Below are 57,671 nucleotides of genomic sequence, written 5' to 3'. Positions count from 1 at the left end.
CTCCGGTGAACTGCCCGAGGAACGCCTCGCCGAGGCCGCCAAGCGGATCGGTCAGCTCGCCGCCTGGACGGTGGCCACCCGTACCGCCCGGTCGACGGCGCGCGACGCCACCGACGTCGGGCTCGTCGCCGCCCGCCGCGCCGTGCGGGTCACCACCGCGCGGCCGGAGACCGTGCTGCCGCTGACCCGCCCGGCGTACGTGGTCGAGTTCGAGCCGCCCCGCAACATCGCCATCGGCGCGGAGACGCCATGGGGCCTCGGGGAGCCGCTGGGCGAGCTGCTGCCCGGCACCAGCACGGTCCGCTACGCCGAGCCGGACGTGCCGGCCGACCCGGGCGCCGCCGCGGGCGACCGTCCACTGGTGCTGGTCGTCCGCGACCTGCACCGGCACGACTGGATGCGTGCCGCCGTGCGGCGGGCCGTCGCTGCCCGCCCGGACGCCGTCGTCGTCGAGCTGGGCGTGCCCGAGCTGGTCACCGGGGCGGTGCACGTGGCGACCCACGGCGCCACCCGGGCCAGCGGGTGGGCAGCCGCCGAGGCGCTCACCGGCCGGGTGCGCTGACCGCCCCGGGAACGCGCTGACCGCCCTGCGCGCGCTACGGCTGCTCGGCGACCAGGTCGGCGTACTCGGGGTGCTTGTCGATGAACGCGGACACGAACGGGCACTGCGGAACCAGCCGGCCACCACGGGCCCGGATCTCGTCCAGGGTGCCCCGGATCAACGCGCTGGCCACGCCCTTGCCCTGGAAGGCCGGGTCCACCTCGGTGTGGGTGAAGACCAGCACCTCCCCCCGGGGCACGTACGCGGTGAAGCCGGCCAACGCGTCGTCGACCAGGATCTCGAAGCGGTGCTTCGCGGGGTTGTCCTCGACCAGGTTGCTCACCGGGCCATTCTCCCTCGCCGGTCGGCGACCGCGTCCAGTTCGGCGAGCAACCGGTCCACCTCGTCGGCCGTGTTGTAGTGGTAGATGCTGGCCCGCACCGCGCCGCCGCTGTCGCGCAGCCCCATCAGCTGAAAGTACTCGTAGGCGTAGTAGTCGCCGGCCGAGAGGCAGAACCCGGCGGCGCCCAACGCCTCCTGAGTGGCCGCCGGCGACATCCCGGCGACCCGGAACGAGACCGTCGGGCAGCGGCGGGCCGGTGAACCGTAGACGGTGACGTAGGGCCGCTCCGCCAGCCCGGCGAGCAACCGCCGCAGCAGCGCCTCCTCGTGCGACTGGGCGGCGGCCAGCCCGGCCCGCAGGCGCGCCCGCCGGTCCCCGACCGCGTCCGGGTCCAGCCCGGCCAGGTGGTCCACGGCGGCGGTCACACCGGCCAGCAGCGGAAAGCTCGGCGTGCCGTACTCGAACCGGTCCGGCACCGCGTCGGACGACGGCACCAGCTTCGCCGGCCGCAACGCCGCCCAGCGGGCCGGGTCGGCCACCATCGCCGCCAGGTGCGGCCCGGACCACTTGTAGGCACTCGTGACCAGCACGTCGGCGCCGAGCGAGGCCAGATCGGTCGGTCCGTGCGGCACCGAGTGCACCCCGTCGACGCAGACCAGCGCGCCGACCGCGTGCGCGGTCTTGGCGATCGCCGGCACGTCCGGCACCGTGCCGATGGCGTTGCTGCCGGCGGTCACCGCGACCAGCCGGGTCCGCTCGCCGACCAGCTCGGCGTACTGGTCGACGGGCAGTTCGCCGGTGTCCCGGTCGACCTCCGCCCAGCGCACCGTCGCGCCGGCCGCCTCGGCGGCCTGCACCCACGGCCGCACGTTGGCGTCGTGGTCGAGCCGGGACACCACCACCTCGTCCCCCGGCCGCCAGGCCGCGCCGAGCGTGCGGGCCAGGGTGTACGTCAGGGCGGTGGCGCTCGGGCCCAGCACCACCCCGGCCGGGTCGGCGTCGAGCAGGTCGGCCACCGCCGAGCGGGCCTCGGCCACCAGCTCCAACGACCGTCGACCCGGTACGAAGGCCGCACTGCGGTTGCCGACCGCCGTCCGCATGGTGTCGGCCACCGCGTCGATCACGCCGGCCGCGGTCTGGGTGCCCCCGGCACCGTCGAAGTGGACGAAACCCTCGGTCAGGGCGGGGTAGGCGGCCCGGGTACGGGCGATGTCGAAGGGCATTCCCGGACCCTAGCCGGTGGTTCGCGTCCGCTGCTCGGCGCTCACTGGTGGCTGGGCGTCGCGGACGTCTCGTACCCTTGGCGAGGTGACGAACCGACCCGCCACCATCCCGATGCCCCCCGCCCGCCGCGCCGCCGGCCTGTTCGCCGGTCTGGCGCTCGGCCTCGCCGTGCTGGCCGGCTGCAGCTCCCAGGGCGCCTCCACCGACTGCGGGCTGGACGCCTGCACGGTCACCTTCGAGCGGGGTGTCGACGCGAGCGCCACCATTCTCGGCGTCGAGGCCAAGCTGGTCGGCGCCGAGGGTGACCAGGTGACCGTCGAGGTCGCCGGCGAGCAGCTCACCCTCACCACCGGGCAGCAGGCCACCGAGGCCGGTGGCTTCGCGGTCACGCTGGACAGCGTCACCGACCAGCAGGTCAAGATCCGCGTTTCCCGCAATCCGGGCAACTGACCTGGCCGGGCGGCGGTGGCCGACGTTTGGGGATCAACAAATTCGGAGATTGTGGCGCCATGTCACTCACCCGTAGCGCCGAAGCCACCGCCTCCCGTACGGCGGACAGCCGGTGGCTGGAATTTCTCGCCCGGGCCGGCTTCATCGGCTACGGCATCGTCCACCTGCTCTTCGCCTGGCTGGCGTTGCAGATCGCGTTCGGCACGTCGTCCGACGACGGCGACCAGTCCGGCGCGCTGCGGACCCTCTCCGAACAACCGCTCGGCAAGTTCCTGGTCATCGCCACTGCGGTGGGCCTGCTCGCCATGGCGATCTGGCAGGCGCTGGAGGCGGCGGTCGGGCACCGCGCCGAGCGGGGCAGGGAGCGGGTCGTCGAGCGGCTCGCCTCGGCCGGCCGCACCATCGTCTACCTCTACTTCGCCTGGACCGCGTTCAAGGTCTTCTCCGACGCCGGGTCGAACAGCGCGGACCAGCAGGAGGCGCTGACCGGCAAGCTGATGACCTCCAGCGGTGGCCGCTGGCTGGTCGGCCTGGCCGGGCTGGTGCTCGCCGCGATCGGCGTCGGTCTGGTGATCTACGGCATCGTCAAGCGGTTCGAGAAGCACCTCAAGACCGGCGAGATGAGCCCGAAGACCCGCACGCTCGCCCGCCGCCTCGGCATGGCGGGGTACGTGGCCAAGGGCATCGCGTACGGCATCTCCGGCCTGCTGATCATCGTGGCGGCGGTGAACTACGACCCGGAGAAGGCCCGTGGTCTGGACGCCGCGCTGCACACGCTGCGCGAGCAGTCGTACGGCACGTTCCTGCTGACCCTGGTCGCCCTGGGCATCGCCGCCTTCGGCCTCTTCTGCTTCCTCCAGTCCCGGTACCGCAAGGTCTGAGCTGGTCGATTCCGCGGGCGTGGGGCACTATTGGGCTTTTGCCCGAAGCGCCGTCGCCTGGTCGAAGGGAAGCACCGAACCCGTGCAGAGTTACCTGACGACGGCCGTCGCCGCGCTCGCCGCGGCGGCGGTCGCGCTCTTCCTGGTCGAGGTCGTCCACCGGCTCACCCGCCGGTTCGGCCGCCGGTCGTTGTTGATGACCGAGCTGACCGACCACGCGCACCGTCCGTTCCAGGTCGCCGCGACGGTCCTGGCCGTCCAGTTCGCCGTCCGCTTCAGCACCGGGTACGCGGTCGGCCACAGCTGGCGCCGGCTGACGCTGCACCTGCTCATCCTCGCCGTCATCGCCACCACGGCCTGGCTGGTCGCCTCGCTGCTGATCGTCGTGGAGGACACCGCGCTGGCCCGGTTCCGGGTCGACGTACCGGACAACCGGCACGCCCGGCGCGTACGCACCCAGGTGGTGATGCTGCGCCGACTCACCATCGCGGTGATCGTCATCCTGACCGTCGGCGTGATGCTGATGACGTTCCCGAGCGTGCGCGGCATCGGCGCCGGCGTGCTGACCTCCGCCGGTGTGGTCGGTGTGGTGGCCGCCCTCGCCGCGCAGAGCCTGCTCGGCAACGTCTTCGCCGGCCTGCAACTCGCCTTCAGCGACGCGGTCCGCCTCGACGACGTGGTGGTCGTCGAGGGGGAGTGGGGTCGCATCGAGGAGCTGACCCTCAGCTACGTGGTCGTGCAGATCTGGGACGACCGGCGGCTGATCCTGCCCACCTCGTACTTCACCAGCAAGCCGTTCCAGAACTGGACGCGTACCGAGGCGGCAGTGCTCGGCACCGCCGAGTTCGACGTCGACTGGGCGGTGCCGGTGCAGGCCATGCGGGAGGAGCTGCGCCGCCTGGTGGAGGGCACCGAGCTGTGGGACGGCCGGGTCTGCGTCCTGCAGGTCACCGACGCCACCGGCGGGATGGTGCGGATGCGCGCGCTGGTCAGCGCCGCCGACGCGGGCAGCCTGTGGGACCTGCGCGCCCTCGTCCGCGAGCACCTGGTGGGCTGGATCCGGGACAGCCGTCCCACCGCGATGCCCCGGATGCGTACCGAACTCGGCGACGCCAGCAGCAATCTGCCCTGGCAGTGGGTGCAGCCGAGGCTGCCGGCACGCCGCCCGACCGACACCGAGGCCCCCGACGACGCCCGCGTCTTCGGCGGCAGCGACGACGGCGACGCCCGCAGCGAAGCCTTCGTAGGCCCCGAAGAAACCCGCCCCTAACCCCCCACCCCACCCCACCCCCGGGCCCGCGTTGATCATGAGGTTGACGAGGTCCGCCTCGGCGTGTCACGCCCGCCAACCTCATGATCAACCGCCCTGGTCGAGGTGGGGTGGGAGGTTTGGGCTCGCTTGGGCGGGGGATCTGCTGCCGGACATCTCTTCTCCGGTCGGGAGGTCGCCGTCGGATTGGCGGCGCGGCGACCGGACGACAGGGACGGCGAGCTGCTCGGCGCGCTTTAGGATTGACGGGCGGCGACTCCGGGCATACAGCGCGGTGATGAGGAAAGGAGGACAGCATGGCTGACGTGGCGAACGCCCGCACATCCCGCAACGGGAGCGAGCCCTCCACCGCCGAGCTGGTGCAGCGAGCCACCGAGCAGGTCTCCCGCCTGATCCGGGACGAACTGACGCTGGCCCGTGCGGAGTTGACCCAGAAGGGCAAGCACGCCGGCATCGGCATCGGCCTGTTCGGCGGCGGCGGAGCGCTGGCGTTCTTCGGCCTGGGCGCGCTGGTCGCCACGGCGATCCTGCTGCTCGACCTGGTGCTGCCCGCCTGGGCTGCCGCGCTGATCGTGGCGGTGGCCTGTTTCCTGGTCGCCGGCATCCTCGCCGTGGTGGGCAAGAAGCAGGTCAGCCGTGCGGTCCCGCCGGTCCCGGCGGCGACGGTGCGCAGCCTGCGGGCAGACGTGGACACTGTCGCTGCCGCGGTGAAGGACAGGGGTCGGGCATGACGGGCAACGGGACCGGCGACACGGAGGCGCTCCGTGAGGAGATCCGTCGTACCCGGGTGGAGTTGGGCGAGACGATGGAGGCGCTGGCCGCCAAGGCGGATGTCAAGGCGCGCCTGAAGGAGTCCGCCGGTCAGGCACGGGAGCGGGTGCGCGAGCAGGCGGCGCAGACCGTGGCCCGGGTCCGCGGGCAGGCCGTGCGCCACGCCGAGGATGTGCGGGCGCAGGCGTACGACAAGGGCGGGATGGTTCGGCGTAACCCGGTGCCGTGGGCGACGATCGCCGCCGGAGCGGTGGCCGCCGTGGTGGTGCTGATGATCGTGCGGGGGAGGCGTAGGTGAGCAAGAGCATCGGCAGGGTCGCGTACCGGCCGGTCGGCGTCCTGTTGGGCATCGCCGCGGGTACGGTGGCGGGCGCGATCTTCCGGCAGGTCTGGAAGGTGACCGCGGGCGATGGTGAGGCACCCAACGCCACTGACGAGGACCGCGGTTGGGGCGAGATCCTGGCCGCCGCGGCACTGCAGGGCGCCATCTTCGCGGTGGTCCGGGCAGCCGTGGACCGGGGCGGAGCGGTCGGCGTCCGCCGGATGACCGGCCAGTGGCCGGACTGACCAACGCATCGACATCGGCCCCCTTCCCGCATCGACGGGAAGGGGGCCTTTCGCACGGCGCAGCACGACGCCCAGCGATCTCGGGCATCCGTCAGGTCACATGTCGGAGAAATTCGTCGGAGAGGTCGTGCAGAGTTTTTGCGTACGTGATTTGCTGTCCCCGCTGTTGCGAGATGGCGTGGGTTGAGAGAAGTCTCCTTTGTGGGGCCGCCTCAGACACCGCTGCTCGGAAAACGGCCAATCGGCCGCACGGCGTGCACGGCCGCCAGTTTTAGAAGGAGATACACATGGCGCAGGGAACCGTGAAGTGGTTCAACGCTGACAAGGGCTTCGGCTTCATCACCGTCGACGGCGGGGGTGCTGACGTGTTCGTCCACTTCTCGGCCATCCAGACCAGCGGCTACCGCACGCTGGAGGAGAACCAGCGGGTGGAGTTCGAGATCGCTCAGGGTCAGAAGGGCCCGCAGGCTGAGCAGGTCCGTCCCATCTGAGTAGTGTGGCCGGCCCCCGCCGGCCAGTGGGACGATCCGGCCAGGGGTCGTTGTGCAGCCCCGCATCCCGTGAGGGATGCGGGGCTGTTCCACGTCCGCCGTCGTGCCCCGGGTAGCCAAGGTGTCCCTCGGTGCCTGTCGAGCTGCCCCGCAGGTGGGGCGGGACCGGGCGGACACGGCAGGCACCCCATCGTCGGCCGGACAGCGGACACCCCCGGCCCTCGGCCCGCCGCCCGCGTCGCCCGTGCCGAAGCGTCGCCCCGTGCCGCCTGCTGCCCGTCCTGCTCGCGCTGCCCGTGCTGCCCGTGCTGCCCGTGCTGCCCGTGCTGCCCGTGCTGCCCGTGCTGCCCGTGCTGCCCGTGCTGCCCGCGCTGCTCGCGTCGCCCGTGCCGAAGTATCGCAACCCCACCGCCTCCCGGCGGCGGGACCGTGCCGGCCCTGCCGCACGCGCCGCCGGTGCCCCACATCCGGGGCAGCTCGACAGGCACCGAACGAGCCCTCACCGGTCGCGCTCGCCGAGCCCGCCGGCCCAGGTCAGCCTCGACGGCGCGACGTCAGCCTCGACGGCGCGACGTCAGCCTCGACGGCGTGACCGCAGGCCGAGCCAGATCACCACGAACCCGGCCAGCGCCACGGCCGGGCCGAGCAGCGCCCAGAGCCGCTCGTCGGTCATCACGCTGCCGCTGACGTAGCCGAGACCCTGCACCGTCCACACCGCACCGATCACGACCGCCAGCAGGCCGAGGGTGAGCGTCAGCCAACCCCTCATCGCGTCACCACCGGTCGTGCACCTGCGGGCGGATCAGCTCGTCGTAGACCTCGCGTACCCCGGCCAGTTGCGCGGGTGTGAGCGGCGACTGGGCCGCCGTGGCGGCGTTGCGTCGCGCCTGGTCGGCGTCGCGGGCGCCGGGGATGACGACGGTGACCCCGGCCTGGTCCAGCACCCAGCGGAGGGCGAACTGCGCCATCGTGCGGTCCGCGTCGACCAGCGGCGCGAGCCGGCGCACGGCGGCCAGGCCCCGGTCGTAGTCGACGCCGGAGAACGTCTCGCCCACGTCGAACGCCGCACCGTGCCGGTTGTAGTTGCGGTGGTCGTCGGCGGGGAACTCGGTGTGCTCGTCGTAGCGGCCGGAGAGCAGGCCGCTGGCCAACGGCACCCGGGCGATGATGCCGACCCCGGCCGCCGAGGCCGCCGGCAGGACACGCTCCAGCGGCTTGTGGCGCACCGCGTTCAGAATGATCTGGACGCTGGCCACGCCCGGTCGGGCGATGGCGGTGAGCGCCTGGTCGCAGGTCTCGACGCTGACCCCGTACCCGGCGATGGCCTTCTCGGCGACGAGGGTGTCCAGGGCGTCGAAGACCTCGTCGGAGGCGAAGACGGCGGTGGGCGGGCAGTGCAGCTGGACCAGGTCCAGTGTGTCCATCCCGAGGTTGGCCCGGGACCGGTCGGTCCACTGCCGGAAGTTGGCCAGGGTGTACGCCTCCGGCCGCTGTTCGACGCGGCGGCCCATCTTGGTGGCGACGGTCAGTCCGGCGTCCGGGCGGGAGCGCAGGAAGCGGCCGATGAGCTGCTCGCTGCGGCCGTCGCCGTACACGTCGGCGGTGTCGAGGAAGGTGACTCCGGCGTCGACGGCGGCGCTGAGCACCGCCATCGCGTCGGCCTCGCTGACGGTGCCCCAGTCGGCGCCGAGCTGCCAGGCGCCCAGGCCGACCACTCCGACGGTCCGGCCGAGCCGGTTGAAGCTGCGCTGTTCCATTCCCCGAGCCTAGACATCACCTTGCCGGGCTGCCACGTGAGCCGTACCTTAAGCAAGACGAACGTACGGTTTGGGAGGCGACGATGTGGGATCCGACGACGTACCTGCGCTACGCGGACGAGCGCTCCCGACCGTTTCACGACCTGGTCGCCCGGATCCCGGCCGAACGACCCCGCAGCGTCGTCGACCTCGGCTGCGGCCCCGGCCAGCTCACCGCCACCCTCGCCGAGCGCTGGCCGGCGAGCCGGGTGATCGGCCTCGACTCCTCGCCCGAGATGATCGACCGGGCCGCCGCCCTGGACACCCCGGTCGACTTCGCCGTCGCCGACGTGCGCGACTGGCGGCCGGCCGGCGACGAGGACGTGCTGCTCACCAATGCCGTGCTCCAGTGGGTGCCCGGCCATCAGGAGCTGCTCCGCCGCTGGGCCGCCGAGCTGCCCTCCGGCGCGTGGCTCGCCATGCAGGTCCCCGGCAACTTCGACGCCCCCTCCCACCGGGCGCTGCGCGAGGTCGTCGACCTCCCCGCCTGGCGCGCCGAGCTGGCCCCGCTGCAGCGCACCGACCCGGTTGACGACCCGGCCGACTACGCCGCGCTCCTGACCGCCGCCGGCTGCTCCGTGGACGCCTGGGAGACTACCTACGTGCACCTGCTGCCGGCCCCGCCTGCCGCCGACCACCCGGTGCTGGCCTGGATGGAGGGCACCGCGCTGCGCCCGGTCCGGGCCGCGCTGGACGCCGCCGGCTGGTCGGCCTTCCGCGCCGAGCTGGGGGTACGGCTCACCGCCGCCTACCCGGTACGGCAGGGTCAGGTGTACTTCCCGTTCCGCCGCGTCTTCGTCGTCGCGCACACCGGCGACCGTGCCGAGGAGAATCTGTGACCGACCTGCCCACCTTCATCGCCGGCCTGCCCAAGGTGGAGCTGCACGTGCACCACGTCGGCTCCGCCTCGCCCCGCATCGTCGCCGAGCTGGCCGCCCGGCACGAGGGCCGCACCCCGGTGCCGGCCGACCCGGCGGCGCTCGTCGACTACTTCGAGTTCCGCGACTTCGCGCACTTCATCGAGGTCTACCTCAGCGTCGTCGACCTCATCCGCGACCCCGACGACGTCTGGATCCTCACTCACGAGGTCGCCCGGGAGCTGGCCCGCCAGCAGGTCCGGTACGCGGAGCTGACCATCACCCCGTACTCGCACGTGCGTCGGGGCATCCCCGCACCGGCGTTCTGCGAGGCGATCGAGGACGCCCGCAAGCGCGCCCTGGACGACTTCGGCATCGAGCTGCGCTGGTGCTTCGACATCCCCGGCGAGGCCGGCCTGCCGGCGGCCGAGGAGACGCTGCGCATCGCGCTGGAGGAGCGCCCGGACGGGCTGATCAGCTTCGGACTGGGCGGCCCGGAGATCGGCGTACCCCGGCCGCAGTTCCGGCCCTACTTCGACCAGGCCCGGGCGGCCGGCCTGCGCTCGGTGCCGCACGCCGGGGAGACCACCGGCCCGCAGACCGTCTGGGACGCGCTGCGCGAGCTGGGCGCCGAGCGGATCGGCCACGGCATCTCCGCCGCCCAGGATCCGGAGCTGCTCGCGTACCTCGCGGAGCGGCAGATCGGGATGGAGATCTGCCCGACCTCCAACGTGCGGACCCGGGCCGTGGCCAGCCTCGACGAGCACCCGCTGCCCCGACTCGTCGAGGCCGGCCTGCTGGTCACCATCAACTCCGACGACCCGCCGATGTTCGGCACCACCCTCAACGACGAGTACGCGGTGGCGGCCCGGCTGCTCGGCGCGGGCCCGCAGGGGCTGGCCGGGCTGGCCCGCAACGCGGTGACCGCGTCCTTCCTGGACCCGGCCGGTAAGCAGCGGATCACCGACGAGATCGACGCGTACCTCACCACCGCCGGCTGAGCGGGTCGAGGGAGCAGGGCGCGCGGCGGGAGCATGGGTGTGGGGGGACCTGTGACTCCCGCCGCGCGCGCGGCTCCACCGACCGGTGGGTGCACGGTGCGGTGGTCGGTGGAACTGGTGGGTTCGTGCGTTGATCCTGTCAGCTCGCGGCTGATCCACCTCGGTCGTTAACTGCGATCTAAGGAAGACTTGCGCCGGGGCACAGCCCGGGCGCTCAGCCGTCGGTGGGGCGCTGCCGGGGCCAGCGTCGGCCACTGGCCTTCTGCTCCCGAACGTCCCGCGCCATCCGACCCACCAGGCCGAAGCGGCTGACCTGCCGTGGTGTCGCCTCCGGGTCGGCGAGCAGCATCACCACGCTCGCCCCGCCGAGGCGGGCCCGGTCGATGCTCACCGATCCGTTGGCCTGCAACGCCACCCGTTTGGCGATGTCCAGCCCGAGCCCGGTCGAACCCTGGTCGCTGGCCCCCCGCCGCAGCGCGCGGTCCGGGTTGGCGATGCCGGGGCCGGCATCGTCGATCCGGATCGCCACGTACCCGTCGCGACGGGACACCGCCACCTCGAACGCGGTGCCCTGCGGCGTGTAGCGGAACACGTTGCCGATCACCGCGTCCAGCGCGGCGGCCAGCTCGGCGCGCGGCACCGGCGCCGGAATACGCAGCTGCGCGCCGGTCACCCGCTGCGGCCGGTTCTGGTCACCGGCCAGGGCCGCCCAGAACACCATCCGGTCCCGGACCACCTCGCTGACGTCGCACATCGCCGGCCCGGCCTCGTGCGCCACCGCCTTGCGGGTGGTCTTGATCAGCACGTCGATCTCACCCTCCAGGGTGACGATCGCCTGCCGGATCCGCCGGATCCCGCGCCGCCGGTCCAGCTCGGCCTCGGAGAACGAACCCACGCTCGTGTCGTCGGACTCCAACGCCTCCGCGTCCAGCCGCAGCACGGTCAACGGGGTACGCAGCCGGTGCGACAGGTCGGCCACCAGCTCCCGCTCGTCGGTGCGCGCCGCGTCCAGCCGGTCGGCCATCCGGTTGAAGGCGTGCCCGGCCTCGGCCAGCTCCCGTGGGCCGGTCGGCTCCACGCGTACCCCGAGGTCGCCGTCGCCGATCGACAGGGCGGCCTTCACCAGACCACGGGTCGAGTCCACCGCACGGGCGGCGACCCGGTCGACCACCAGCACCGCCGCGCCGGCCATCGCCGCACCCACCGCGAACAACAACAGCCAGGTGCCGCCGGCACCCTCGTCCAGCGTCGAGTCGGGCACGAACACCTCGACCACCGCCGTCCGGTCACCCAGCACCACCGGGTCGAGCCGGACCACCCCGCCGTCGACGTCGGCGACCAGCGAACGCCGATCGGCGCGGGCCTGGTCCAGGTCGGTGCCGTCGGCCCGGCCGGCGGACTCGTCCAGCCCCAACCCGTGCACCACCGGCCGGGTCGGCGCGCCCTCGGCGCTGGCCACCACGGCCCGCTCGACGACCGCCGGGTCGGTGCTCACCGCCAGCGCACCGGTCACCAGCGCGCTGCGTCGGGCCGCCTCGGCGATCGCCTCCTGGCGGCTCTGCTCACGCAGGCTGAGCCCCAGGGGGATCAGGAAGGCGAGCGCGACGAGACTGCACATGCCGGCCGTGAGCAGGGCCAGCGCCGACCTCAGTCCGGCGCCACCAGCCGGAACCCGACCCCCCGCACGGTGCGCAGGTAGCGTGGCTTCGCCGCGGACTCGCCCATCTTTCGGCGCAGCCAGTACAGGTGAACGTCGATGGTCTGATCCTCGCCGACCGATGGCTGACGCCATACCTCCTCCAAGAGCTCCCGGCGGGACACTACCCGCCCGGGTCGTGCGGCGAGATACGCCAGCAGGTCGAATTCCTTGCGGGTCAGCGCCAGCGCCTCCCCGTCGAGCTGTGCGCTGCGCTCACCGACGTCCACCCGCAGACCGCCGACGACGTGCACCGCGGGCTGCACCGTACGGCTCGCCCGCCCGGCCCGCCGCAGCACGGTGGTGATCCGCGCGTCCAGGTGCGCGCCGGTGAACGGCTTCACCATGTAGTCGTCGGCGCCGGCGCGCAGCAGCTTCACCACCGACTGCTCGTCGTCACGGGCGGTGGCGATGATGATCGGCACATCGGTGATGCCGCGCAGCATCCGCAGCGCATCCGAGCCGTCCAGGTCGGGCAGACCCAGGTCCAACACCACCAGGTCGGGTGTCTCCGCGGCGACCCGGCGCAGGGCGTCCAGCGCCGTACCCACGGCGTGCACGGCGTGCCCTCGGTCGGTGAGGGACCGCAGCATCGCGCCGCGTACGACGTGATCGTCTTCGACCAGGAGCACGGAGGCCACGACAAGACCGTACTTGGCCTGGCAAGTTGATCGCGTTGCGACGTACCTGGGAAGCGGGCAAGCTGGAACGACGATGTCGTTCACCCTGTTCGTCGATGCCCGCCTGGCGCTCGCCCGGGACAGCCTCGCCGGCCTCTCCACCGGCGACGCGCTCGGCGCGCGGTACTTCCTGCCCGGCGCGCCCCCGGCCGATCTCGACGCGGACGCGCTGCCCCCGGCACCCTGGAGGTGGACCGACGACACCGAGATGGCCTGCTCGGTCCTCGCCGAGCTGGCCGAATCCGGCGGCATCGACCGGGACCGGCTGGCGCTGGCCTTCGCCGAGCGCTGCGCCCCGCAGCGGGGCTACGGCGCCGGCGCGATGATGATCCTGCGGCTGATCCGTACCGGAACGCCGTGGCCGCTGGCCGCCGCGTCCGCCTTCGACGGCCAGGGCTCGTGCGGCAACGGCGCGGCGATGCGGGTGGGCCCCCTGGGCGCCTACTTCGCCGACTCGACCGGCCGCGCCGCCGCGCAGGCCCGCGCGTCGGCCGAGGTGACCCACGCGCACCCGGAGGGAATCGCCGGCGCGGTCGCCGTGGCGGTCGCCGCCGCGCTGGCCGCCCGTGCCCGCCTCGACGGGCACCGGCCCGCCCCCGAGCGGCTGCTCGCCGGGATCGCCGCCGCGGTCGACCCGGGCACCGAGGTGCACCGCGGGGTGACCCGGGCAGCCGGACTGCTCGGCCGACCGCTGCCGCACGTGGTGGCGGCGCTCGGCAACGGCTCCCGGGTGACCGCCCAGGACACCGTCGGGTTCACCCTCTGGGTCGCCGCCACCCACCTCGACGACTATCCGGCGGCGATCCGGACGTGCGTGCGGGCCGGTGGGGACGTGGACACCACGGCCGCCATCGCGGGGGCGGTGGTGGCGGCGTACACCGGCGTCGGAACTCCGGGCGGCGTGCCCGAGTCGTGGCTGGCCGCCCGCGAGCCGCTACCCACCTGGGCCCCCTGACCGCGGCGGCCCTTGCGGCCCGGCCCTGGCGGCGGCCCGGCCCTGGCGGCTCTGACCGCAGCGGCCCTGTCCTGGCGGCGGCGCTGGGCATGATCGACTCGGGTTCCTGGACACCGGGCTGTCCGGCTGGCGGGGATGCCGCCGTTTCCAGGAACCCGAGTGGATCACCGAGCCGCCGCGGAAACGGCGGGCGCCGGGTCGGCGGGCGTCGGGTCGGCGGGGGTCGCCCGCTCGTCGGCGTTGCTGGTCACCTCGGCGGGCGTCGTGGGCTTGTGCGGGTTGACGGTCACTTCGCCCGGCGCTGTGTCCTTGGCCGGGTCACCGGTCACCTCGGCGGGCGCTGTGTCCTTGGCCGGGTCGCCGGTCACCTCGGCGAGGGCGGCGTCCTCGGCCGGGTCGCGTCGGCGCCACCGGCTGACCAGCCAGCCGATCGCCGCGCCGCCGCCCAGGCCGGCCAGCAGCCCGGCGGCGAGCATCGCGTCGGCGCTGCCGGACTCCCCGTCAGCGCCGTCCGCCTGCGCGGCACCGGCATCACCCACGGCGTCGGGCGCCGCACCGGCCGCCGGGCCGCCGTGCCCGCCGCCGTGCGCCGCCGGGCCGGGCGCACCGGCCGCCGCCGGCAGCAGGGTGAGCACCGGGGCCCGGTGCGCGCCGCCCGGCTCCGCCCAGCGGACCACGGTGCCGTCGGCGTACGTCTGGACGACCTCGAAGGTGAGCTTCTCGGCCTGCGGCAGCGGCCCCATGGACAGCGCCAGCCGGGCCGGGCCGGGCGCGCCCGCACCGACGCGGACCCAGGTCACCGCGGTGGTCACTGTGCTCACCCCGGAGGAGTGGATGCCGGCCACCGGCTTGTCCAGGGTGCGCGAGCTGATCCGGGGCGCCCAGCCGTCCACCGACATCGGGTAGACCTCGGCGACCGGCGCGTCGGCCGGCAACCGGACCTCGACCTGCGTGGTCCTCGTCCCGGCCCGCTCCTCCGGCACGTTGAACTCCAGCCGTACGGCGTCGCCCTGCCGGGCCTCGGTCGGGGTGGTCGTCACGTCCGCCGCGTACGCCGTCGCGGGCCAGAGCAGCAGCCCAGCGGCCGTCAACGCGGTCGCCGCCACGATCCGCCGCCGGCGGCCACCGCCGTACGTGCTCGCCATCTCGTGCCCCCATCCGTGTCGACGCGGCCGGCACCGGTTTCCGGCCACACCTTCTAGTTCGGCTGCGAGGCGCGAAAGGTTCAACGTCGGTCGTTGGGAAGGTGCCGTTCCCGATCGGCGGCGGGGCGACCGATAGCATCGGCAGGAGCCGAGGATCGGCACCGTTTCGTACCGCTTGGAGGAGTCACCGTGTCCGCACCCCGTACCCCCGCCGTGGCCGACCCCGTCGTCGTCGCCGCCGGGACCACGGCGGCCGACGCGGTGGCCGCGGCCGGACTGCCCGCGAACGGCCCCAAGGCGATCGTCGTGGTCCGCGACCCGCAGGGTCAGCTGCGCGACCTGGACTGGACGCCGACCGAGGAGACCGTCGTCGAGCCGGTCAGTCTGGACTCGCCCGACGGGCTCAACGTGCTGCGCCACTCCACCGCGCACGTGCTGGCGCAGGCCGTGCAGGACGTCTTCCCCGAGGCCAAGCTGGGCATCGGTCCGCCGATCGAGAACGGCTTCTACTACGACTTCGACGTCGACAAGCCGTTCCAGCCCGACGACCTGAGCAAGCTCGAGAAGCGCATGCAGGAGATCATCAAGAGCGGGCAGCGGTTCCGCCGTCGCCGTTTCGGCAGCCTGGACGAGGCGCGCGCCGAGCTGGCCGACGAGCCGTTCAAGCTGGAGTTGATCGAGGTCAAGGGCGAGGGCCTGGACACCGACGAGGTGATGGAGGTCGGCGGCGGCGAGCTGACCATCTACGACAACCTCGACGCCAAGGAGGACAAGGTCTGCTGGTCGGACCTGTGCCGTGGCCCGCACCTGCCGACCACCCGGCTGATCGGCGCGTTCAAGCTGATGCGCTCGGCCGCCGCGTACTGGCGCGGGTCGGAGAAGAACCCCCAACTGCAGCGGGTGTACGGCACCGCGTGGCCGACCCGCGACGAGCTCAAGGCGTACCTGAAGCTGTTGGAGGAGGCCGCCCGGCGCGACCACCGCAAGCTCGGTGCGGACCTGGACCTGTTCAGCTTCCCCGACGAGATCGGCTCCGGCCTGGCGGTGTTCCACCCCAAGGGCGGCATCATCCGCCGGGAGATGGAGCACTACTCGCGGCGGCGGCACGAGGAGGCGGGGTACGAGTTCGTCAACAGCCCGCACATCACCAAGGCGCAGCTGTTCCAGACCTCCGGTCATCTGCCGTACTACGCGGACACCATGTTCCCGCCCATGCAGCTGGAGGGCGCGGACTACTACCTCAAGGCCATGAACTGCCCGATGCACAACCTGATCTTCCGGGCGCGCGGGCGGTCGTACCGGGAGCTGCCGCTGCGGATGTTCGAGTTCGGCACGGTCTACCGGTACGAGAAGTCCGGCGTGGTGCACGGCCTGACCCGGGTCCGGGGCCTGACCCAGGACGACTCGCACATCTACTGCACCCGCGAGCAGATGGCCGGCGAGCTGACCACGCTGCTCAGCTTCGTGCTGGACCTGCTGCGCGACTACGGCCTGGACGACTTCTACCTGGAGCTGTCGACCCGCGACGACTCGCCCAAGTTCATCGGCGCGGACGAGGACTGGGCCGAGGCGACCGAGGCGCTGCGGACCGCCGCCGAGACCTCCGGCCTGGACCTGGTGCCCGACCCGGGCGGCGCGGCGTTCTACGGGCCGAAGATCTCCGTGCAGGCGCGCGACGCGATCGGCCGGACGTGGCAGTTGTCCACCCTCCAGGTCGACTTCAACCAGCCGGAGCGGTTCGGTCTGGAGTACCAGGCCGCCGACGGCACCCGGCAGCGACCCGTCATGATCCACCGGGCGCTGTTCGGGTCGATCGAGCGGTTCTTCGGGGTGCTCACCGAGCACTACGCGGGCGCCTTCCCGGCCTGGCTGGCGCCGGTGCAGGTGGTCGGCATCCCGATCCGCGAGGACCACACCGACTACCTGCACGGCTTCGTCGCGGCGCTGCGCGCCGAGGGCATCCGCGCGCAGGTGGACGCGGGGGACGACCGGATGCAGAAGAAGATCCGCACCGCCCAGCAGCAGAAGATCCCGTTCATGGTGATCGCCGGCGACGACGACGTGGCCGCCGGCACGGTCTCCTTCCGCTACCGCGACGGCTCCCAGCGCAACGGGGTCCCGATCGCTGAGGCGGTGACCCACGTCCTCGACGTCGTGACCACCCGGACCAACATCGGCCCCTCGGCCGCCGCGGAGTAGCGCGGAAGTGCCCGCGCGGCCCGCGGGCCGTCGCGCCCGGCAAGATCGTGCGAACCAGGAGGTGGTGGCCTCCCCGGCGCGGGAGGCCACCACCCCGTCGTCGTTGCTCGAACCGGTCTTCGTCCAGTTCGCCGCTCTGGTCCACGGATCGGGCTACCAACGGGCAGCCACCCCACAGTGTTCGGACCGTACGATCCGCAGACGACGGCACGTCTGAGCCGCGGCCGGCCTGGGCGAACAACTGCCAACTCGTCAGCCACGACCGCTACGAAACTCCGTCCTACCCAGGGCCAACCCGTCGGCACCCCGCAGGGCTATCGACTGCGCCTGCGGCTTGTACCTCGGCGATCCAACGCCTGGACCTGACGCCTGAAGGATCAGCGCCCAGGAGCCGCACCAGGCCCCTTGGCGTACCCGCTATCCCCCAGCTGGGGCGCGGAACTCGACGGGTACCGCCCCGAACTCTCCTGTCCAAACCCGCGCTGATCCGATTGCGGCCTCCCTCTTAGGGCGGGCGAACGCATGCTCGCAGCAGCCCGAGGCAGCGGCGTCGGCGGCGGCGTCGGCAGCGTCGGCGTCGGCGGCGGCAGCGCCGTCCGCCCCCGCAGTGGCTGCTGCTCCTGCCGCTGCAGCTGCCCCGACAGCGCCTGCAGCCACCGCCACCGCGACTGCCGTGGCTGCGCCTGCCGTGGCTGCGCCTGCCGTGGCTGCGCCTGCCGTGGCTGCGCCTGCGGCGGCTGCGCCTGCCGTGGCTGCGCCTGCGGCGGCTGCGCCTGCGGCGGCTGCGCCTGCCGTGGCTGCGGTTGCGGCGGCTGCGGTTGCCGCTCCCCGGTTGGCTGCGGCGGCTCCGGGTCCCACACCTGTAGCGACTGCCCCGGCGGCAGCTCCCGGAGGCTCTGGCGCAGAGCCTGATCTTGGTGCGGCGGCGGCTCCGGGAACGAGCCCCGCGACGTCCACTCCCACGCCGGCTCTGTCAGCGACGGCTGTCGCTGCGCCGTCGCCGACCGCGGCAAGTCCGTCCGCGGGACGGCGGGCTGCGATTCGGAAAATTTCTTTTCGGGCACTACAACTCCTCGGCGAATAGTCATCGCGACTACGGATGCTGCTGATGAGGCATACAGCAATACAACGAGAGGGCTCTTCCGTAGGTTCACGGTCAGAGCCGAGGAACTGCCCGAAGCCGTGGTTGCGGGCCTGCTGGGCCAGCCGGCGCAACGATGGGGATCCGATCAGGTCCACGCGGCGCCGTGCAGGTGCCGGCTGTTCGACGCCCCGCCGACTGCGCTGCTGCAGGCGTAGCTGCGGAAGCTGCTGCTGATCGTGATGGGAACGTCGCCGCAGGCGTGCCGCGAGGAAACGTGCCGAGCCGTCGGATCATGTCGCCGTCCACCGCAATTTTCGTGGTCCACCAGCAATCCATCAACACGTGTAGCTAGGAGTTTCCCGACGGCGGAGTCGCGGCCCGCCCGGGCGGCTCCGTAGGATCGGCTCGTGACTGGGGCACATCGGGACACGGACAGCGGTGGCATGGCCGACGGCCTGGAGCGGCTCTGGACGCCGCACCGGATGACCTACATCTCCGGGGAGGACCGGCCCGAGGGCGGCTACGAGAAGCCCACCGGCTGCCCGTTCTGCCTCGCTCCGGGCCTGCCTCCGGAGGAGAGCCTCGTGGTGGCCCGCGGCGAGCACGTGTTCGTGGTGCTCAACCTCTACCCGTACAACCCGGGCCACCTGCTCGTCTGCCCGTACCGCCACGTGGCCGACTACACCGACCTGGACGTGCCGGAGACCATCGAACTGGCCTCGTACACCCAGAACGCCATGCGGGTGATCCGCAAGGTGAGCAACGCGCACGGCTTCAACCTGGGCATGAACCAGGGTGGAGTCGCCGGCGCAGGCATCGCCGCGCACCTGCACCAGCACGTCGTGCCTCGCTGGGGCGGCGACGCGAACTTCATGCCGGTGATCGGCCGCACCAAGGTCCTGCCGCAGCTACTGCACGACACCCGCGACCTGCTCGCCCGCGCCTGGCCGTCCTGACCCGCGGGCCCGGCCCGCGCGGGGTCGGCGTCAGTCGGCGAGCAGCAGCGGGGTCAGCTCCGGCCAGCTCTCCACCCGGTGTACGCGCGGAAGCACCGCAGCGTACGTGGCGACCTGCGCCGGACGGGGCCGGAACAGGTAGCGGTGCGGCACCGATTCGAGGTAGCCGAGCACCTCCAACTTGTCGTCCACGAAGTGGGTCAAGCCGAGTCGCCGGGCGATCGGCGCCTTGTCCGGCCGGGTGCGGCAGAAGTGCACCCGCTCGACCGGGATGCCGGTGCGGGCCGCGAAGTCGTGGTGGGCGAGCCACTCCCTGGTCCGCTGTTCGGTGGCCTCGCCGCACTTCGAGACCAGGTGCACCTCGTCGAAGGCCGGACCGAGCGCCGCGAGCGCGTCGAACGCGCCGTCGACGGCCGGCGTGCGCAGGTAGTGCGCGCCGAAGAAGGACGTGTCGGCGTCCTCGTCGGCCGGCTCGATGATCACGCCGCCGATGTCCACACCCAGCCGTCGCATGCCGCCGATCATGCCGCACCGTGACCGCTCACGGGCACCCGCGTTTCCGCCCCCGGGAGTTGCTACGCCCCAACCCCGTGAAGGTGGCACGATCGGCCGATGGCAGTCACGACACGGACGTTGGGGCGCAGCGGCATCGAGGTCAGCGCCCTCGGCATGGGGTGCTGGGCGATCGGTGGCCCCTGGGCGGAGGGGGCCCAGCCGCTCGGGTGGGGCGCGGTCGACGACGACGAGTCGGTACGGGCCGTACGCCGAGCGCTCGACATGGGCGTGACCCTGTTCGACACCGCCGACACGTACGGTGCCGGGCACGGCGAGCGGGTGCTCGGCCGTGCCCTCGCCGGGCGCCGAGCCGAGGCCGTGATCGCCACCAAGTGGGGGTACACGTTCGACGAGACGAGCCGCCAGGCCACCGGGGAGGACGCGTCACCCGCGTACCTGCGGCGCGCCGTGTCCAACTCGCTGCGCCGGCTGGACACCGACCACATCGACCTCTACCAGCTGCACCTCGCCGACCTGTCGGTCCCCCGGGCGGAAGCGCTGGTCGGCACCTGCGAGGACCTGATCACCGAGGGCCTCATCCGGGCGTACGGCTGGAGCACCGACCGCCCCGACCGGGCCACCGCGTTCGGGCACGGCGCGACCGGCGCCACCGCCGTGCAGCACACCCTGTCGGTGCTCCGCGACGCCCCCGACCTGCTCGCGGTCTGCGACAAGTACGACCTGGCCAGCATCAACCGGGGGCCACTCGGGATGGGCCTGCTCACCGGCAAGTACACGGCCGCGTCGACGCTTCCCCGAGACGACGTACGCGGGCTGGCGCCGGGCTGGCTGGAGTGGTTCCGTGGTGGCCGACCGGCACCCGAGTGGCTGCGCCGCGTCGGCGCGGTCCGCGCCGCGCTCACCGCCGACGGGCGCACCCTCGCCCAGGGAGCGTTGGGCTGGATCTGGGCCCGCAGCGGGCGCACCATCCCGATCCCGGGCTGCCGTACCGTCGCCCAGGTCGAGGAGAACGCCGCCGCTCTTCACCGCGGCCCGCTGCCGGCGGACCAGTTCGTCGAGGTGGAACGTCAACTCGCCGCCCTGCGCACCGCAGCCCTGCGCGACGCCGACCGCCCCCACTGGCCGCGCCCCACCCACCCCCTGACCCACCCGTAACCCAACCCGCCGCAAGCCCGCCCGCGCCCTACGCTCGTCCGCGTCGATCATGGAGTTGTGGTGCCTCACAAATAGGGCTCAGATGAACATTCCGCCCACCACGATTCCATGATCGACGCGTGCTTCACCCGAACCGCGCCGGGCCGAGCCGGGGTTGCGGGCGGGGCTGTGGGATTTAGGGGAGTTGTTCTTTGCGGGCCTGGTCGGCCAGGTGGGTGGGCATGGGGTCGTGGCGGACGAAGTGGCGGCGGAAGGTGCCGGTGCCGGCGGTCATCGAGCGCAGCTCGACGGCGTACCGGAGCAGTTCGATGGCCGGCACCTCGGCGCGGACGAGGGTGCGACCCTCGGTGTCCGGGTCGGGTTCGGTGCCGAGCACCCGGCCGCGCCGGCCGGACAGGTCGCCCATCACGGTGCCTACCGAGCCGTCCGCGATTCGGATGGTGACCTCGTCGATCGGCTCCAGCAGTGCCGGTTGGCCGCGTTCGGCGGCGTCGCGTAGCGCGAGCGCGCCGGCGGTCTGGAAGGCGGCGTCGGACGAGTCGACGCTGTGCGCCTTTCCGTCGACGAGGGTGACCCGCAGGTCGACCACGGGGTGGCCGGCGACCAGGCCGCGTTCCAGTTGGGCGCGGACGCCCTTCTCCACCGACGGGATGTAGTTGTGCGGCACGGCGCCGCCGACGACCCGGTCGACGAATTCGAAGCCGCCGCCGCGGGGCAGCGGCTCGACCTCGATGTCGCAGACCGCGTACTGGCCGTGGCCGCCGGACTGCTTGACGTGCCGGCCGTGGCCCTTCGCGGGGGCGGTGAGGGTCTCGCGCAGTGACACCTTGACCGGTTCGGTGTCCAGTTCGACACCGCCGGCGCGGAGCCGGTCGAGTACCACGTCGGCGTGGGCTTCGCCCATGCACCAGAGCACCAGCTGGTGGGTTTCCGAGTTGCGTTCGAGTCGCAGGGTGGGGTCGCCGGCGACGAGTCGGGCGAGGTTGCGGGCGAGCGCGTCCTCGTCGGCGCGGCTGTGGGCGACGATCGCGACCGGCAGCAGGGGCTCCGGCATCTCCCACGGTGCGATCAGCAGCGGGTCGTCCTTGGCGGAGACGGTGTCGCCGGTCTCGGCGCTGCCCGATTTGGTGATCGCGCAGATGTCGCCGGCGACGCAGAGCGACACCTCGCGCAGGGTGGCGCCCAGCGGGGTGTAGAGGTGCCCGACCCGCTCGTCGGCGTCGTGGTCGGGGTGACCGCGCTCGGCCATGCCGTGCCCGCAGATGTGTACGGTCTGGTCGGGGCGCAGCGTGCCGGAGAAGACCCGGACCAGCGAGACCCGCCCGACGTGCCGGTCGACGGTGGTCTTGACCACCTCGGCGACGAGCGGCCCGTCCGGGTCGCAGGTCAGCGGGGGCCGGGGTGAGCCGTCCACACCGGTGACCGCCGGCAGTTCGTGTTCCAGCGGCGACGGGAACGCGGCGGTCAGCACCTCCAGCAGCGCGTCCAGGCCGACGCCGGTCTCGGCGCAGACCGGTACGACGGGGTAGAAGTGGCCGCGGGCGACGGCCTTCTCCAGGTCGTCGATGAGCACGTCGGTGCTGATCTCCTCGCCGTCGAGGTAGCGATCCATGAGGGTCTCGTCCTCGCTCTCGGCGATGATTCCCTCGATCAGCTCGTTGCGGGACTCGTCGATGGCGGGCCGGTGCTCCGGGTCGGGGTCGCGCACGTCGGCGGGGAGCCCGGCGGTGTAGTCGAAGACGCGGCGGGTGACCAGGCCGAGCAGACCTTCGGTGGAGACGCCGTCGTCGCCGAGCATCGGCAGGTACAGGGGCATGACGTTGTCGCCGAAGAGCCGCTGGCACAGCGCCACGGTCTCGTCGAAGTCGGCGCGGGGCTGGTCCAGTCGGGCCACCGCGACGGCGCGGGGCATGTCGACCGCCGCGCACTCCTCCCACAGGGCCACGGTGGCCGCGTCCATGCCACCGGCGGCGGACACGACGAACAGCGCGGCGTCGGCGGCCCGCAGCCCGGCGCGCAGTTCGCCGACGAAGTCGGCGTACCCGGGGGTGTCCAGCAGGTTGACCTTGATGCCGTTGTGCAGCAGGGGCGCGCAGGACAGACTCACGGAGCGCTGCTGGCGTACCGCTGCCGGGTCGTGGTCGCCGACGGTGGTGCCGTCGACCACGCTGCCCGCCCGGCCGATGGTGCCGGTGGCGGCGAGCAGCGCCTCGACCAGGGTGGTCTTGCCCGCTCCGGAGTGCCCGACGAGCACCACGTTGCGTACCCGGTCGGGTTCGGTCACCACCGGCGTGCCGCCGGTGGACCCCTTTTCCTGATTTTTCTGCGCCATGGGGCGCACCTCCCTCAGCCGGTGGTGGGTGGCGACCGCCGCGCGACGGGGTGCGGCCCGGGGCGAGTGCGCGGCGATATCCTCCGGTGGTCTGCTGCACAGCGAGAACTCAACGGGCGGGTGGGTGAGCTGGCTCACCCCCCGGCTCGATCTCACACCCGTTGGCGGGTAGGCACAAGCCTGCCCCGGGCGGGTCGGAGGGGCGGCCGTATCGCCGGACCTGGGCGGACCGTTATCGTGGGGACCGCCATGGCGAAGATCTTCCAAGTGTCGGCCCGCGCGGGGATGACCCGCGTCGTCGAGCCGATTGCCCGTGCCCTTCTGCGCGCGGGCGTCACCCCCAATGCCGTCACCGTCGCGGGCACCGTTGGTGTGCTCGTCGGCGCGCTCGGCTTCGGTGCTCGCGGCCACCTGGTCGCGGGCGCGTTGATTGTGACCGTTTTCGCGCTCACCGACCTGCTCGACGGGACGATGGCCCGGATGAGCGGCGGCTCCACCAGGTTCGGGGCGTTCCTCGACTCGAGCATGGACCGGGTCGCCGACAGTGCCGTCTTCGGCGCGGTCGCGTACTGGCTGGCCACCGAGGGTGACCACTCCGGCGTGGCCGCCGCGCTGGTCTGCCTGGCCGCCGGCAGCCTGGTCTCCTACGTGAAGGCCCGCGCGGAGGGGCTCGGCATGACCTGCAACGTGGGCATCGCCGAGCGCACCGAGCGGCTGCTGATCGTCGGCGTCGGCGGAATCCTCACCGGCGTGGGCGTGAAGCCGGCGCTGGAGATCGCGCTCTGGCTGCTCGCCGCGGTGTCGATCTTCACGGTGGGGCAGCGGATGGCACACGTCTACCGCCAGGCGCAGCAGCTCCAGCCGGACGGCCAGGCGTGAGGGGACGGGCGCACACGGCGCCTCGGCGCGCGACCGGCGGCCCGGTCGCGTGAACCTCACCGAGCTGGGTTACGTCGCCGGGTGGCGGGTGGTCCGCGCGCTACCCCGGCCGTTGGTGGCGGCGGCGTTCCAGGCGGGCGCGGACCGCGCCCATCGCGGCGGCGGCAAGGGTACGGCTCGACTGCGCGCGAACCTGCGCCGGGTGGTCGGCCCGGAGCTGCCCGAGGCCGAGTTGGACGATCTCGTCAAGCGCGGCCTGCGCTCGTACGCCCGGTACTGGATGGAGGCGTTCCGGCTGCCCGCCCTGAGCCGGTCGCAGATCCTGTCCGGGTTCCGGCTCGACGGCGCCGACCTGCTCGCCGCCGACGTCGCCGCCGGCCGGGGCGCGGTGGTGGCGCTGCCGCATGCCGGCAACTGGGATGCCGCGGGTGCCTGGGTGGCGGCCACCGGTTGGCCGATCACCACGGTCATGGAGCGGCTGAAACCGGAGGGCGTCTACAAGCGGTTCACGGCCTTCCGAGAGGTCCTCGGGATGGAGATCCTGCCGACCCACGGGGGACCGCGGCCGGCGTTCGACGTGTTGCTGGACCGCCTCCGTGCCGGTGCGGTGGTGCCGTTGCTGGCCGACCGTGACCTCTCCGCCCGGGGCGTGGAGGTGGATTTCTTCGGTGGGAAGACCCGGATGCCCGCCGGTCCGGCCCTGTTGGCGCTGCACACCGGCGCGCCGCTCTACGTGGCCTCGATGTGGTACGAACCGGACGCGGCGTGCGCGTCGCTGGCCGGTCCGCTGCCGGTTCCGGGTCCCGAGGTGGGGCCTTTGGACCAGCGCGTCCGATCATTGACGCAGCTGATCGCCGACCGTCTGGCGGCGGGTATCGCCCGCCATCCGGAAGACTGGCACATGTTGCAGCGGATGTGGTTGGACCAGCGGGCGCCGGCCGGCGGCACGGGGTCGCCCACGCCGTCCTCCGGTCGGGCCTAGAGGGGGTGGGCACGGTGAGCGCGAGGAGCGCGGCGCAGCGGAGCCCCGCAGTCGCGAGCGAGGTTGGCACGGTGAGCGCGAGGAGCGCAGCGCGGCGGAGCCCCACGGTCGCGAGCGAGGTGGGCGCCGTGAGGTGGTGTCCCGCTGTCGCGGACGGGGGTCGCTGACGCATGCGGATCGGCATCGTGTGTCCGTACTCCTTCGACGTCCCCGGCGGCGTGCAGAACCACGTGATGGATCTCGCCGAGGCGTTGATCACCCTCGGCCACGAGGTCAGCGTGCTCGCCCCGGCCGACGAGGACTCCCCGTTGCCGGAGTACGTGGTGTCCGCCGGGCGGGCCGTGCCGCTGCCGTACAACGGTTCGGTGGCCCGGATCGCGTTCGGGCCGGTCTCCACGGCCCGGGTGCGGCGGTGGATCACCAACGGCGACTTCGACGTGTTGCACGTGCACGAGCCGCTCACGTTGAGCCTGTCGCTGCTGGCCGTGCTCTCCGCCCGGGGGCCGGTGGTGGCCACGTTCCACACCGCGATGACCCGTTCGCGGGTGCTGGCCGCCGCGCAGGGCGTACTCCAGATCGTGCTGGAGCGGATCACCGCCCGCATCGCGGTGAGCGCGCTGGCCCGCAAGGTCCAGGTCGAGCACATGGACGGCGGCGCGGTGGAGATCCCCAACGGGGTGGCGGTGGCCAAGTTCGCCGACGCCGAGCCGCTGCCGGGCTGGCCGGGGGAGTGCGCACCGGGTGCCGGCGGCGCGGTGGGTTTCCTGGGCCGGTTCACCGAGGCCCGCAAGGGTTTCCCGGTGCTGCGGGATGCGTTCGTGGCGCTGGCCGACAGCCGCCCCGGGCTGCGGCTGCTGGTCGCCGGCCCGGGCGACCCCGACGATCTGTACGACCAGTTCCCGGTGGAACTGCACGAGCGGGTGACGTTCCTCGGCCTGGTCACCGAACCGGACAAGGCGCGCATGCTGCGCAGCGTGCACCTCTACGTGGCGCCGAACACCGGCGGCGAGTCGTTCGGCATGATCCTCACCGAGGCCCTGGCGGCCGGTACGACGGTGGTCGCCAGTGACCTGGACGCGTTCCGGCGGGTGCTCGACGGCGGCCGGGCCGGGCGGCTCTTCCCGACCGGGGATGCGGTGGGGTTGCGCGACGCGTTGACCGAGCTGCTCGACGATCCGGCCGGCCGGGCCACCCTGAGCGCCTGCGGTGATCAGGTGGTGGCGAATTTCGACTGGCCGGTGGTTGCCCGCCGCGTGATGGAGGTATACGCAGCGGCGATCGAGGCAACCGACGGGCGGGTCATCGACCAGGAATGGGTGGGGCTGAGCTGAGCCGGTGTGACGCATGGTGCGGACGGTGACCGGGGGACCGGCGGGGCCGCGCCCAATCGGAGGCGAAACGGAGCAGCACTACGATGCCGCACATGTGGTGGGTGGTGGCCGCGAGCGTGGTCGTGGGGCTGGTCGCGGCGTACCTCATCTGGACTGCCGGGCGGGTCGAGCGGCTGCAGGGCCGCGCGGAGCTGGCGGCGCGGGCTCTCGACGCCCACCTGTTGCGCCGGGCGGCGGCGGCCGCCGTGCTGGCTGAGCGGCGCTTCGGCGTCGAGTTGTACGCGGCGGCCCGGATCGCCCTGGACGCCCACCCGGACGAGCGGGAGGCGGCGGAGAACGACCTGACCCGCCAGTTGCGCTCGGTACGGCTGGACCCGGCCGATCCGGACTGCGGGGCCGTCATCGCCGCCAGTCGCCGGCTGGCGCTGTCCCGGCAGGTGCACACCGACCTGGTCCGCGACGCCCGTTCGGCGCGCAGCCGCCCGCTGGTGCGGTTGTTGCGGATGGGGCGGGGCCGGGAGTGGCCGCGGTACTTCGACATCGACGACCCGACCCTGACGGTGCCCACGGACGTGCCCGCGAGCTGACCCGGCGGTCGCGGCGGACCGGTGAGCAGTGCCACACCGCAGGCCACCGGGGGTCTGATTGGCTGTCGGCGCGGCGTTACGCCACGCGTAGCATTTTCGCTGCCACCCCCACAGCGCGTTCGAGGAGCGATGACCCGTGCCCGAAAACACCGCACCGACCACCGGCACCACCCCCGTCGTCGGCACCGCTCGTGTGAAGCGCGGCATGGCCGAAATGCTCAAGGGTGGCGTGATCATGGATGTGGTCAACGCCGAACAGGCCACGATCGCTGAGGACGCCGGCGCGGTCGCGGTGATGGCCCTGGAGCGGGTGCCCGCGGACATCCGCGCGCAGGGCGGCGTGTCGCGGATGAGCGACCCCGACATGATCGACGGGATCATCGAGGCGGTCTCCATCCCGGTGATGGCCAAGGCCCGCATCGGGCACTTCGTGGAGGCGCAGATCCTCCAGTCGCTGGGCGTCGACTACGTGGACGAGTCCGAGGTGCTGACCCCGGCCGACTACGCCAACCACATCGACAAGTGGGCGTTCACGGTCCCCTTCGTCTGTGGCGCGACCAACCTCGGTGAGGCGCTGCGGCGGATCACCGAGGGCGCGGCGATGATCCGCTCCAAGGGTGAGGCCGGCACCGGTGACGTCTCCAACGCCACCACCCACATGCGCAAGATCCGTCAGGAGATCCGCCGGCTCTCCGCACTGCCGGCCGACGAGCTGTACGTCGCGGCCAAGGAGCTGCAGGCGCCGTACGAGCTGGTCAAGGAGGTCGCCGAGAGCGGCGAGCTGCCGGTGGTGCTGTTCACCGCGGGCGGGATCGCCACCCCGGCCGACGCGGCCATGATGATGCAGCTCGGCGCGGAGGGCGTGTTCGTCGGCTCCGGCATCTTCAAGGCCGGCAACCCGGCCCAGCGGGCCGCCGCGATCGTCAAGGCCACCACCTTCCACGACGACCCGGACGTGCTGGCGAAGGTGTCGCGTGGTCTGGGCGAGGCGATGGTCGGCATCAACGTGGACGAGATCCCGCAGCCGCACCGCCTGGCCGAACGGGGTTGGTGAGCATGGGCGGTTCCACCATCGGTGTGCTCGCGCTTCAGGGGGACGTCCGCGAGCATCTGGCGGCGCTGACCGCGGTGGGTGCGGACGCCCGCCCGGTCCGCCGTCCGGGGGAGCTGGACGCGGTAGACGGCCTGGTGATCCCCGGGGGCGAGTCCACCACGATCAGCAAACTCGCCGACATCTTCGAGCTGCGCGAGCCGATCGACAAGCGGATCGCCGACGGGATGCCGGTCTACGGGTCCTGCGCCGGCATGATCATGCTGGCCTCCGAGGTGCTGGACGGCCGCCCCGACCAGCGCGGCTTCGCCGGCATCGAGATGACGGTGCGACGCAACGCGTTCGGTCGCCAGGTCGACTCGTTCGAGGCGCCGGTGCGGATCGACGGGGTGCCAGGCGAGCCGTTCCACGCGGTGTTCATCCGGGCGCCGTGGGTTGAGCGGGTCGGCGCCGGTGTCGAGGTGATCGGCACGGTGACCGGCGGCCCGGCCGCCGACCGGATCGTGGCGGTACGGCAGGGCAATCTGCTGGCCACCTCGTTCCACCCCGAGCTGACCGGCGACCTGCGCGTGCACGCGTACTTCGCGGAGCTGGTCCGCGCCGCCTGAGCGGCCGACTCCGGCCAGCGGGCATGGATCGGGCGCCTGGGCCGTTGGTCTGAGGGTGCCCTGGCGCCGTGCCGCCGCCCCGGGCGGGTCCCGGGTGTGACATGCCGGGGTCCGACCTCGGTAAGATTGCCGCGGTTCGGCAGGGCCGTGGCCCGGCGCGGGCATCTCCCGCGGGACCGACCGGCCGCCGGATCGCCGGATCAGGCGCGGAATCGGTGCGGCAGTCGACGCAGGCGTGGAATGACAGACGGAGGTAGAAGATGTCCGGCCACTCAAAGTGGGCGACGACCAAGCACAAGAAGGCCGTCATCGACGCCAAGCGCGGCAAGATGTTCGCCAAGCTGATCAAGAATGTCGAGGTGGCCGCGCGGACCGGCGGCGGAGACCCGTCCGGTAACCCCACGCTCTACGACGCCATCCAGAAGGCGAAGAAGAGCTCGGTGCCGAACGACAACATCGACCGCGCCGTCAAGCGCGGCTCCGGCCTGGAGGCCGGCGGCGCCGACTGGCAGACGATCATGTACGAGGGGTACGGCCCGAACGGCGTGGCCATGCTCATCGAGTGCCTCACCGACAACCGCAACCGCGCGGCGACCGAGGTGCGCACCGCGCTCACCCGCAACGGCGGGTCGCTCGCCGACGCCGGCTCGGTGTCGTACATGTTCTCCCGCAAGGGCGTGGTGATCGTCCCCAAGGAGGGCACCACCGAGGACGACGTGATGCTGGCCGTCCTCGACGCCGGCGCCGAGGAGGTCAACGACCTCGGTGAGGCGTACGAGGTGGTTTCCGAGCCGACCGACCTGATCGGGGTGCGTACCGCCCTGCAGGACGCCGGCATCGAGTACGAGTCGGCCGAGTCCTCCCTGATCCCCAGCATGAACGTGCCGCTGGACGAGGAGGGCGCGCGCAAGATCTTCAAGCTGATCGACGTCCTGGAGGACTGCGACGACGTGCAGAACGTCTACGCGAACTTCGACGTCTCCGACGAGACGCTCGCACAAATCGGCTGAGTGTCTGCGACCTGCCCGGCATGACGGCGACCGAGCTGCGACAGATGGTCGGGCAGTGCGGTGTGTTCGAGGATGCGGACGCGGTACGGGATGGCGCGGGCAGCGTCCATAGCGGACAGCGTGGTGTGAGGACGCGGAGCTCTCGGTAGACAGGTTCTTGCTACGGAATCAGTCTCCGAGAGGGCTCCCCCGTGCCCGGAGAACTCGTGCGGCACGTGGCGCGTCTGCCGCGCTGAGCGGGCGTGGGGCGTGGGGCTCTCGATCGGGTACCCGGGCGCTGACCTGCCTTTCCAGCTTCCAGCTTCCAGCTTCCAGCTTCCAGGCCCAGTCGCGATCGCGGCGAACGGGCACGCCCCCCGACCAGCACCGCGTAGACCGGTGAGCGTCGACGGGTCCGCCGCCTGGTCGGCAACTCATGCTCGCCATTGACCTCCTGAAGGGTACTTATTTGCTGAGGAACATTGGCGTAACATAGGCGAAACATTGTCGGTGCGACCTTAGGAACCAGAGTGGATCAGGTGAGCCCCCCGCCCCCGTCGCACTCATGACTGACTATCGACCGACGCGGGGGCTGTCTCCGCCCCCATCAGACCCGACCGTCGAGCGAGTCATCGCCGGGGGCGCCGTGGCCGACACCCTGGCCGGGCGGCAGAAGGAGCAACCGACCGAGGTGCTCGACGTCGATGCCGTGTGGGTGCACCCGGTGACCGGCGTACGGACCCGCGCGGCGTTCGACGCGGTGTTTCGTTCGGAGCACGGCCGGCCGGTCAGCGAGCTGACGGTGAAGGTGCGGATGGTGCCGGACGCGACCGTCAGCGCGGCGGAGCTGGCCGAGACCTGGCGGTCGGTGCGCAACGGCGTGGAGGAGCACTTCAATCGGCCCGAGCACCGCTTCCGCAGGCACGGCACGCTGAAGGTCAGCGTCGAACCGGTCACCGAGGGGCCGGCGCACCTGCAGGTCGACCTGTCGCACCGGCACGAGCAGGTAACGCAGAGTCGATGGCGGCCCGGCCTGACCGGCCAGGCCTACGCGCACGAGCTCGGCCACCAGCTAGGTCTACGCGAGGAGAACCGCCACCCCGGCGAGCCGGAAGGGCTCTTGCACATCCCCGGCTCGCTGATGGGCACGTTCGACGACCCAGTTCCGGCGGAGGCCGCCGCCGAGCCGCGTGGCGGGCTCCGGCAGCGCTACCTCGACCTCGTCGAGAGTCTGATCGAGGCTCGCCGCGACGCCGGGCCGGCGCTCCGGCCGTCGGAACCCGTCGTCGAGCATTTGCCCGAGCCGCGCATGCCGGCTGTGGGCCGGGTCACCGAGCGGGTTACCCGGATGGAGCAGGAGCAGTTCGCGGGTCCGCTGCGCGACCTCACCGGGCAGCGGACCCGGCCGCTGACCCTGGACGAGGCACGCGTCTGGGCCGAAAGCAGCACCGCGCTGCCGGGCAACCCCAGGCCGACCACGGCGGAGAAGTGGGCTTACCTGCGCCGATTGGAGCAGCGCAACCGGGCCACCCCAAACCCACCGGAGCAGAACGCGGACCTGCCGACACCCGTGCGCGAGTCGAGGCTGGCCAGCCAGGACCGCCGCCCGTGGCTGGAGAAGGACACGTCGCGGCCGCCCGTGCCGACGGGCACCGTCAGGTTCGGCGATCAGCGCATGCTGCCGAAGGCGATGCCGGTCACGCCCGGACGCGACCGGCCCGCGTTCAAGCTGGTGGACGCGATCGCCCGGCACATCGGCGAGCAGGGCGGGCTGCCCCGCCCTGCGCTCGACGCGCTCGCCGCGGCGCTGCGAAACCAGCCGGAGCAGTTCTTCGGCGAGGGTTACTGGCTGCGGTTCACCCGCAACGGTGTACCGCGCGAGATCATCGTGCGGGCCGTCAACTACGGCGACTGGAGCCGCTACTCGCTCGCGCCGACGCAGCGTCCGCAGCTCGGGACGACCGTCAGCGCGTTTGCCAGGGAGGCGCTCACCCTGCACCGGCCGGTGCAGCCGAAGGTCCGGCACATCGACGATGTGCATTTCTCGGTCACCGACGTCACCGACGTGCACAACCCGTCGACGGGCACTCCGGGCGCCCGGTTCACCGTGCGTAATGGCCTGCAATGGCACCTCTCCGACGATTACACGGCTCCGCACAACCGCCGCGGCCTACCGACGGATCTGGTCTTCACCGAGCAGCAGCCGCTCGGCGTCGTGGAGGTCGAGGGCGCCGGCGCGCCGCTGCACGGCGCTGCCGAACTGGTCCAGTCGGTCTTCCCGGACTTCACCGCGGCGAGCCCGACTTACCAGAACCTGTACGACTTTTTCGCCCACCGGCTCACCGAGCATCTGCCGCAGATGCTGGCCGGCTGGACGGACGTGCCGGGGACCAACCCACCCGGTGTGCGGATCCGTGCGATCGCCGAGAGTGGCCGGCTCGCACATGCCAGCGAGCAGCCTCCGGTCCGCCCGCAGGTTCCCACCACCGCCCCGAGCGGTGACGTGAGCGGGTGGGCCGGTTCGGTGTTCAGCAACCTGTTCCGCTCGGGCGACACGCTGATGCGCGACGACTCCGGCCGGTACGGCGTCTACGACACCCGGGTCCGGTTGGAGATCCAGCGCGTCGACGGGAAGCATCAGCCGCTTGGCCCCGGTGGCCGCAGTACATACAGGATGGCGTTCCCGATCCCAGTCCGGATGCGCATGGGCGCCGGCGAGGCGATCCGGCATGCCGTCGAACCGGCAGCGGCAGCCGTGGCGTCGCCCGGGCGGGCGGCCCCGGCGGTGCTCGCCTCGGTGCTCGTCCATGGTGGCGACCAGGTCATGGTGGGCCTGGCCGAGCCGGTGCAGGCGCATTCCGCGGTGCGTGCCCTCGGGGTGCCGAAGGCCGGCCTGCCGCACCTGGCGCAGGTCAACGAGATGGTCAAGAACCTGGGCGCGGCCGCGGGGGTTACCGTGCCGCCCGAGCGGCTGCGCATCCTGGGCCAGGAACTGCTCAACAACTATCCGCAGTTGGTCGGCGGGGCGATAATCGGACTGGGTCGGGCCGAGGCGCTCATCACCATAGACCCGACGCACCCGTGGAAGGTCGCCAACCCCTCGGGCTCCTTCGATCGTCCCTCGTCGCAGAGCGGCGCCTTTCCCGGCGGTACCGAGGAATCGGCCACCGGAGGCGGGGCGCAAGGCGCCGGTGGAGCACCGGCCAAGCCTGACGGCGGCTTCCACAGCAACGAGACGATCAACGGCCGCTTCCTCACCGGCACCCACAGCACCACGCACTCCGGCACGATGGGCGTCACCAACGCCAACGCCGCAATCAGCGGTGGCTTCGGCGTCGGCCCGGGCCCGGCGCAGGTAGCCAAGGTCAGCGTGGCGCTCAACGCGACAATGAACAAGGTGTCGAAGTCCCTCACCACCGTGGAGGACGCCGAGACCGGAATGGTGGAGATCAACCGGGGTTCCTCCACGCTGCTGGCCTACGTGCCGAACTGGCGGGTGCAGCTGCGCACCGACCCCACCGTGCGCTGGGAGGACGTCCCGCACCACGCGGTCGACGGCCCGGCGCAGGAGAAGCTGCTGCTGTGGGTCAACGACCACTACCTGAGCGCCGCGCCGGACAAAACGGTGACCGTGCGGTCGCCCTCGGCTGGCGACGACGCTGGGCCGGCGCCGGTGGCACCGGGTAGACCTGCGGCGCCGAGGCCGGCACTGCCCGACAACCCGACGCCCCAGCAGACCATGCAGCACGAGACCGACCTCCGGGCCTGGAACGACGCGCAGCGCCGGTACTACGAACAGCTCGGCCGCCACCATGCCGACCTGCATCGGCACAACGAGCACCTCGACCTGCTGAAGAACCACGTCGCGCGCCAGGGGCGGCTGCCCGACACCCTCGCCGCCGCCGGGCTCACCGACTTGCCGAAGCTGTTCGACAACATCGTCGCGGAGTTGCGCGAGGCCGGGCTCGCCCTGCCGATCGGCAGTCCACAACGCACCCAGCTGTGGCAGAAGCTGTCGAATCTCGACACGAACCTGAAAAAGGCAGTCAACCACAAGGACGGCTACCGCTTCACGATCGCCGACCGCGGGCACGAACTCGCCGAAGTCACCGTCCGCACCACTCGGGACACCGCGATCGAGCAGGTCGGCGCGACCACCAACGAGGCCCCCATCGAGGAGGTTCGCACCGCCATCGAGGGAGTCAGCGGCAACCAGGCGATCTCCCAGGAGACGAAGGGGAGCGTCAGCGGCGGTGCCGACCTGGTGCCGACGACGCTGCTGAAGATGACCGCCATGGCGCACGCCTCATTCAGCTCGTCGACCTCGACGAGCCTCGGCTCGGGTCGCACCGGCCTGTGGGTACTCGTCAGCCGCTACACCGGTTTCACGAACGGCTATCAGGTACGGCTGAAGCACAAGGCTACGGTCAGTGTCGCCAACAGCCCGCAGGCCGCCCCTCGGCCGGTACGGGAGGTCTGCGGCAGTGCGCTGCTACGAGTGGCCGAGCCGGACGCCTTCACACACGGCTTCCCAGTCGACGAGGATGCGCTGACCGATAAGTCCGCCACCGTTCCGGCCCCGGGCGCTGTCCGCGGGACCGCGCCACAGCCGGACGACCCGGTCGCGGCGCCGCTGCCGTTGCACGTGCTCAACGGCAAGGGCGTGGGCCACGGCTTGATCAAGGTGGACGAGGCCGTGATCAACGACATCAAGGCCAGGTTAGAGGCCGAACTGCGGCGCACCGGATTTCTGGCACCTGACAAGGAGCACCCGTTCGCAGCGGGTAAGGGCAAGCGGGACAGCCGTGTAGACAACGCGCACCTGCTGGACAAGAAGGTCTCGGAGGCCGGCTTCGACTCCCACTACGACCCGATCCATCAGGACGGCATGGCCTTCACCCTGACTCTGCGCCACAAGGGTGGCTTCACCTCCCACGCCCGGATCACGATCAAGGCGGGGCAGCGTCTGCAGGGCTACGAGGACCACGAGGGCAACCGGCACTCGCCGTACTACGTGCGGCGCACCAACGAGTACGACAGCGTGAACCTGGCCATGGGAATGGACTGGGCGGCGCCTGGCGCTGGGGGCGGCAAGGGCGCCAGCACCGGTTTCACGGTCACTGTGGGCTACAACGGCGACAAACCACGGTACAAGTGGTTCCGCGGCTACACCATGGGCATCGAGTACTTCCGCAAAGTCAGCGCCAGCGAGGGTCTCTTCCTCATGGTCAACCGGCCTGAGCTGCTGGCGCATCCCGGCCCAGCGGACATTTTCCGGCTGCCCAGCCACTACACGGTCACCATCGACTACAGCAGCAGCAGCCTCACCATGCCACGGCCCATCGAGGTCAGGAACGCGATGGCGACCGTGCACCTCGTGCCCGCCTTCAACAATCCTGCCCGGGGCGGCCAGGCCATCTTTGCCCAGCCGACCGCCAGGGACGTCATCGATCAGGCGGTCATCCTGTACGTGGACAGCTCTGGCGTGACCAGCGCGCTCCGCGCGCTCCTGCCGGATCTACACGGCCCAGGTAAGATCAACGACGACGCGATCAGCAAGTTCGGCGGCAACATACTCATCCGCTCGCACCTCAAGGAAGTCCTCTACCGCGAGTACACCACCGACCACCTGTTCGATCCGGGGATATGGCGCGACGGCACCGCGTCGGCGGCGCTGGGCGCCACCATGCGGTCGAGCCGCTTCGCCGGCTCCACCGCCGACCAGTTCACTCTTGGCAAGATCAAACTCTGGCTCTCCCAGGCGACCCAGACGGCGAACCGCTCCCGGGGCTTCCGCATCATCCCACTGTCGCTCGCCGCTGGCGGCTCGTCGCCGTCGCCCCACAGCGACAACCTCGACCCACTGTCGTTCGCCGCTGGCGGCTCGTCGCGCCACAGCGACAACCTCGACCTGCGTGGGTCGGCCGGTGGCACCATGTGGTGGGGCGTGGCCCGGTCCGAGTCCAGCGTCCGAGCCGCGGCGAAGGAGTTCCTGGAGCTCGACTTCCGCCGTGCCTACGCGTTCGCCACCAAACTGGACTTCACCGTTGACGCCGTGCACGAGAAGCACGGCAAGCTGGCCTGGGCGTCGATCCGCAGACCCGACCAGGACACGCTCGCCGACAAGGAGATGCTGTACCTCCTCTCCGAGCCCGACGCGTTGACCGCCTATGCCAAGGACAGGGTGCCCGTCCCCGACGAACTGCTGGTCAACGCCCTGACGTCCTGGGGCGACGGCACATTGCAGCTCAGCGGCAACACCGTCGCAGGGCTGCTGGCCCGCCGGTTCGCGGACATGTGGTCACGTCCCGAGCTCGGCGCATGGCGCCAGGAGATGAGCCGGGTTCCGCTGGCCGTCTGGGCGAGCATGGTGAAGGCCAGGCACGACAACGGCGAGCTGTACATCACCGGAGATGCCGCGGCGCGCTTCAACGAAATGTTCCCGAGGCTGGCCGTCGGAAGTGGTGTCAACCCGTTCGCCGACCGGTGGATCCCGCCCTATCTGACCCGAACCGGCCCGAAGGCGTTGGGGCACAGCGGCATCCAGGAGCTGAAGTTCGATGGCGATCCCGCCCGTGGCATCCCGGCGGGTTCGAGCGCATTCTCGTTCGTGCACGCCATGGTGGAACGGGCCGCGCCCGGCCTGCTGGCAAAGCGGTCCGAGGAGTGGGGGGACGACGACGGCCCCGTCCTCGGACGGCTACAGGGCGGCATCGATGCCCTGCAGGCGCTGCTCTCCGGCGGGCGGGAGCAACCGCTCGTCGAGGACATGTTGCACAAGGACGGCGTCAGTCTCGTGCTGGCCAACCGGATCGGCGGGGTGCTGCACGACGCCGTCCTGGTGAACCTGAAGTACCGGATGGTCTCCCGGCCGGAAGTGAACGACTTCGTGCCCGGGACCGGCCTGGAGAACTACACGCATGGCTACAACGGCCGCAGCGAGGGCAAGTCGCGGGAGTTCGGCTACTCGGCGAGCGCCGGGCTGGCCGGCCGGGGGTCGCTCGGCCACCACAATCCCGGCGACCCGACGAACGATCTGCCCCGGGGCGACCTGGGCGCCGGCCTCGGCGCGAAGGTGGGCACGGGCAGCCACACGAGCGTGACCCGCGCGCAGACCGAGAGCAACCAGCAGACCGTCTACGACTGGAACGGGGACTACCGCGCAGAGGTTCGACACCGCCTGGATGTGGAAGTCCGCCGGGTCGACCTGGCGGGGCAGTTCCTGAACAGACCGCTCACCGCCACCTACCGACTGCTGGCCGGCCACGCGCAGCCGGTGCGGGCTTCCTTCACCGGCACCACGGTGCTGAAGATCCCGCGCAGCATCGGCGACGCCCGGCCCATGGCGGGCCCGCACCTGCCGGACTACCGGGCGCTCGTGGACTGGCCGGGCGACGGCTACCTGAAGGCGTCGCTGCTCGATGACGCACCGGCCGTCGCCCGCAAGCTGCTGGCCGACCTGGTCGGAAGCGAAGCCGACGACCCCGCCTTCCTGTCCAGCCTCTCGCTGCCCATCGAGTTGTCCCGCACGCACCTGCAGGGGCACCTGCACGAGGCCATCGGCGGCAAGGAGTATCCGCTCGGCGATGACATCTTCCTGCCCGGTCGCAGCAGCTATCGGGTGCGGATGTCGTTGGTTGGAGACCTGTTAAACCTGCAGATCGTCGCGCCGATCAGCGGCAACGGCCCGGGCGCGTTACGCAAGACCCAGGACGGCACGTCGTTCGCCCACTCCACCGACTCGCCCCGGGCCGGTTGGAGTCTCGGGGCGGACGGCGGCGGCGCCACGCATATCAAGGACTTCGCCCACCAGACCAGTCCGTGGAACAGCGACACGGCGACCGGCGAGGCCGGCACCGGCGCCGACCACACCCACAACCAGGGCACCGCACACACCGAGAACTACCGCCGCGAGCAGCACGTCAAGCAGCAGGGCCCGACCTACCTGGTGCAGATGCGCGGCAAGTTCCGGCTGGTGGCCCGCCGTACGGTCGCCAACATCGTGCTGCCCGACCAGTCCGGCAACTGGAAGTGGAGCGACCCGTTCAGCGGCGACGTCTACGCCCTGCTGACCGCCGGCGAGGTTCACGAGCTGCGCCAGCGCATGGCGAAGCTGCCGCCGCGCACGGCCTCCGACACCGACCCGGCCACCTCGCCGGGCCCTCGGGCGGGCACCCCGCGACGCGACCTGATCGACCAGCTCGACAGGGTAGGGCGAGACGGCTACGACCAGTTCGCGGCGGCGGGCGAGGTGGCGCAGCGGCTACGCGCCGACGTCGGCGGCGGGCCTCGATCGTCGTCCGTCCGCCCGCCCTCCGGCTTGGTGCTGACCAGTCGGGAGGGCCATGTGATCGTGCGCACCTTCGAGGCCACCCTCGCGTGGGCGGAACAGGAGCTGACCGGCCTGGGGGCCGCCACGGAGCTCGCCGCGGTGCGACACGAGCAGCAGCAGCTGGCCGAGCTGCGGAGGCTGGCCGACGGGCAGCCGAGCGCGGTGGCGGCCCGCCGGCTGACCGAAGCCCAGAAGATCGACATCGGAATCACCAACCGGGTTATCGCGCTGCACGGCGACAACTGGCAGGAGGCCGTCGGCCGACGGACGCTGCCCCCGGTCGGCCTCAGTCCGGTGCAGGTGGGCCGGCAGGTAGCGCACGAGTTGGAGACCTACGTCGACATCGAGCACACCGCCGTCGACGGCACCGTTTCCCGACATCGGATCGACCCCGAGGGGCGGGTCGTGCGGCTCGGGGGCGCAGGTCAGCTCGAGACGGTGCAGCCACAGGGTGCGCCACAAACCGCAGCCTCCGGCGCGCCCGAGGTGGCCTTCGCTCCCTCGACCATCCCGTTGGTGCCGTCCTTCGAAGGCGGATCGGGCGACGACGAGACAATACGGGACGAGCGGACACGTGATGTGGCGCGGCCGCAACCTGCCGTGGGCAATGTGGGCCAGCCGCACCGGCTTACCGTTGCGGCGGTGGCTCGGCTCAACTCCCAGCACGGTGAGCCGCAGAGGCCGGCAGGCGACGCCACGTCGAGTATGGAGTACATGTCGAGCACATCGCAGCAGACGTACCGGCCCGTGGTGGCGACCAACGGAGTGGTGCGCGGCGTGCCCAACCGGCGTGTGGCGTAGATATCTTTCGACCCGTATCGCAACGGCACCATCACTCAGGTGGTGGTGTCAGGTGGCTTCGTGATCCTCGACTTCCCAACGAACGGTGGAGAGGCACCATGATTGATCTGACCGGCGCTCACCTTCACCCCGGCAGCGTGGTCCGCGTTCGTGACGCTCGCCAAAGCAGCCGAATAGCCTGCCGCGCGGCTTCGCGGCAACGAGGGATCGGGTCGCCGAGAGGTCGAGATGTACGCGGAAGCCTGAACGCTTCGCCGCCGCGTCGTTGAGCAGCGTCGGCGGGGCCCGGCGTCCCGCAGGTCCGTACGCTCCTGGGGGTTGTTGGCTGGAGCGGGGAGAGGTCGGGGTCATGGAAACGACGGTGCGCCGGTACGCGCCGGGCGATGTGGTCGTCCGGCGCGAGGTCCTTCGGGGCGAGGTCTGGTTCGGCTGCCCGACGATCTGTGTCGAGGATTCGCCCGACCTGCTCGCCCTCTACCTCCCGCCGGGTGCCGAGTTCGGCTTCCCGCAGACGGGTACGTTCCCCTGTGGGCGGCATCCGTGGGAAACCGCCGGGCACCGCGCCTGGTCGGGGCACGGCAAGGTGATGCTGCAACGCCCCGGCGAGGCGCACTCGGTCGACGTGTTCTGGACGGGCCCGGGGCGCGACTTCGCCGGCTGGTACTTCAACCTCCAGGACCCGGTGCGGCGTACGCCGATCGGGGTGGACACCCTCGACCACGAGCTGGACCTGTGGTGGGCGGCGGACGCCGACCGGTACGTCTGGAAGGACGTGGACATGTTCGCCCAGCGCCTCGTCGAGGGGCGCTACCCGGGCATGGCGGACGCCATTCGGGCCGAGGGTGACCGGATCGCGGCGCTGCTCGACGCGGGGCAGCTCTGGTGGGACGAGGGCTGGGCGCAGTGGGAGCCCGACCCCGCCTGGTCGGCGTCTCCGTTGCCCGCCGGCTGGGACCGGGTGCCCCCGGCCCGCTGACCCGGTGGGGCGGTCAGCGTTCCGGGAGGGCGTCGACCAGGAACACCTGGTCCGCGCCGCCGGTGCAGGTTTCGACCAGCGCTTCGGCCATCGGCGCCCGCGGAGGCGCGGCGTCGGCTCAGCCGATCGTCTCCCGCTCCCGCCACGCGGTGCGCAGCGACGTCCGGCCGTTGGTCCGCAGCAGCGACCCCTCGTACACCCGGGCGCCGGCGACCAGGAACGCACCGGCGGCGAGCAGCAGGACGGCCAGCGAGACGATCGGCTCCCACGCGGCCGCGTCCCCGGTGAACAGGCGCAGCGGCATGGCCGTCGGCGAGGAGAACGGCAGGTAGGACAGCACCCGCATCGCGGTGTCGTTGTCGTTCAGGAAGATCACCGCGAAGAACGGCAGCATGACGGCGAACTGCACCGGCGTCGACACGGCGGCGATGTCCTCCTGCCGGTTCGCCAGGGCGCCGGCCGCCGCCCACATCGCGGCGAGCAGCACGAATCCGAGCAGGAAGAACGGCACGAACCAGCCGATCGCCGGTGCGAGCAGGGTGAGCAGGCCCCCGCTGTCGCCGAGCTGTAGTCCGAGTACCGCCACCACCGCGATGAGCGCGATCTGACCCAGCGCCAGCAGCGCCCCCGCCACGACCTTGCCGGCCAGCAGCGCCCGGACCGGTACGGCGGCGACCAGGATCTCCACGATCCGGGTCTGCTTCTCCTCGATGACGCTCTGCGCGATCTGCACGCCGAAGGTCTGCGAGGTGATGAAGAAGACGAACGCGAAGACGAACGGCACCAGGAACGCCACCACCGGGTCGACCGCGTCCGGGTCGAGCAACCGTACCGGCGGTGCGCTGCTCAGCGCGCGGACGACGTCCTCGGGGGTTTCGTCCATGGCGAGCACCGTCGGCCCGGCGACCACTGCGGCGTCGGTGTCCCCGTCGCGGACGGCCCGCTCGGCCGCCCGGTCGTCGGGCACGACACGGACGTCGAGACCGGCGGCGCGCAGCGGACCGGCCGCGCTCTCGGTCACCGCGACGCTGTCCGGCCCGCCGGAGAGCAGCGGCGGCAGGATGGTGCCCGCCGCGGCGATCAGCAGGAAGAAGAGCGTGCCGAACAGGAAGGTACGGTCGCGCAGCTTGACCCGGATCTCGCGTTCGGCGACCAGCCGGGTGGCCTGGGTGACGTTCACTGGGTGACCTCTCGGAAGATCTCGGTGAGCGAGGGGCTGACCGGGCGGAAGGCACGGACCGGGCCCCGGGCCAGGGCGGCGTGCAGCACGGGCTGTTCGTCGGCGCCGGCCGGCAGGTCGAACACCGCCCGCGCGCCGTCCAACTCGACCAGGGTCACCCCGGGCTCGTCGCGTACCCACCCGGCGTCGGTCGCCACGATGAGTTCGTAGCGGGGCACGGTGTACGTGTCGCGCAGCTGCCGGCGGCTGCCGGCCGCCCGGATACCCCCGTCCGCGATGATCACCAGGTCGTCGCAGAGCCGCTCGACCACGTCGAGTTGGTGGCTGGAGAAGAGCACCGGCGCACCGGCGGCGGCCCGTTCCCGCAGCACCGCGACGACCGTGTCGACGGCCAGCGGGTCCAGCCCGGAGAACGGCTCGTCGAGCACCAGCACCTCCGGATCGTGCACCAGGGCGGCGGCGATCTGGGCGCGCTGCTGGTTGCCCAGCGACAGCGTCTCCAGCAGGTCGTCACCCCGCTCGGCGAGACCGACCCGTTCCAGCAGGGCGTCGGTGGCGCGCCGGGCGGCAGGGGCGTCCAGGCCGTGCAACCGGCCCAGGTAGGTCACCTGCTCCCGCGTGGTCATCTTGGGGTAGAGACCCCGCTCCTCCGGCATGTAGCCGAAGCGCCGCCGGTCCTGCCGGGTCAGCTTCGCACCGCCCCAGGTCACCTCGCCCGCGTCCGGGGCGAGCACGCCGAGAATGATGCGCATGGAGGTGGTCTTGCCGGCGCCGTTGGCGCCCACGAAGCCGGTCATCCGGCCGGCGGCCACCTCGAAGGAGACGTTCCTGAGTACCTGCCGGTCGCCGAAGCTGCGGTCGACGCCGTCCAGGCGCAGCGTGCTGGTCACGCGCCCACGCTAGATCGGGTACGTCCGCGTGCCGTCCGCCCGAGGGTTGAGGTGCGGGGTCCGTCCCGCGACGGATACCGGTCACCCGCCGGGGCGTACCACCCCGTTCTCGTACGCGAAGACCACCGCCTGGACCCGGTCGCGCAGGCCGAGTTTGGCCAGTACCCGGCTCACGTGGGTCTTCACCGTCGCCTCGCCGAGGTGCATCGTGACGGCGATCTCGGCGTTGCTCGCCCCGGCGGCGAGCAGCACCAGCACCTCGGACTCACGCGGGGTCAGCTCGCGCAGTGCGGCGTCGGCGTCCGGCCCCCGGTGGGCGGTGCCGGCCGGGTCGCCGGGGCGGGCGAACGTGGAGATGACCCGGCGGGTGATCTCCGGGGCGAGCAGGCCGTCGCCCCGGGCGAGCACCTGGATCGCCTCGATGAGTTCCTCCGGTGTGCCGTTCTTGAGCAGGAAGCCGCTGGCCCCGGCGCGCAGGGCGGCGAACAGGTAGTCGTCGCGGTCGAAGGTGGTGAGGATCAGCACCGCCGGGGCGCCGGCCCCGTCGCCGGTGATCCGCCGGGTGGCCTCCAGCCCGTCCATCCCGGGCATCTCGACGTCCATCAGCACCACGTCGGGTCGGGTGGCGCGGGCCATGGTGACGGCACGCTCGCCGTCGGCGGCCTCGCCGACCACCTCGATGTCGTCCTCCACCTCGAGGATGATCCGGAATCCGGTGCGGACGAGGTGCTGGTCGTCGGCGAGCAGCACCCGGATCGGGGCACCCGGTGCGCCGTTCACGCCGACCGCTCCGCGCCGGAGGTGACGGACGACCGCTCGTCGGTGCTCTTCCGGGGGCCGCCGGCCGGCTGGTCCGCGAGCGGGAAACGGGCGCGTACCCGCCAACCGCCGCCGGCGCGGGGGCCGGCCTCCAACTCGCCGTCGTGGGCGGTGACCCGCTCGCGCATGCCGATCAGGCCGAGCCCGGCGGCGTCGGGTCGACCGGGTCGCCCGTCGTCGGTCACGTCGACCTCCACCTCCCGGGCCAGGTAGCGGACCCGCACGTCCAGCAGGCTCGCCCCGGCGTGCTTCAGCGTGTTGGTGACCGCCTCCTGCGTCACCCGGTAGGCCGCCTGCGACACCGACTCGGGCAGCGCGACCGGGTCGCCGTACACCCCGAGGGTTGCCGTCAGGCCCGCGGCCCGCGCCCGCTCGACCAGCTCGGCGATCCGCTCGACGTCGCCGGCCGTGGGCTGCTCGACGTCGGCGTCGCCGGAGGCGCGCAGCACGCCGAGCATCCGGCGCAGCTCGTCGACGGCCGTGCGGGCGCTCTGCTCGATGGCGGTGAGCGCGGTGCGGGCCTTGCCCGGGTCGCGGTCGAACACCCGCCGGCAGGCGGACGCCTGCACGCCCATCACCGACACGTGGTGGGCGACCACGTCGTGCAGCTCCCGGGCGATCCGGACCCGTTCACCGAGCACCGCCCGTTCCCGGGCCTCGGCCTGGGAGCGGCGCAGGTCCTCGGCCTGTTCGCACAGCTCGTGCTCGCGCCGCGCGGCCACCCAAGCGGTCTCGCCGAAGAAGTACGCGAACCCGAAGACGAGCACGTTGACCAGGACGCCGGTGACCATCGCGGCGAGCACCGGCGGCACCGGCCCGACCGCGTCGGCGAACGCGTCGGGCGGGATGTGGTCGATCGTCACCGCGTAGTACACACCCAGCCAGGCGAACATCGTGGCGATCACGCCGATCCGCAGCCGGCGGGCCAACCGGTGATCGGGCCCCCACGCGCCCAGGGTGTAGAGGGCACAGAACAGCGCCCACGAGGAGAACTGGGTCTCCGGGGCCGATCGTGCCTGCGCGGCGATGAACGCCGCCGAGACGGCCAGCAGGGTCGCGGCCGGCCAGCGGCGGCGCCAGATCAGCGGCAGGGTCACCGCGACGGCCCAGAGCAGCTGCTCCGGCCCGGACGGCGGTGGCCCCAGCAGGAACGCCCCGGTGCTGCGGGCCAGGGTGAGGCTGGCCAGCGCCAGCCCGGTCACCGCCAGCCCGAGCCACACGTCGTTGCGGCGCTGCTGCGGCGTCGGCCCGGGACGGCGCCATTCCTCTCGCGGTACGACGACGGCCATCCGGGAACGATGCCACGTCAGCCGCCCCACCCGCAGACCGGGCAGGGCGGTGCGGCTCCGGCCACCTGCACGGGCGGCGGCCCGGCACGGGGTACGCGCCGGGCCGCCGGGTGGGGTGTCGTTCATGCCGTCTGGCGGCGGGTCTTGATCGCGGTGTCGACCAGGTCCCAGATCATGATCACGGCCGTGCTCACCACGATGATCGCTCCGAGGACGTCGCGGTTGTCCGTGTCCGCCAGCCAGCTGAAGCGCTCGGCCAGGGTCGGGTTGAGCAGCCGGTCGGAGAGCGCCAGCCAGATCACCGGCACCGAGAACGCCAGGTTGAGCAGCGCCTTGACGCCGAACAGCGTCCAGGTCCAGCGTCCGACCCGGTACTTGACGACCTCGAAGATCGCGCTGGCGACGAGCACGACGATCAGCGCCGGCAGCCAGAACGACCACAGTGCCGGGTCGAGGATCGGAATGTTCTCGCCGTTGGTGTCGCGTACCCAGGACTGGAACTGCTGCAACGTCAGGTATCCGATGGTCACCACCAGCATGACCACTGCGGCGATGGTGTCGGCGAGGGGGATGCCTCGTCGCACCGGAGCGACGGGCAGCTGGTCGACGGTCCACTCTGGCAGGTCCACGGCAGTCTGAGTGCGCTCGATGATGGCGAAGGTCAGGGTGAGCCAGAAGGTGATCTGCACGGCCACCTGCATGGCCACGGCGACGCCGGGCCCGATGGCGCCGAAGCCCTTTCCCTCCGCCACCTCGACCACTGTGACGATCGTGCCGACGAGCGCCGGAATGAAGGTGAGCAGGAGCTTCAGCAGTCGCAGCCAGATCAGGTAGTAGGTCGGGCCGATGAGTTGCAGCCGACGGTCGGCGTACCGGGCGGCCAGCACGTCCGGGTTGCCCAGCTCGGTCAGCACCTCGCGCTCTGCCGTGGCGGCGTCCTGACCGCTGTCGGTCCGACCCTCGATCATGTCGTCGATGGAGGCGCGCAGCTCGCTGGCGATCTCGTTGCGGCGCGGCGCGGCCACCGAGCGCAGGGTGGCGGCGAGGTAGCGGTCGGTCAGGGTGTTCATCGGTCCACTCCTTGGATGAGCCCGGTGATGGAGGTCTGCACGGCGGCGAGATCATCGAGGAGCCGGTTCAGCATCGACTCGCCCTCGTCGCTGGTCCGGTAGAACTTGCGCGGTCGGCTTTCCTCGGTGTTCCACTCGCTGGTCAGCAGCCCCTGGTCCTCCAGGCGGCGCAGCAGCGGGTAGAGCGTGTTGGCGTCCACCGGGAAGCCGTGGTCGGTGAGCCGTTGCAGCAGTGCGTAGCCGTAGTCCGGGTGCCGGAGCGCGACCAGGCTGGCCACCACGACCGTGCCTCGACGCAACTCCTGCAGGTGCGTCCGTAGAACGTCCTCGCTAACCATGCGTCACACCATACTGTGTGGCACACACTGTTGTCTAGAAAGACAGCGTTGTGTCGGAGGGGGGCACCACGAAGCAGGGCCCGCGCCTCATGGCGCGGGCCCTGCTGGCAAACCGGAACTGGCGTTACTCGAAGCGGGACACGTCTCCCGCGCCCCGGCGCAGGATCTCCGGTTCGGGTCCGGACAGGTCGATCACCGTCGTCGGTTCCCTGCCGCAGTCGCCGGCGTCGAGCACCGCGTCGAGCACCGCGTCGAGCTGGTGGTCGAGCCGTTCCTTGATCTCCCACCCCTGGGTCATCGGCTCGTCGTCGCCGGGCAGGACCAGGGTGCTCGACACCAGCGGCTCGCCCAGCTCGGCGAGCAGCGCCTGGGTCACGGTGTGCCGGGGTACGCGGACGCCGACGGTGCGCTTCTTCGGGTGCAGCATGCGACGCGGCACCTCCTTGGTGGCCGGCAGGATGAACGTGTAGCTGCCCGGGGTGGTCGCCTTCACCAGGCGGAACACCGCGTTGTTGATCTGGACGAACTGGCCGAGCTGCGCGAAGTCCCGGCAGACCAGGGTGAAGTGGTGCCGGTCGTCGAGGTGGCGGATCTCGCGGATCCGGTCCAGCCCGTCCCGGTTGCCCAGCTGGATGCCGAGCGCGTAGCAGGAGTCCGTCGGGTAGGCGACCAGCCCACCGCCACGGATCAGGTCGGCGACCTGGCCGATGACCCGGGGTTGCGGGTTCTCCGGGTGTACGTCGTAGTACCTCGCCATCCTGAAGAGCCTAGGCCCATCGGGTGCGATCAGGAGACGAGGGACACCCTCGGCGCGGACGGTGGAGCCGCCGAGATCACCTCGGTAGGGTAGGTCCCGGTCGGCTCCGACCATCTAGATCCACACCGCCGGGGGGCGCCAGGCATGGCCGATTCGTTCGCGCATCTGCACGTGCACACGGAGTACTCGATGCTCGACGGAGCGGCCCGACTCAAGGACCTGTTCGCCGAGGCCAACCGGCTCGGCATGCCGGCCGTGGCGATCACCGACCACGGCAACATGCACGGCGCGAACGACTTCTACAACCAGGCGATGGCCGCCGGGATCACCCCGATCCTGGGCGTCGAGGCGTACGTGGCGCCGGAGTCGCGCTATCACAAGGCGCGGGTCAAGTGGGGCCGGCCGGAGCAGAAGAGCGACGACGTCTCGGGTAACGGCGCGATCACCCACAAGACCATGTGGGCGAAGAACGCGCAGGGCCTGAAGAACCTGTTCACCCTCAACTCGCGCGCGTCCATGGAGGGGCACTACGTCAAGTGGCCCCGGATGGACATGGAGCTGATCGCCGAGCACGCCGAGGGGATCATGGCCACCACCGGCTGCCCGTCCGGCGCGGTGCAGACCCGGCTGCGGCTGGGGCAGTTCGACGAGGCGCTCAAGGTCGCGGCCAGCTACCAGGACATCTTCGGCAAGGACAACTACTTCCTGGAGATCATGGATCACGGGCTCTCCATCGAGCGCCGGGTCCGTGACGGGCTCACCGAGATCGCCCGCAAGCTCGACATCCCGCCGGTGGTCACCAACGACTCGCACTACACCCACGAGGCGCAGGCCACCGCGCACGACGTGCTGCTCTGCGTGCAGACCGGCAGCAACATCGACGACCCCAACCGGTTCCGGTTCGAGGGTGGCGGCTACTTCGTCAAGAGCGCCGACCAGATGCGCGCGGTCGACTCGTCCGAGCTGTGGCAGCAGGGTTGCCGCAACACCCTGCTGGTCGCCGAGAAGGTCGACCCGAAGGGCATGTTCGAGTTCCACAACCTGATGCCGCGTTTCCCGGTCCCGGAGGGGGAGACCGAGGAGTCCTGGTTCCGCAAGGAGACCTTCGCCGGTCTGGCCCGCCGCTACCCGAACGGCATCCCCGAGGGGCACGTCGTCCAGGCCGAGTACGAGCTGGGCGTCATCAACCAGATGGGCTTCCCGTCGTACTTCCTCGTGGTCGCCGACTTCATCCAGTGGGCGAAGAACCAGGGCATCGCGGTGGGCCCGGGTCGTGGCTCGGCCGCCGGCTCCCTCGTGGCGTACGCGCTGGGCATCACCGACCTGGACCCGATCCCGCACGGGCTGATCTTCGAGCGGTTCCTCAACCCCGAGCGTGTCTCGATGCCGGATGTCGACATCGACTTCGACGAGCGTCGGCGCGGCGAGGTGATCAAGTACGTCACCGACAAGTGGGGCGAGGACAAGGTCGCCCAGATCGCGACCTTCGGCACGATCAAGGCGAAGGCCGCGATCAAGGACTCGGCCCGGGTGCTGGGCTTCCCGTACGCGGTGGGTGACCGGATCACCAAGGCGATGCCGCCGGCCGTGATGGGCAAGGACATCCCGCTCACCGGCATCTTCGACTCGAAGCATCCCCGCTACGCCGAGGCCGGCGAGATCCGTGGCCTGTACGAGTCCGACCCGGACGTCCGCAAGGTGATCGACACCGCGAAGGGCATCGAGGGGCTGATCCGGCAGACCGGTGTGCACGCCGCCGGCGTCATCATGTCCGCCGAGCCGATCATCGAGCACATCCCGTTGATGCGCCGCGACGCCGACGGGGCGATCATCACGCAGTTCGACTACCCGACCTGCGAGTCGCTCGGGCTGCTGAAGATGGACTTCCTCGGCCTGCGCAACCTGACGATCATCGACGACGCGGTCAAGAACATCGAGCTGAACCACGGCAAGAAGCTCGACCTGCTGGCCCTGCCGTTGGACGACCCGGCCGCCTACGAGCTGCTGGCCCGTGGTGACACCCTCGGCGTGTTCCAGCTCGACGGCGGGCCGATGCGGTCGCTGCTGCGGTTGATGAAGCCGGACAACTTCGAGGACATCTCCGCCGTCCTGGCGCTGTACCGGCCCGGTCCGATGGGCGTCGACTCGCACACCAACTACGCGCTGCGCAAGAACGGCCTCCAGGAGATCACCCCGATCCACCCGGAGCTGGAGGAGCCGCTGCGGGAGATCCTGGCGCCCACCCACGGCCTGATCGTCTACCAGGAGCAGGTGCAGCGCGCCGCGCAGATCCTCGCCGGCTACACCCTCGGCCAGGCGGACCTGCTGCGCCGGGCGATGGGTAAGAAGAAGAAGGAGATCCTCGACAAGGAGTTCATCCCGTTCCGGGACGGCTGCCGCGAGCGCGGCTACTCCGATGAGGCCATCCAGGCGGTGTGGGACGTCCTGGTGCCGTTCGCCGGGTACGCCTTCAACAAGGCGCACTCCGCCGCGTACGGCCTGGTCTCCTACTGGACGGCGTACCTGAAGGCGCACTACCCGGCCGAGTACATGGCGGGGTTGCTCACGTCCGTCGGCGACGACAAGGACAAGATGGCGCTCTACCTGTCCGAGTGTCGCCGGATGCGCATCCAGGTGCTGCCGCCGGACGTGAACACCTCGGCCGGACCGTTCACCCCGGTCGGCAAGGACATCCGCTTCGGCCTGGCGGCCGTGCGCAATGTCGGCGCGAACGTGGTCGCCTCGATCATGCGGTGCCGGGACGAGAAGGGCGAGTACACCGACTTCTACGACTTCCTGTCCAAGGTGGACGCGGTGGTCTGCAACAAGAAGACCATCGAATCGCTGATCAAGGCGGGCGCCTTCGACTCCCTCGACCACCCGCGCAAGGGCCTGCTCGCGGTCCACGCGGACGCGATCGACGCGTACGCCGACGTCAAGCGCAAGGAGGCCGTCGGCCAGTACGACCTGTTCGGCGCCGGCTTCGGTGACGCCGACACGGGCGGTACGACGGTGATGCCGGTCATCGGCGACAGCGAGTGGGACAAACGCGACAAGCTGGCCTTCGAACGCGAGATGCTCGGCCTGTACGTCTCCGACCACCCGCTCTTCGGCCTGGAGCACATCCTCAACGCGGCGGCCGACACCACCATCGCCTCCCTGGCCGAGGACGGCGCGGTGCCCGACGGGGCGGTCGTCACCCTCGCCGGCATCCTCTCCGGCGTCCAGCGGCGGGTCACCAAGCAGGGCCGGGCCTGGGCCTCGGCCACCCTGGAGGACCTGGCCGGCGGCGTGGAGACGCTGTTCTTCCCCAACACGTACGAGGTGATCGGGCAGTACATCGCCGAGGACGCCATCGTGGTGGTCAAGGGCCGCGTGGACCGCCGCGACGACACGCCACGGATCATGGCGATGGACATGTCCATGCCGGACGTCAGCACCAGCGCCACCAACAAACCGGTCACCCTCACCATCCCGGTGCACCGGTGCACGCCGCCGCTGGTGGAACGCCTGAAGGAGACCCTGGTGCTGCACCCCGGCGACACCGAGGTGCACGTCAAACTGCTCAACGGCGGGCGCACCACCACCCTGCGGCTCGGTCCGTTCCGGGTGGCGGCGACGACCGCGCTGATGGGTGACCTGAAGAGCGTCCTCGGCCCGGCCAACGTGAGCTGACCCGGCCGCGGCCCGGCCGGCGCGTGCCTGGCCGGGCCGCGACGTCGGCTCAGCCCCGGTCGGGGGCCGCGATCTCCCGCAACTGGCCGTCGGCCAGCCGCAACCAGCGCTGCACGCCGATCTCGGCGAGGAATCGTTCGTCGTGGCTGACCACGACGAACGCCCCCTGGTACGCGGTCAACGCGCTCTCCAGTTGTGCGACGCTGACCAGGTCCAGGTTGTTGGTCGGCTCGTCGAGCAGCAGCAGTTGCGGCGCCGGTTCGGCGCACAGCACACACGCCAGGGTGGCGCGTAGCCGCTCCCCGCCGGAGAGCACCCCGACGGGCAGGTTCACCCGGGTGCCCCGGAACAGGAACCGGGCGAGCAGATTCATCCGCCTGGCGTCCGGCAGGCTCGGCGCGTACGCGGCGAGGTTCTCCGCCACCGTACGGTCGAGGTCCAGCAGGTCCAGCCGCTGCGACAGGTACGCGATGCGCCCGTCCGCCCGGCGGATCTCGCCGCCGGCCGGTTCGAGGTCGCCGTGCACGAGGCGCAGCAGGGTCGACTTGCCCACGCCGTTCGCCCCGGTGAGCGCGATCCGCTCCGGGCCCCGGATCACCAGGTCGGCGCCGCCGCCGCCGAACAACTCCCGGTCGTCGAAGCGGGCCCGCATCCCCGTACCCGTGAAGACCGTCCGTCCGGCCGGGACGGTGGTGTCCGGCAGGTCCACGACGATGCGGTCCTCCTCGCGGACCGCGCGGCCCGCCTCGTCCAGTCGGGCCTTGGCCTGACCGAGGCGCGCGGAGTGCGTGTCCTGGGCCTTGCCCGCCGACTCCTGCGCGCTGCGCTTGAGGCCTCCGGCCACGATCCGGGCCAGACCGGCGTTCTTCAGGTTCTTCGACGCGTTGCTGGCCCGCCGGTCGGCCCGCTCCCGGGCCTGCTGCATCTCCCGCCTCTCCCGCTTGACCTCCTGCTCGGCGTTGCGCAGGTTGCTCTCGGCCACCTCGCGCGCCGCCCGCACCGCCTCGGTGTACGCGGTGAAGTTGCCCCCGTACCAGCGGATCTCGCCGCGCTCCAGCTCGGCGATGCGATCCATCCGGTCCAGCAGCTCCCGGTCGTGGCTGACCAGCAGCAGGCACCCGGTGAAGTCGGTGAGCACGTCGTAGAGCTTGTGCCGGGCCGCCACGTCCAGGTTGTTGGTCGGCTCGTCGAGCAGCAGCACGTCCGGGCGGCGCAGGAGCTGCGCCGCCAGCCCGAGGGAGACCACCTGGCCGCCGCTGAGCGTGTGCAGCGGCCGGTCGAGGGCCAGGTCGCCGAGGCCGAGCCGGTCCAGCTCGGAGCGGCTGCGTTCCTCGATGTCCCAGTCGTCGCCGATGGTGGCGAAGTGCGCCTCACTGGCGTCCCCGGCCTCGATGGCGTGCAGCGCCGCGATCCGCTCGGCGACGCCGAGCACCTGCGCCACGGCCGGGTCACCGGCCAGCGGCAGGGTCTGCGGCAGGTAGCCGAGCAGACCGTCGACGGTGATGCTGCCGCCGGTGGGCCGCAGCTCCCCGGCGATCAGCCGCTCCAGGGTGCTCTTGCCGGCGCCGTTGGGCGCGACCAGCCCGGTGCGGCCGCCGGGGACGCTGAAGGACAGGTCCGAGAAGACCGGGGTGTCGTCCGGCCAGGAGAAGGACAGGTTCGAGCAGACGACGAAAGCGTCAGACATGGTGAGTGACCTCAGAGGGTGGGCTGGGCGTGCGTAAGCCGCCCGACGACGAACGGGACCGGTGGAACGACGACATGGCCACGACGGCTGCGCCTACGCGCGCCGAACCGATGGCTGAACACGTCCGGTCTCACCCGGAGATGTCGTCGTCACCCGCCATGTCTGGTCTCCCTGGTCGTACCGCTGACCCAGCGGGCCGAGTCTAACAACGGATCTCCGCCCCGCCACGGAGTTCCCGCGCCCGGGCCTGCTCGCGTGAAGTCAGGGGCCGCATCTCAGGGCTGGTGTCGTCAGCTCAGCGGGGGCGGTACTCGACCTCGGGGCGGCCGGGGGTGCCGTAGCGGGGTTGGCGGAGGGCGCGGTCGATGGTCACCAGGTACTCCAGATAGCGGCGGGCGGTCACCCGGGAGATACCGGTCGCCGCGCTCACCTCGGTCGCTGACAGCCCCACCCCCGGGTCGGACCCGTCGGCCAGCGCGGCGCGTACCCGGGTGAGGGTCTGCGCGTCGAGCCCCTTCGGCAGGCTGTGCCCGGTGGCGCCACGCAGCGTGGCGAACATTCGGTCCACGTCGTGCTGGGCGGCCACCTCACCGTCGGCGAGCGCCTGGGCGCGGTAGTCCGCGTAGCGCTCCAGCTTGTCGCGGAACGCTGCGAACGTGAACGGCTTGAGCAGGTAGTGGGTCACCCCGAGGGACACCGCGGTGCGCACCACCGCCAGGTCCCGCGCGGAGGTCACGGCGAGCACGTCGACGCTGCTGCCGGCCGCGCGCAGCGCCCGGCAGACGTCCAGGCCGTGCAGGTCGGGCAGCCGAAAATCCAGGAGTACGAGGTCCACGTCGCCGCCGTCGTTGGCGCGCAGAGCCGCCATCGCCGCCCGTGCCGTGTGTGCCACCCCCACCACCGTGAAACCGGGCACCCGCTCGGTGTACGCGGCGTGCGCCTCGGCCAGCAGCGGCTCGTCCTCGACCACGAGCACCCGGATGTCGGTCATCGTGGGCCCCGGGCCGGTAGGCGGACGGTGAACAGGCTGCCGCCCGCGTCGGAGCGGGTCACCTCGGCGCTGCCGCCGTGCCGGCGGACCACCTGCCCGATCAGCGCCAGCCCGAGCCCCCGTCCGGTGCTCTTGGTGGACCAGCCGCGTCGGAAGGCGTCCGCCACCCGCTCCTTCGCCAACCCGGGTCCGCTGTCGGCGACCCGGACCACCAGCTCGTCGTCGACGGTGCCGACGAAGACCCGTACGGTGCGCGGCGGGGGCGTACCGGCGACCGCCTCCAGGGCGTTGTCGACGAGGTTGCCGACGACGGTGAGCAGGTCGTTGGTCGGCAGCGGGCTGTCGTCGAGGTGGCAGTCCGGCTCGATCACCAGGTCCACGCCCCGTTCGCCGGCCTGCGCGGACTTGCCGAGCAGCAGGGCGGCCAGGGCCGGCTCGGTGACCGCGTCGACGACCCGGTCGGTGAGCTGCTGGGCGAGGGCCAGGTCCCGGGTGCCGAGCCGGACGGCCTCGTCGGCCCGGCCCAGCTCCACCAGGGTGAGGACGGTGTGCAGCCGGTTGGCCGACTCGTGCGTCTGCGCCTGCAACGCCTGGGTGAGTGCGCGTACCGAGTCCAGCTCGCTGGCCAGGGCGCGTAGCTCGGTCTGGTCGCGCAGGGTCAGCACGGTGCCGAGCGCCGCCCCCTCGAAGCGGGCGGTCCGCTGGTTGGCCACCAGCACCCGGTCACCGGCCAGCAGCGGCTCGTCGAGGGCGTCCCGGCCGGCCGCGAGCAGCTCGGCCACCGCCGGTGGCAGGTCGACCTCGGTCACCGGTTGGTCGGTGACCGGCTCGTCGGCGTCGAGCCCCAGCAGCCGCCGGCCCTCGTCGTTGACCAGCGCCACCCGCCGGTCGGTGGTCAGCACAACGAGACCCTCGCGCACCGAGTGCAGGACCGCGTCGTAGTACTCGTACATCCGGGTCATCTGCGCCGGGCCCAGGCCGTGGGTCTGGCGGCGCAGCCGGCGGCTGAGCAGCCACGATCCGGTCGCGGCGAGTGCGAGCGCCGGCGCCGCGACGCCGAGCAGCACGGGGAGTTGGCGCAGCAGCTTGCGGTTGATCTCGCGGGTGGTGATGCCCACCGAGACCAGGCCGACGATGTGCCGCCGCTGGTCGTACACCGGGACGACCGCGCGCACCGACTCGCCGAGCGTTCCGACGTTGGTCGTGGTGAACGCGTGGCCCGCCAGGGCGGGCCCGATCTCGCCGACGAACGGCTCGCCGATCCGCTCCGGCGTGGGATGGGAGAAGCGGGTGCGGTCGGGGGCCATCACGACCACGAAGTCGGTGCCCGTGGCGTGCCGGGCCGACTCGGCGTACGGCTGCAGGATGCGGGCGGGATCGGCGGTCGTGAGGGCCGCGCGGACATCGGGGGAGTTGGCCACGGTCTGCGCCACCGCGAGCACCTCCTCCTGCGCGGCCTGGCGGGAGTCGGCGCGGGCCAGCCAGACAGCGCCCGCCGCGCCGGCCAGCACGAGCAGCGTCACCACCACCGCCTGGAGGGCGAAGAGTTGCCCCGCGATGCTCCACTGCCGTCGGGTCACCTCCAACACCTCCTCGGGGGTTTTCGCGGTGAACAGAATGACCGCAAGGCTGTCAACCGGTGAGACGCGCTTCACATTGTCGACATGGACACCACCGCACCCACCACCACGGCGGAGCCGTCGGCCCGTCGGGACCGTACTCGTTACCTGTACCTGGCCGTCATCGTGGCCGTGCTCGCCGGCATCGTGGTCGGCCTGGTCGCCCCCGATTTCGGCAAGGAACTCAAGCCCATCGGCACGGGCTTCGTCAACCTCATCAAGATGATGATCAGCCCGGTCATCTTCTGCACGATCGTGCTCGGCGTCGGTTCGGTCCGGCAGGCCGCGAAGGTCGGCAAGGTCGGCGGTCTGGCTCTCGGTTACTTCCTGACCATGTCGACCGTGGCGCTCGCCATCGGCCTGGTCGTGGGCAACATCATCCACCCCGGCTCCGGCCTGGACCTGGGTCAGGACCTCGCGGGCGCCGGCAAGGCCGCCGCCGGAGACGAGGCCGGCGGTACGACGGAATTCCTCCTCGGGGTCATCCCGACGACCCTGCTCTCCGCGCTCACCGAAGGCGAGGTGCTCCAGACGCTGCTGGTCGCGCTGCTCGTCGGCTTCGCCGTGCAGGCGCTGGGCCGCCGCGGTGAGCCCGTGCTCGGCGCGATCGCCGTCATCCAGCGGGTCGTGTTCAAGGTCCTCGCCATGATCATGTGGCTGGCGCCGGTCGGCGCGTTCGGCGCGATGGCCGCCGTGGTCGGCGCGACCGGCGTGGACGCCCTCAAGAGCCTCGCCCAGATCATGCTCGGCTTCTACGCCACCTGTCTGATCTTCGTGCTGGTGGTGCTGGGCGCGCTGCTCTGGTTCGTGGCCCGGATCTCGATCTTCTCGCTGCTGCGCTACCTGGGCCGGGAGTTCCTGCTGATCCTGTCGACGTCGTCTTCGGAGTCGGCGCTGCCCCGGCTGATCGCCAAGATGGAGCACTTCGGCGTCAGCAAGCCGGTCGTCGGCATCACCGTGCCGACCGGGTACTCCTTCAACCTCGACGGCACGGCCATCTACCTGACCATGGCGTCGCTGTTCATCGCCGACGCGCTGGGCAAGCCGCTCGCCGTCGGCGAGCAGATCTCGCTGCTGCTGTTCATGGTGATCGCGTCCAAGGGGGCGGCCGGCGTCACCGGCGCCGGCCTGGCCACGCTGGCCGGTGGCCTCCAGTCGCACCGCCCGGACCTGGTCGATGGGGTCGGTCTGATCGTCGGCATCGACCGGTTCATGTCGGAGGCGCGGGCGCTGACCAACTTCGCCGGCAACGCGGTGGCGACGGTGCTGGTGGGAACCTGGACCGGCGAGTTCGACCGGGACCGGGCGGCCGGGGTCCTGCGCGGCGACGACCCGTTCGACGAGGCCACCATGGTCGACGACCAAGACGACGGGCCCGAGCCGCGGCGGCCCGACGAGGAATCGGCGACGGTGCCCGCGGGGGCGCCGGCCTGAGAGGGAGGATCGACTCCAGATCGACGATGTGGGGGTATCCAGCCCACCGGACACCCCCACATCGCCGACCTTGTGCCGATCACCGCCTGGTGGTTACGTGCCGGCGACAATCGTGACGTACCCAACTGGTGTCTTCTCGATTGCGGCACGGATTGGGCGCGGAAACACCGCCCAAGTATCTTGCCTGAGTGCCTGACGCCTCTCGACAGTTGATCGCCGACCGTTACCGGCTGGTCCGTCCACTCGGCCAGGGCGGAATGGGCCGCGTGTGGCTCGCTCGGGACGAGATGCTCCACCGGGACGTCGCCATCAAGGAGTTGGTGGTGTCGCCGGGTCTGCGTGACGTCGAGCGGGGGGTGATGCGGGAGCGGTCCATGCGCGAGGCGCGGGTGGTCGCCCAGCTGGGCCACGTCAACGTGGTACGGGTCTTCGACGTGCTGCACTCGGGCGAGGACCCGTGGATCGTCATGGAACTGGTCCCGTCCCGGTCCCTGCAGGAGGTACTCAAGGCCGAGGGGCCGATACCGGCGCCCCGCGCCGCGAGGATCGGGTTGGGCGTGCTGGCCGCGTTGCGGGCCGCGCACCGCGCCGGCGTTCTGCATCGGGACGTCAAGCCGGCCAATGTGCTGCTCGCCCACGACGGCAGGGTGGTGTTGACCGACTTCGGTCTGGCAACCCTCCCCGGCGACCCGCGGATGACCCAGACCGGGATGGTGCTCGGCTCGCCAGCGTTCCTCCCCCCGGAGCGAGCCACCGACGGGACGGTGGGCCCAGCCGCGGACCTCTGGTCGCTCGGTGCCACCCTCTACGCGGCGGTCGAGGGCCGCACCCCCTACCAGCGATCGTCGTCGATCGCCACACTGGCGGCGCTCGCGACCGAGCCGCCGCCGCCAGCCCAGCGGGCGGGTCAGCTGACCCCACTGCTTGAAGGGCTGCTGCGGCGGGATCCGAACCAGCGGATCAGTGGCGAGGAGGCTGAGCGGCTGCTCCGCCAGGTCGCTGGCCTGGGCGAGCCGGACGTTCCGGAGGGCAGCAACGTTGACGGCCCGGTCGCTGCGGGGGGTGGCGCCGGCGACGGTTCGATCGCCGGGACGGACGACATCCGTACGGTGCTCCGGCCGGAGATCGTGTCCGATCTGGTCACCGCCGAGGTCAGTCTGCCCGCGCCGCGGGGCGCTACCGAAGTGCCCGTATCAACGGCGGGGCGCACGCGTCGGACCTGGCTGATCGGCGCGTTGGCCGTCGGCCTCCTGCTGGTGGTGCTGGTGACCGCGACGGTGCTGAACGGTGGGCTGCGCGGCGGCGTGAGCGACAGCTCGGCTGCGGCACCGACCGTGAACCCGTCGGCGAGCGGCTTGTCGGAGCTCAGGGCGCTGCCGTCTGCGGGTTGGCACTACTACCGCGACGATCCCCGCTTTCTCGTACCGTTGCCGGACGGCTGGCAGCCGCGGCGTGACGGTGGGCGGGTCGATTTCCGTGAACCGGACGGCAGGCGGCTGCTCGTCGTCGACGAACTCCGGTCCATCCCCGCGGACCTTCCTGCCGACCTGCGGACGCGGGAGGCGTCCGAGCGCGAGCGGTACGCCGACTACCGGCAGGTACGGCTCGCTGCGCTCCGTTTTCAGGTGCGGGCCGCCGAGTGGGAGTGGACGTACACCGACGAGGACGGCACGCCGATGCGGGCGGTGAGTCGGGCATTCGTGGGGCAGAACGGGCACGGGTACACGATCGGCTGGACCACCTCGGCCGCCGAATGGTCGGCGAGCGCGGATGTTTATGCGCTGATCACGGACGGCTTCCAAGGCTTGCCGGTGGTGGGCGGCCCCCGGTCGGGACCCACCGTGGCGCCATCCTCGCCGGCGCCCGCGAAATCCGCGCCGGAAAACGGCAGCCCCGGCGCGACGGCCCCGGGCGCCCCGGCCCCGCAGTCGTCGGCCCTGTCGCAGGGCGCCGCTGGCGTCGGGAAGCAGATCATCGGGTTCGCCAGCAATCGTTGCATCGAGATTCCGGGCGGCAACGCCACGGCCGGTGTCCGACTTCAGATCGGGGACTGTAGTCGGACGGCGACGCAGCTGTGGACTTTCCCCGGTGACGGTACGGTCCGCTCGATGGGCAAGTGCCTGGACGTCGCCGGTCACTCCACCGCGGAGGGTGCTGCCGTTCAACTGGCCGACTGCTCCGGCGCCAGTTCGCAGAGGTTCAACCTGAACAAGGCCCACGACCTGGTCAACATCCAGGCGACCAAGTGCGTTGACGTGCTCGACGCGAACACCGACAACGGTGCCCGGCTGCAGATCTGGCAGTGCAATGGCAAATCCAATCAGAAATGGCGGACCAGTTGAGCGCACATGCCGGTCACGGATTGGGTCTGCCCCGCTAGCCCTGCATTCCGCACGTGGCTGATTGTCAACACCACTCGAGTGGGTCGATGTCGAGGAGTTCGAGGAGATGGAGTTGTAGGGGTGTGGGTTGAGGG

Annotated in this window: 46 protein-coding genes and 1 pseudogene (1 of these 47 running past the window's edge); 27 read left to right on the top strand and 20 right to left on the bottom strand. The window is 71.6% G+C overall.

The genetic code is table 11. The features are described 5' to 3' along the window. Positions 1-562, top strand: the final stretch of a protein-coding gene (locus tag AB0H52_RS21130; RefSeq protein ID WP_357949407.1) for a glycoside hydrolase family 3 N-terminal domain-containing protein. It extends 926 nt beyond the left edge of the window; 562 of the gene's 1,488 nt are visible here — the last part of the coding sequence; its start codon lies beyond the left edge, outside the window; the stop codon is at positions 560-562. Positions 563-596: 34 nt separating this feature from the next. Here the strand turns inward: AB0H52_RS21130 and AB0H52_RS21125 are convergent, their stop codons facing one another. Continuing rightward, on the bottom strand, positions 597-884 hold the full coding sequence (locus AB0H52_RS21125; RefSeq protein WP_357949404.1) for a GNAT family N-acetyltransferase: 288 nt from the start codon (positions 882-884) through the stop codon (positions 597-599). Continuing rightward, complete coding sequence (locus tag AB0H52_RS21120; RefSeq protein ID WP_357949401.1) at positions 881-2,107, bottom strand: cysteine desulfurase-like protein; 1,227 nt, start codon at positions 2,105-2,107, stop codon at positions 881-883. The genes AB0H52_RS21125 and AB0H52_RS21120 overlap by 4 nt, the downstream gene beginning before the upstream one ends. A gap of 112 nt (positions 2,108-2,219) precedes the next feature. On the opposite strand from AB0H52_RS21120, the gene AB0H52_RS21115 reads away from it, so the two are divergent. The 7 genes from AB0H52_RS21115 to AB0H52_RS21085 all read left to right on the top strand — a co-directional run bounded on the left by AB0H52_RS21115 (position 2,220) and on the right by AB0H52_RS21085 (position 6,538). Then, complete coding sequence (locus AB0H52_RS21115; protein ID WP_151490925.1) at positions 2,220-2,558, top strand: hypothetical protein; 339 nt, start codon at positions 2,220-2,222, stop codon at positions 2,556-2,558. Between the two features lie 59 nt (positions 2,559-2,617). Continuing rightward, the gene (locus tag AB0H52_RS21110) at positions 2,618-3,439 is read left to right on the top strand and encodes a DUF1206 domain-containing protein (RefSeq protein ID WP_278123208.1); all 822 of its coding nucleotides are present in this window, start codon (positions 2,618-2,620) and stop codon (positions 3,437-3,439) included. A gap of 82 nt (positions 3,440-3,521) precedes the next feature. Then, a complete protein-coding gene (locus AB0H52_RS21105) occupies positions 3,522-4,709 on the top strand; it encodes a mechanosensitive ion channel family protein (RefSeq protein WP_357949398.1) in 1,188 nt (395 codons plus the stop codon). 296 nt (positions 4,710-5,005) lie between these two features. Continuing rightward, positions 5,006-5,440, top strand: a complete 435-nt coding sequence (locus AB0H52_RS21100) for a phage holin family protein (RefSeq protein ID WP_151491928.1) — start codon at positions 5,006-5,008, stop codon at positions 5,438-5,440. Next, the gene (locus tag AB0H52_RS21095; RefSeq protein WP_151491927.1) at positions 5,437-5,778 is read left to right on the top strand and encodes a DUF3618 domain-containing protein; all 342 of its coding nucleotides are present in this window, start codon (positions 5,437-5,439) and stop codon (positions 5,776-5,778) included. Before AB0H52_RS21100 ends, AB0H52_RS21095 begins: the two co-directional genes overlap by 4 nt. Continuing rightward, positions 5,775-6,047, top strand: a complete 273-nt coding sequence (locus AB0H52_RS21090) for a DUF4235 domain-containing protein (protein ID WP_151491926.1) — start codon at positions 5,775-5,777, stop codon at positions 6,045-6,047. Before AB0H52_RS21095 ends, AB0H52_RS21090 begins: the two co-directional genes overlap by 4 nt. A 287-nt stretch (positions 6,048-6,334) precedes the next feature. Continuing rightward, on the top strand, positions 6,335-6,538 hold the full coding sequence (locus tag AB0H52_RS21085) for a cold-shock protein (RefSeq protein ID WP_007075740.1): 204 nt from the start codon (positions 6,335-6,337) through the stop codon (positions 6,536-6,538). 574 nt (positions 6,539-7,112) lie between these two features. Here AB0H52_RS21085 and AB0H52_RS21080 read toward each other — a convergent pair. After that, positions 7,113-7,307 (bottom strand): hypothetical protein, encoded by a 195-nt coding sequence (locus tag AB0H52_RS21080; protein WP_151491925.1) that lies wholly within the window; start codon positions 7,305-7,307, stop codon positions 7,113-7,115. Positions 7,308-7,311: 4 nt separating this feature from the next. Then, positions 7,312-8,295, bottom strand: coding sequence for an aldo/keto reductase (locus AB0H52_RS21075; RefSeq protein WP_151491924.1), 984 nt, complete (start codon positions 8,293-8,295; stop codon positions 7,312-7,314). An 83-nt stretch (positions 8,296-8,378) separates the two neighbouring features. On the opposite strand from AB0H52_RS21075, the gene AB0H52_RS21070 reads away from it, so the two are divergent. Beyond that, on the top strand, positions 8,379-9,173 hold the full coding sequence (locus AB0H52_RS21070) for a trans-aconitate 2-methyltransferase (protein ID WP_151491923.1): 795 nt from the start codon (positions 8,379-8,381) through the stop codon (positions 9,171-9,173). Then, entirely contained in the window at positions 9,170-10,192 is a 1,023-nt protein-coding gene (locus AB0H52_RS21065; protein ID WP_278123204.1) for an adenosine deaminase, read from the top strand. The genes AB0H52_RS21070 and AB0H52_RS21065 overlap by 4 nt, the downstream gene beginning before the upstream one ends. 214 nt (positions 10,193-10,406) lie before the next feature. Here the strand turns inward: AB0H52_RS21065 and AB0H52_RS21060 are convergent, their stop codons facing one another. After that, complete coding sequence (locus AB0H52_RS21060) at positions 10,407-11,810, bottom strand: HAMP domain-containing sensor histidine kinase (protein ID WP_192580415.1); 1,404 nt, start codon at positions 11,808-11,810, stop codon at positions 10,407-10,409. A 29-nt stretch (positions 11,811-11,839) separates the two neighbouring features. Further along, a complete protein-coding gene (locus tag AB0H52_RS21055) occupies positions 11,840-12,529 on the bottom strand; it encodes a response regulator transcription factor (RefSeq protein ID WP_151491921.1) in 690 nt (229 codons plus the stop codon). A 73-nt stretch (positions 12,530-12,602) separates the two neighbouring features. Here AB0H52_RS21055 and AB0H52_RS21050 point away from each other — a divergent pair, with 73 nt between their 5' ends. Further along, positions 12,603-13,523: an ADP-ribosylglycohydrolase family protein gene (locus AB0H52_RS21050; RefSeq protein ID WP_151491920.1), complete on the top strand. Its 921-nt coding sequence runs from the start codon at positions 12,603-12,605 to the stop codon at positions 13,521-13,523. A 164-nt stretch (positions 13,524-13,687) separates the two neighbouring features. Here AB0H52_RS21050 and AB0H52_RS21045 read toward each other — a convergent pair whose 3' ends face one another. After that, on the bottom strand, positions 13,688-14,668 hold the full coding sequence (locus AB0H52_RS21045) for a DUF1775 domain-containing protein (protein WP_357949391.1): 981 nt from the start codon (positions 14,666-14,668) through the stop codon (positions 13,688-13,690). A 189-nt stretch (positions 14,669-14,857) separates the two neighbouring features. Between AB0H52_RS21045 and thrS the strand changes: the two genes are divergently transcribed. Continuing rightward, complete coding sequence (thrS, locus tag AB0H52_RS21040) at positions 14,858-16,867, top strand: threonine--tRNA ligase (protein ID WP_151491918.1); 2,010 nt, start codon at positions 14,858-14,860, stop codon at positions 16,865-16,867. Positions 16,868-18,096: 1,229 nt separating this feature from the next. On the opposite strand, the gene AB0H52_RS21035 is transcribed toward thrS, so the two are convergent. Continuing rightward, on the bottom strand, positions 18,097-18,396 hold the full coding sequence (locus AB0H52_RS21035) for a D-Ala-D-Ala carboxypeptidase family metallohydrolase (protein ID WP_225854707.1): 300 nt from the start codon (positions 18,394-18,396) through the stop codon (positions 18,097-18,099). On the opposite strand from AB0H52_RS21035, the gene AB0H52_RS21030 reads away from it, so the two are divergent. Further along, the gene (locus AB0H52_RS21030; protein WP_278126984.1) at positions 18,395-18,907 is read left to right on the top strand and encodes an HIT domain-containing protein; all 513 of its coding nucleotides are present in this window, start codon (positions 18,395-18,397) and stop codon (positions 18,905-18,907) included. The two genes, AB0H52_RS21035 and AB0H52_RS21030, sit on opposite strands and share 2 nt — an antisense overlap. Before the next feature lie 30 nt (positions 18,908-18,937). On the opposite strand, the gene AB0H52_RS21025 is transcribed toward AB0H52_RS21030, so the two are convergent. Further along, entirely contained in the window at positions 18,938-19,420 is a 483-nt protein-coding gene (locus AB0H52_RS21025; protein ID WP_357949387.1) for a hypothetical protein, read from the bottom strand. 99 nt (positions 19,421-19,519) lie between these two features. On the opposite strand from AB0H52_RS21025, the gene AB0H52_RS21020 reads away from it, so the two are divergent. Then, positions 19,520-20,578 carry an aldo/keto reductase gene (locus tag AB0H52_RS21020; RefSeq protein WP_357949384.1) on the top strand — a complete coding sequence of 353 codons (1,059 nt, stop codon included), beginning with the start codon at positions 19,520-19,522 and terminating at the stop codon, positions 20,576-20,578. A gap of 175 nt (positions 20,579-20,753) precedes the next feature. Here AB0H52_RS21020 and AB0H52_RS21015 read toward each other — a convergent pair whose 3' ends face one another. Then, complete coding sequence (locus AB0H52_RS21015) at positions 20,754-22,910, bottom strand: elongation factor G-like protein EF-G2 (protein ID WP_151488361.1); 2,157 nt, start codon at positions 22,908-22,910, stop codon at positions 20,754-20,756. Between the two features lie 249 nt (positions 22,911-23,159). Here AB0H52_RS21015 and pgsA point away from each other — a divergent pair, with 249 nt between their 5' ends. From pgsA to AB0H52_RS20970, 9 genes are all read left to right on the top strand, one after another. Beyond that, positions 23,160-23,789, top strand: a complete 630-nt coding sequence (gene pgsA / locus AB0H52_RS21010) for a phosphatidylinositol phosphate synthase (RefSeq protein ID WP_151488362.1) — start codon at positions 23,160-23,162, stop codon at positions 23,787-23,789. A gap of 49 nt (positions 23,790-23,838) precedes the next feature. Beyond that, positions 23,839-24,771, top strand: coding sequence for a phosphatidylinositol mannoside acyltransferase (locus tag AB0H52_RS21005; protein ID WP_151488363.1), 933 nt, complete (start codon positions 23,839-23,841; stop codon positions 24,769-24,771). 170 nt (positions 24,772-24,941) lie between these two features. Then, positions 24,942-26,102: a glycosyltransferase family 4 protein gene (locus AB0H52_RS21000; protein ID WP_151488364.1), complete on the top strand. Its 1,161-nt coding sequence runs from the start codon at positions 24,942-24,944 to the stop codon at positions 26,100-26,102. Positions 26,103-26,185: 83 nt separating this feature from the next. After that, complete coding sequence (locus AB0H52_RS20995; RefSeq protein WP_151488365.1) at positions 26,186-26,689, top strand: hypothetical protein; 504 nt, start codon at positions 26,186-26,188, stop codon at positions 26,687-26,689. 136 nt (positions 26,690-26,825) lie between these two features. Next, positions 26,826-27,743 carry a pyridoxal 5'-phosphate synthase lyase subunit PdxS gene (gene pdxS / locus AB0H52_RS20990; RefSeq protein ID WP_151488366.1) on the top strand — a complete coding sequence of 306 codons (918 nt, stop codon included), beginning with the start codon at positions 26,826-26,828 and terminating at the stop codon, positions 27,741-27,743. A gap of 2 nt (positions 27,744-27,745) precedes the next feature. After that, entirely contained in the window at positions 27,746-28,348 is a 603-nt protein-coding gene (gene pdxT, locus AB0H52_RS20985; RefSeq protein WP_151488367.1) for a pyridoxal 5'-phosphate synthase glutaminase subunit PdxT, read from the top strand. A gap of 260 nt (positions 28,349-28,608) precedes the next feature. Then, the gene (locus AB0H52_RS20980; RefSeq protein ID WP_151488368.1) at positions 28,609-29,358 is read left to right on the top strand and encodes a YebC/PmpR family DNA-binding transcriptional regulator; all 750 of its coding nucleotides are present in this window, start codon (positions 28,609-28,611) and stop codon (positions 29,356-29,358) included. Between the two features lie 625 nt (positions 29,359-29,983). Then, positions 29,984-38,470 (top strand): hypothetical protein, encoded by an 8,487-nt coding sequence (locus tag AB0H52_RS20975; RefSeq protein ID WP_151488369.1) that lies wholly within the window; start codon positions 29,984-29,986, stop codon positions 38,468-38,470. A 349-nt stretch (positions 38,471-38,819) separates the two neighbouring features. Then, positions 38,820-39,446, top strand: a complete 627-nt coding sequence (locus tag AB0H52_RS20970) for a DUF402 domain-containing protein (RefSeq protein ID WP_151488370.1) — start codon at positions 38,820-38,822, stop codon at positions 39,444-39,446. A gap of 118 nt (positions 39,447-39,564) precedes the next feature. On the opposite strand, the gene AB0H52_RS20965 is transcribed toward AB0H52_RS20970, so the two are convergent. The 7 genes from AB0H52_RS20965 to AB0H52_RS20935 form a co-directional block, all read right to left on the bottom strand. Then, positions 39,565-40,626: an ABC transporter permease gene (locus AB0H52_RS20965; RefSeq protein ID WP_151488371.1), complete on the bottom strand. Its 1,062-nt coding sequence runs from the start codon at positions 40,624-40,626 to the stop codon at positions 39,565-39,567. Continuing rightward, positions 40,623-41,516 carry an ATP-binding cassette domain-containing protein gene (locus AB0H52_RS20960; RefSeq protein ID WP_151488372.1) on the bottom strand — a complete coding sequence of 298 codons (894 nt, stop codon included), beginning with the start codon at positions 41,514-41,516 and terminating at the stop codon, positions 40,623-40,625. Before AB0H52_RS20960 ends, AB0H52_RS20965 begins: the two co-directional genes overlap by 4 nt. An 81-nt stretch (positions 41,517-41,597) precedes the next feature. Continuing rightward, a complete protein-coding gene (locus AB0H52_RS20955; protein ID WP_151488373.1) occupies positions 41,598-42,296 on the bottom strand; it encodes a response regulator transcription factor in 699 nt (232 codons plus the stop codon). After that, positions 42,293-43,624: a sensor histidine kinase gene (locus AB0H52_RS20950; protein ID WP_151488401.1), complete on the bottom strand. Its 1,332-nt coding sequence runs from the start codon at positions 43,622-43,624 to the stop codon at positions 42,293-42,295. Before AB0H52_RS20950 ends, AB0H52_RS20955 begins: the two co-directional genes overlap by 4 nt. 122 nt (positions 43,625-43,746) lie before the next feature. Continuing rightward, complete coding sequence (locus AB0H52_RS20945; RefSeq protein WP_357949374.1) at positions 43,747-44,694, bottom strand: permease prefix domain 1-containing protein; 948 nt, start codon at positions 44,692-44,694, stop codon at positions 43,747-43,749. Next, positions 44,691-45,032, bottom strand: coding sequence for a PadR family transcriptional regulator (locus AB0H52_RS20940; RefSeq protein ID WP_151488375.1), 342 nt, complete (start codon positions 45,030-45,032; stop codon positions 44,691-44,693). Before AB0H52_RS20940 ends, AB0H52_RS20945 begins: the two co-directional genes overlap by 4 nt. Before the next feature lie 124 nt (positions 45,033-45,156). Continuing rightward, positions 45,157-45,789 carry an L-threonylcarbamoyladenylate synthase gene (locus AB0H52_RS20935; RefSeq protein WP_357949371.1) on the bottom strand — a complete coding sequence of 211 codons (633 nt, stop codon included), beginning with the start codon at positions 45,787-45,789 and terminating at the stop codon, positions 45,157-45,159. A 144-nt stretch (positions 45,790-45,933) separates the two neighbouring features. Here AB0H52_RS20935 and dnaE point away from each other — a divergent pair, with 144 nt between their 5' ends. Then, positions 45,934-49,464 (top strand): DNA polymerase III subunit alpha, encoded by a 3,531-nt coding sequence (gene dnaE / locus AB0H52_RS20930; protein ID WP_151488377.1) that lies wholly within the window; start codon positions 45,934-45,936, stop codon positions 49,462-49,464. 49 nt (positions 49,465-49,513) lie between these two features. Here dnaE and abc-f read toward each other — a convergent pair whose 3' ends face one another. The 3 genes from abc-f to AB0H52_RS20915 all read right to left on the bottom strand — a co-directional run bounded on the left by abc-f (position 49,514) and on the right by AB0H52_RS20915 (position 53,722). Further along, positions 49,514-51,151: a ribosomal protection-like ABC-F family protein gene (gene abc-f / locus AB0H52_RS20925; RefSeq protein WP_357949368.1), complete on the bottom strand. Its 1,638-nt coding sequence runs from the start codon at positions 51,149-51,151 to the stop codon at positions 49,514-49,516. A gap of 295 nt (positions 51,152-51,446) precedes the next feature. Beyond that, the gene (locus AB0H52_RS20920; protein WP_151488379.1) at positions 51,447-52,142 is read right to left on the bottom strand and encodes a response regulator; all 696 of its coding nucleotides are present in this window, start codon (positions 52,140-52,142) and stop codon (positions 51,447-51,449) included. Then, positions 52,139-53,722 carry a sensor histidine kinase gene (locus AB0H52_RS20915; protein ID WP_357949365.1) on the bottom strand — a complete coding sequence of 528 codons (1,584 nt, stop codon included), beginning with the start codon at positions 53,720-53,722 and terminating at the stop codon, positions 52,139-52,141. Before AB0H52_RS20915 ends, AB0H52_RS20920 begins: the two co-directional genes overlap by 4 nt. An 84-nt stretch (positions 53,723-53,806) precedes the next feature. Here AB0H52_RS20915 and AB0H52_RS20910 point away from each other — a divergent pair, with 84 nt between their 5' ends. The 3 genes and pseudogenes from AB0H52_RS20910 to AB0H52_RS20900 all read left to right on the top strand — a co-directional run bounded on the left by AB0H52_RS20910 (position 53,807) and on the right by AB0H52_RS20900 (position 57,537). Continuing rightward, positions 53,807-55,195: a cation:dicarboxylase symporter family transporter gene (locus AB0H52_RS20910; RefSeq protein WP_151488381.1), complete on the top strand. Its 1,389-nt coding sequence runs from the start codon at positions 53,807-53,809 to the stop codon at positions 55,193-55,195. Positions 55,196-55,383: 188 nt separating this feature from the next. After that, positions 55,384-56,190 (top strand): annotated as a pseudogene (locus tag AB0H52_RS20905) (serine/threonine-protein kinase); the annotation flags it as partial. Between the two features lie 681 nt (positions 56,191-56,871). After that, positions 56,872-57,537 (top strand): RICIN domain-containing protein, encoded by a 666-nt coding sequence (locus tag AB0H52_RS20900; RefSeq protein WP_357949429.1) that lies wholly within the window; start codon positions 56,872-56,874, stop codon positions 57,535-57,537. Positions 57,538-57,671 lie beyond the last annotated feature (134 nt).

The organism is Micromonospora sp. NPDC050695, assembly GCF_040654415.1.
Lineage (GTDB): Bacteria > Actinomycetota > Actinomycetes > Mycobacteriales > Micromonosporaceae > Micromonospora.
This window is presented reverse-complemented; position numbering and strand designations above follow the sequence as displayed.

Coding starts and splice junctions, on each gene's coding strand:
- AB0H52_RS21120 (WP_357949401.1), bottom strand. CDS start 2,107: ATGCCCTTCGACATCGCCCGTACCCGGGCCGCCTACCCCGCCCTGACC.
- AB0H52_RS21115 (WP_151490925.1), top strand. CDS start 2,220: ATGCCCCCCGCCCGCCGCGCCGCCGGCCTGTTCGCCGGTCTGGCGCTC.
- AB0H52_RS21110 (WP_278123208.1), top strand. CDS start 2,618: ATGTCACTCACCCGTAGCGCCGAAGCCACCGCCTCCCGTACGGCGGAC.
- AB0H52_RS21100 (WP_151491928.1), top strand. CDS start 5,006: ATGGCTGACGTGGCGAACGCCCGCACATCCCGCAACGGGAGCGAGCCC.
- AB0H52_RS21095 (WP_151491927.1), top strand. CDS start 5,437: ATGACGGGCAACGGGACCGGCGACACGGAGGCGCTCCGTGAGGAGATC.
- AB0H52_RS21085 (WP_007075740.1), top strand. CDS start 6,335: ATGGCGCAGGGAACCGTGAAGTGGTTCAACGCTGACAAGGGCTTCGGC.
- AB0H52_RS21080 (WP_151491925.1), bottom strand. CDS start 7,307: ATGAGGGGTTGGCTGACGCTCACCCTCGGCCTGCTGGCGGTCGTGATC.
- AB0H52_RS21075 (WP_151491924.1), bottom strand. CDS start 8,295: ATGGAACAGCGCAGCTTCAACCGGCTCGGCCGGACCGTCGGAGTGGTC.
- AB0H52_RS21070 (WP_151491923.1), top strand. CDS start 8,379: ATGTGGGATCCGACGACGTACCTGCGCTACGCGGACGAGCGCTCCCGA.
- AB0H52_RS21060 (WP_192580415.1), bottom strand. CDS start 11,810: ATGTGCAGTCTCGTCGCGCTCGCCTTCCTGATCCCCCTGGGGCTCAGC.
- AB0H52_RS21050 (WP_151491920.1), top strand. CDS start 12,603: ATGTCGTTCACCCTGTTCGTCGATGCCCGCCTGGCGCTCGCCCGGGAC.
- AB0H52_RS21045 (WP_357949391.1), bottom strand. CDS start 14,668: ATGGCGAGCACGTACGGCGGTGGCCGCCGGCGGCGGATCGTGGCGGCG.
- AB0H52_RS21030 (WP_278126984.1), top strand. CDS start 18,395: ATGGCCGACGGCCTGGAGCGGCTCTGGACGCCGCACCGGATGACCTAC.
- AB0H52_RS21035 (WP_225854707.1), bottom strand. CDS start 18,396: ATGCCACCGCTGTCCGTGTCCCGATGTGCCCCAGTCACGAGCCGATCC.
- AB0H52_RS21025 (WP_357949387.1), bottom strand. CDS start 19,420: ATGCGACGGCTGGGTGTGGACATCGGCGGCGTGATCATCGAGCCGGCC.
- AB0H52_RS21020 (WP_357949384.1), top strand. CDS start 19,520: ATGGCAGTCACGACACGGACGTTGGGGCGCAGCGGCATCGAGGTCAGC.
- AB0H52_RS21015 (WP_151488361.1), bottom strand. CDS start 22,910: ATGGCGCAGAAAAATCAGGAAAAGGGGTCCACCGGCGGCACGCCGGTG.
- pgsA (WP_151488362.1), top strand. CDS start 23,160: ATGGCGAAGATCTTCCAAGTGTCGGCCCGCGCGGGGATGACCCGCGTC.
- AB0H52_RS21000 (WP_151488364.1), top strand. CDS start 24,942: ATGCGGATCGGCATCGTGTGTCCGTACTCCTTCGACGTCCCCGGCGGC.
- AB0H52_RS20995 (WP_151488365.1), top strand. CDS start 26,186: ATGCCGCACATGTGGTGGGTGGTGGCCGCGAGCGTGGTCGTGGGGCTG.
- pdxT (WP_151488367.1), top strand. CDS start 27,746: ATGGGCGGTTCCACCATCGGTGTGCTCGCGCTTCAGGGGGACGTCCGC.
- AB0H52_RS20980 (WP_151488368.1), top strand. CDS start 28,609: ATGTCCGGCCACTCAAAGTGGGCGACGACCAAGCACAAGAAGGCCGTC.
- AB0H52_RS20970 (WP_151488370.1), top strand. CDS start 38,820: ATGGAAACGACGGTGCGCCGGTACGCGCCGGGCGATGTGGTCGTCCGG.
- AB0H52_RS20950 (WP_151488401.1), bottom strand. CDS start 43,624: ATGGCCGTCGTCGTACCGCGAGAGGAATGGCGCCGTCCCGGGCCGACG.
- AB0H52_RS20945 (WP_357949374.1), bottom strand. CDS start 44,694: ATGAACACCCTGACCGACCGCTACCTCGCCGCCACCCTGCGCTCGGTG.
- AB0H52_RS20940 (WP_151488375.1), bottom strand. CDS start 45,032: ATGGTTAGCGAGGACGTTCTACGGACGCACCTGCAGGAGTTGCGTCGA.
- AB0H52_RS20935 (WP_357949371.1), bottom strand. CDS start 45,789: ATGGCGAGGTACTACGACGTACACCCGGAGAACCCGCAACCCCGGGTC.
- dnaE (WP_151488377.1), top strand. CDS start 45,934: ATGGCCGATTCGTTCGCGCATCTGCACGTGCACACGGAGTACTCGATG.
- abc-f (WP_357949368.1), bottom strand. CDS start 51,151: ATGTCTGACGCTTTCGTCGTCTGCTCGAACCTGTCCTTCTCCTGGCCG.
- AB0H52_RS20920 (WP_151488379.1), bottom strand. CDS start 52,142: ATGACCGACATCCGGGTGCTCGTGGTCGAGGACGAGCCGCTGCTGGCC.
- AB0H52_RS20910 (WP_151488381.1), top strand. CDS start 53,807: ATGGACACCACCGCACCCACCACCACGGCGGAGCCGTCGGCCCGTCGG.
- AB0H52_RS20900 (WP_357949429.1), top strand. CDS start 56,872: ATGCGGGCGGTGAGTCGGGCATTCGTGGGGCAGAACGGGCACGGGTAC.